At 55.8% G+C, this 57,671-nt stretch carries 54 protein-coding genes and 3 tRNA genes (2 of these 57 cut by a window edge); 19 read left to right on the forward strand and 38 right to left on the reverse strand.

The window, feature by feature from the left end; all coding sequences use genetic code 11:
• Positions 1–913, forward strand: partial view of a zinc-binding alcohol dehydrogenase family protein gene (locus tag JHD74_RS00490; RefSeq protein WP_024527231.1) — the 3' portion only. The gene continues 89 nt to the left of window position 1, outside the view; the window shows 913 of its 1,002 coding nt (coding positions 90–1,002); its start codon lies off the left edge, out of view; the stop codon is at positions 911–913.
• 409 nt (positions 914–1,322) lie between these two features.
• On the opposite strand, the gene nadR is transcribed toward JHD74_RS00490, so the two are convergent.
• Genes nadR through serB form a run of 3 tightly spaced genes read right to left on the reverse strand, consistent with a single transcriptional unit; the run spans position 1,323 to position 5,000 of the window.
• The gene (gene nadR / locus JHD74_RS00495; RefSeq protein WP_074028452.1) at positions 1,323–2,573 is read right to left on the reverse strand and encodes a multifunctional transcriptional regulator/nicotinamide-nucleotide adenylyltransferase/ribosylnicotinamide kinase NadR; all 1,251 of its coding nucleotides are present in this window, start codon (positions 2,571–2,573) and stop codon (positions 1,323–1,325) included.
• Positions 2,574–2,630: 57 nt separating this feature from the next.
• On the reverse strand, positions 2,631–4,019 hold the full coding sequence (radA, locus tag JHD74_RS00500; RefSeq protein ID WP_021808023.1) for a DNA repair protein RadA: 1,389 nt from the start codon (positions 4,017–4,019) through the stop codon (positions 2,631–2,633).
• Positions 4,020–4,022: 3 nt separating this feature from the next.
• Complete coding sequence (gene serB, locus JHD74_RS00505) at positions 4,023–5,000, reverse strand: phosphoserine phosphatase (protein ID WP_199061239.1); 978 nt, start codon at positions 4,998–5,000, stop codon at positions 4,023–4,025.
• Between the two features lie 200 nt (positions 5,001–5,200).
• On the opposite strand from serB, the gene JHD74_RS00510 reads away from it, so the two are divergent.
• The gene (locus tag JHD74_RS00510; RefSeq protein WP_024527233.1) at positions 5,201–5,887 is read left to right on the forward strand and encodes a YtjB family periplasmic protein; all 687 of its coding nucleotides are present in this window, start codon (positions 5,201–5,203) and stop codon (positions 5,885–5,887) included.
• Between the two features lie 231 nt (positions 5,888–6,118).
• On the opposite strand, the gene deoD is transcribed toward JHD74_RS00510, so the two are convergent.
• The 13 genes from deoD to JHD74_RS00575 all read right to left on the reverse strand — a co-directional run bounded on the left by deoD (position 6,119) and on the right by JHD74_RS00575 (position 18,431).
• Complete coding sequence (deoD, locus tag JHD74_RS00515; RefSeq protein ID WP_021179222.1) at positions 6,119–6,850, reverse strand: purine-nucleoside phosphorylase; 732 nt, start codon at positions 6,848–6,850, stop codon at positions 6,119–6,121.
• Between the two features lie 66 nt (positions 6,851–6,916).
• The gene (deoB, locus tag JHD74_RS00520; protein WP_071682500.1) at positions 6,917–8,140 is read right to left on the reverse strand and encodes a phosphopentomutase; all 1,224 of its coding nucleotides are present in this window, start codon (positions 8,138–8,140) and stop codon (positions 6,917–6,919) included.
• Positions 8,141–8,214: 74 nt separating this feature from the next.
• Positions 8,215–9,537 (reverse strand): thymidine phosphorylase, encoded by a 1,323-nt coding sequence (gene deoA / locus JHD74_RS00525; protein WP_024527235.1) that lies wholly within the window; start codon positions 9,535–9,537, stop codon positions 8,215–8,217.
• A gap of 101 nt (positions 9,538–9,638) precedes the next feature.
• A complete protein-coding gene (deoC, locus tag JHD74_RS00530) occupies positions 9,639–10,418 on the reverse strand; it encodes a deoxyribose-phosphate aldolase (RefSeq protein ID WP_199061300.1) in 780 nt (259 codons plus the stop codon).
• 353 nt (positions 10,419–10,771) lie between these two features.
• Positions 10,772–12,037 carry a NupC/NupG family nucleoside CNT transporter gene (locus JHD74_RS00535; protein WP_024485506.1) on the reverse strand — a complete coding sequence of 422 codons (1,266 nt, stop codon included), beginning with the start codon at positions 12,035–12,037 and terminating at the stop codon, positions 10,772–10,774.
• Between the two features lie 189 nt (positions 12,038–12,226).
• Positions 12,227–13,021, reverse strand: coding sequence for a TatD family hydrolase (locus JHD74_RS00540; RefSeq protein WP_199061241.1), 795 nt, complete (start codon positions 13,019–13,021; stop codon positions 12,227–12,229).
• Positions 13,018–14,115, reverse strand: a complete 1,098-nt coding sequence (locus tag JHD74_RS00545) for a patatin family protein (protein WP_074028448.1) — start codon at positions 14,113–14,115, stop codon at positions 13,018–13,020. The genes JHD74_RS00540 and JHD74_RS00545 overlap by 4 nt, the downstream gene beginning before the upstream one ends.
• Before the next feature lie 10 nt (positions 14,116–14,125).
• Positions 14,126–14,311 (reverse strand): CsbD family protein, encoded by a 186-nt coding sequence (locus JHD74_RS00550; protein WP_024485503.1) that lies wholly within the window; start codon positions 14,309–14,311, stop codon positions 14,126–14,128.
• 57 nt (positions 14,312–14,368) lie between these two features.
• The gene (locus JHD74_RS00555; protein ID WP_004933089.1) at positions 14,369–14,530 is read right to left on the reverse strand and encodes a DUF1328 domain-containing protein; all 162 of its coding nucleotides are present in this window, start codon (positions 14,528–14,530) and stop codon (positions 14,369–14,371) included.
• Positions 14,531–14,670: 140 nt separating this feature from the next.
• Entirely contained in the window at positions 14,671–15,285 is a 615-nt protein-coding gene (gene osmY / locus JHD74_RS00560) for a molecular chaperone OsmY (protein WP_024527239.1), read from the reverse strand.
• Between the two features lie 536 nt (positions 15,286–15,821).
• Positions 15,822–17,411: a peptide chain release factor 3 gene (prfC, locus tag JHD74_RS00565; RefSeq protein WP_199061243.1), complete on the reverse strand. Its 1,590-nt coding sequence runs from the start codon at positions 17,409–17,411 to the stop codon at positions 15,822–15,824.
• Positions 17,412–17,605: 194 nt separating this feature from the next.
• Positions 17,606–18,049: a ribosomal protein S18-alanine N-acetyltransferase gene (rimI, locus tag JHD74_RS00570; protein WP_074028446.1), complete on the reverse strand. Its 444-nt coding sequence runs from the start codon at positions 18,047–18,049 to the stop codon at positions 17,606–17,608.
• Positions 17,994–18,431 (reverse strand): DNA polymerase III subunit psi, encoded by a 438-nt coding sequence (locus tag JHD74_RS00575; RefSeq protein WP_024527241.1) that lies wholly within the window; start codon positions 18,429–18,431, stop codon positions 17,994–17,996. The genes rimI and JHD74_RS00575 overlap by 56 nt, the downstream gene beginning before the upstream one ends.
• Positions 18,432–18,575: 144 nt before the next feature.
• Between JHD74_RS00575 and rsmC the strand changes: the two genes are divergently transcribed.
• A complete protein-coding gene (rsmC, locus tag JHD74_RS00580) occupies positions 18,576–19,619 on the forward strand; it encodes a 16S rRNA (guanine(1207)-N(2))-methyltransferase RsmC (protein ID WP_065683642.1) in 1,044 nt (347 codons plus the stop codon).
• Positions 19,620–19,862: 243 nt separating this feature from the next.
• On the opposite strand, the gene JHD74_RS00585 is transcribed toward rsmC, so the two are convergent.
• A complete protein-coding gene (locus JHD74_RS00585; protein WP_199061245.1) occupies positions 19,863–20,855 on the reverse strand; it encodes an aldo/keto reductase in 993 nt (330 codons plus the stop codon).
• A gap of 117 nt (positions 20,856–20,972) precedes the next feature.
• Between JHD74_RS00585 and JHD74_RS00590 the strand changes: the two genes are divergently transcribed.
• The 4 genes from JHD74_RS00590 to JHD74_RS00605 all read left to right on the forward strand — a co-directional run bounded on the left by JHD74_RS00590 (position 20,973) and on the right by JHD74_RS00605 (position 22,328).
• Positions 20,973–21,875 carry a LysR family transcriptional regulator gene (locus JHD74_RS00590; RefSeq protein WP_199061247.1) on the forward strand — a complete coding sequence of 301 codons (903 nt, stop codon included), beginning with the start codon at positions 20,973–20,975 and terminating at the stop codon, positions 21,873–21,875.
• Positions 21,876–21,989: 114 nt separating this feature from the next.
• Positions 21,990–22,076 (forward strand) — tRNA-Leu (locus JHD74_RS00595).
• Between the two features lie 35 nt (positions 22,077–22,111).
• Positions 22,112–22,198 (forward strand) — tRNA-Leu (locus tag JHD74_RS00600).
• A 43-nt stretch (positions 22,199–22,241) separates the two neighbouring features.
• Positions 22,242–22,328 (forward strand) — tRNA-Leu (locus JHD74_RS00605).
• Positions 22,329–22,408: 80 nt separating this feature from the next.
• Here the strand turns inward: JHD74_RS00605 and JHD74_RS00610 are convergent.
• The gene (locus JHD74_RS00610; protein WP_199061249.1) at positions 22,409–22,693 is read right to left on the reverse strand and encodes a DUF1435 domain-containing protein; all 285 of its coding nucleotides are present in this window, start codon (positions 22,691–22,693) and stop codon (positions 22,409–22,411) included.
• Between the two features lie 238 nt (positions 22,694–22,931).
• Here JHD74_RS00610 and JHD74_RS00615 point away from each other — a divergent pair, with 238 nt between their 5' ends.
• Both JHD74_RS00615 and ampH read left to right on the forward strand, forming a co-directional pair.
• The gene (locus JHD74_RS00615; protein WP_199061251.1) at positions 22,932–24,002 is read left to right on the forward strand and encodes a GGDEF domain-containing protein; all 1,071 of its coding nucleotides are present in this window, start codon (positions 22,932–22,934) and stop codon (positions 24,000–24,002) included.
• A gap of 141 nt (positions 24,003–24,143) precedes the next feature.
• Complete coding sequence (gene ampH, locus JHD74_RS00620; RefSeq protein WP_074028442.1) at positions 24,144–25,286, forward strand: D-alanyl-D-alanine-carboxypeptidase/endopeptidase AmpH; 1,143 nt, start codon at positions 24,144–24,146, stop codon at positions 25,284–25,286.
• 11 nt (positions 25,287–25,297) lie between these two features.
• Here the strand turns inward: ampH and hpaA are convergent, their stop codons facing one another.
• From hpaA to JHD74_RS00665, 9 genes are all read right to left on the reverse strand, one after another.
• Complete coding sequence (hpaA, locus tag JHD74_RS00625) at positions 25,298–26,194, reverse strand: 4-hydroxyphenylacetate catabolism regulatory protein HpaA (RefSeq protein WP_024485495.1); 897 nt, start codon at positions 26,192–26,194, stop codon at positions 25,298–25,300.
• 82 nt (positions 26,195–26,276) lie between these two features.
• On the reverse strand, positions 26,277–27,647 hold the full coding sequence (gene hpaX / locus JHD74_RS00630; RefSeq protein ID WP_199061253.1) for a 4-hydroxyphenylacetate permease: 1,371 nt from the start codon (positions 27,645–27,647) through the stop codon (positions 26,277–26,279).
• Between the two features lie 11 nt (positions 27,648–27,658).
• The gene (gene hpaI, locus JHD74_RS00635; RefSeq protein WP_024527248.1) at positions 27,659–28,459 is read right to left on the reverse strand and encodes a 4-hydroxy-2-oxoheptanedioate aldolase; all 801 of its coding nucleotides are present in this window, start codon (positions 28,457–28,459) and stop codon (positions 27,659–27,661) included.
• An 11-nt stretch (positions 28,460–28,470) separates the two neighbouring features.
• The gene (gene hpaH / locus JHD74_RS00640; RefSeq protein ID WP_021808005.1) at positions 28,471–29,274 is read right to left on the reverse strand and encodes a 2-oxo-hept-4-ene-1,7-dioate hydratase; all 804 of its coding nucleotides are present in this window, start codon (positions 29,272–29,274) and stop codon (positions 28,471–28,473) included.
• A 14-nt stretch (positions 29,275–29,288) separates the two neighbouring features.
• Complete coding sequence (locus JHD74_RS00645) at positions 29,289–29,675, reverse strand: 5-carboxymethyl-2-hydroxymuconate Delta-isomerase (RefSeq protein WP_074028439.1); 387 nt, start codon at positions 29,673–29,675, stop codon at positions 29,289–29,291.
• 9 nt (positions 29,676–29,684) lie between these two features.
• Positions 29,685–30,542 carry a 3,4-dihydroxyphenylacetate 2,3-dioxygenase gene (hpaD, locus tag JHD74_RS00650; RefSeq protein ID WP_024485491.1) on the reverse strand — a complete coding sequence of 286 codons (858 nt, stop codon included), beginning with the start codon at positions 30,540–30,542 and terminating at the stop codon, positions 29,685–29,687.
• Between the two features lie 106 nt (positions 30,543–30,648).
• Positions 30,649–32,103: a 5-carboxymethyl-2-hydroxymuconate semialdehyde dehydrogenase gene (hpaE, locus tag JHD74_RS00655; protein WP_024527250.1), complete on the reverse strand. Its 1,455-nt coding sequence runs from the start codon at positions 32,101–32,103 to the stop codon at positions 30,649–30,651.
• The gene (locus tag JHD74_RS00660; protein WP_199061260.1) at positions 32,100–32,864 is read right to left on the reverse strand and encodes a fumarylacetoacetate hydrolase family protein; all 765 of its coding nucleotides are present in this window, start codon (positions 32,862–32,864) and stop codon (positions 32,100–32,102) included. The genes hpaE and JHD74_RS00660 overlap by 4 nt, the downstream gene beginning before the upstream one ends.
• A 2-nt stretch (positions 32,865–32,866) precedes the next feature.
• A complete protein-coding gene (locus JHD74_RS00665; RefSeq protein WP_074028437.1) occupies positions 32,867–33,493 on the reverse strand; it encodes a fumarylacetoacetate hydrolase family protein in 627 nt (208 codons plus the stop codon).
• 260 nt (positions 33,494–33,753) lie between these two features.
• Between JHD74_RS00665 and hpaR the strand changes: the two genes are divergently transcribed.
• On the forward strand, positions 33,754–34,197 hold the full coding sequence (hpaR, locus tag JHD74_RS00670; protein WP_024527253.1) for a homoprotocatechuate degradation operon regulator HpaR: 444 nt from the start codon (positions 33,754–33,756) through the stop codon (positions 34,195–34,197).
• Positions 34,198–34,363: 166 nt separating this feature from the next.
• Here the strand turns inward: hpaR and JHD74_RS00675 are convergent, their stop codons facing one another.
• The 7 genes from JHD74_RS00675 to JHD74_RS00705 form a co-directional block, all read right to left on the reverse strand.
• Positions 34,364–35,155 carry an SDR family oxidoreductase gene (locus JHD74_RS00675; RefSeq protein WP_199061262.1) on the reverse strand — a complete coding sequence of 264 codons (792 nt, stop codon included), beginning with the start codon at positions 35,153–35,155 and terminating at the stop codon, positions 34,364–34,366.
• 4 nt (positions 35,156–35,159) lie between these two features.
• A complete protein-coding gene (locus JHD74_RS00680) occupies positions 35,160–35,951 on the reverse strand; it encodes a MoaF C-terminal domain-containing protein (RefSeq protein ID WP_199061264.1) in 792 nt (263 codons plus the stop codon).
• A 10-nt stretch (positions 35,952–35,961) separates the two neighbouring features.
• Positions 35,962–36,744, reverse strand: coding sequence for an SDR family NAD(P)-dependent oxidoreductase (locus JHD74_RS00685; RefSeq protein WP_199061266.1), 783 nt, complete (start codon positions 36,742–36,744; stop codon positions 35,962–35,964).
• On the reverse strand, positions 36,737–37,324 hold the full coding sequence (locus tag JHD74_RS00690) for a DUF3156 family protein (RefSeq protein WP_199061268.1): 588 nt from the start codon (positions 37,322–37,324) through the stop codon (positions 36,737–36,739). Before JHD74_RS00690 ends, JHD74_RS00685 begins: the two co-directional genes overlap by 8 nt.
• On the reverse strand, positions 37,299–38,792 hold the full coding sequence (locus JHD74_RS00695; RefSeq protein ID WP_199061269.1) for an APC family permease: 1,494 nt from the start codon (positions 38,790–38,792) through the stop codon (positions 37,299–37,301). Before JHD74_RS00695 ends, JHD74_RS00690 begins: the two co-directional genes overlap by 26 nt.
• Before the next feature lie 111 nt (positions 38,793–38,903).
• Positions 38,904–40,082 (reverse strand): anaerobic sulfatase maturase, encoded by a 1,179-nt coding sequence (locus JHD74_RS00700; RefSeq protein WP_199061271.1) that lies wholly within the window; start codon positions 40,080–40,082, stop codon positions 38,904–38,906.
• A complete protein-coding gene (locus tag JHD74_RS00705) occupies positions 40,079–41,791 on the reverse strand; it encodes an arylsulfatase (RefSeq protein WP_199061302.1) in 1,713 nt (570 codons plus the stop codon). The genes JHD74_RS00700 and JHD74_RS00705 overlap by 4 nt, the downstream gene beginning before the upstream one ends.
• 417 nt (positions 41,792–42,208) lie before the next feature.
• Between JHD74_RS00705 and JHD74_RS00710 the strand changes: the two genes are divergently transcribed.
• The 3 genes from JHD74_RS00710 (at position 42,209) to JHD74_RS00720 (ending at position 45,274) form a co-directional block, all read left to right on the forward strand.
• Positions 42,209–42,868, forward strand: coding sequence for a LuxR family transcriptional regulator (locus tag JHD74_RS00710; protein ID WP_024485482.1), 660 nt, complete (start codon positions 42,209–42,211; stop codon positions 42,866–42,868).
• 106 nt (positions 42,869–42,974) lie between these two features.
• Positions 42,975–44,165 carry an MFS transporter gene (locus tag JHD74_RS00715; protein ID WP_199061273.1) on the forward strand — a complete coding sequence of 397 codons (1,191 nt, stop codon included), beginning with the start codon at positions 42,975–42,977 and terminating at the stop codon, positions 44,163–44,165.
• Complete coding sequence (locus JHD74_RS00720) at positions 44,162–45,274, forward strand: class II histone deacetylase (RefSeq protein ID WP_199061275.1); 1,113 nt, start codon at positions 44,162–44,164, stop codon at positions 45,272–45,274. Before JHD74_RS00715 ends, JHD74_RS00720 begins: the two co-directional genes overlap by 4 nt.
• 41 nt (positions 45,275–45,315) lie before the next feature.
• On the opposite strand, the gene mngB is transcribed toward JHD74_RS00720, so the two are convergent.
• Together mngB and mngA are read right to left on the reverse strand one after the other, a co-directional pair.
• Positions 45,316–47,952: a mannosylglycerate hydrolase gene (mngB, locus tag JHD74_RS00725; protein WP_199061278.1), complete on the reverse strand. Its 2,637-nt coding sequence runs from the start codon at positions 47,950–47,952 to the stop codon at positions 45,316–45,318.
• Between the two features lie 209 nt (positions 47,953–48,161).
• Entirely contained in the window at positions 48,162–50,087 is a 1,926-nt protein-coding gene (mngA, locus tag JHD74_RS00730; protein ID WP_074028427.1) for a PTS 2-O-a-mannosyl-D-glycerate transporter subunit IIABC, read from the reverse strand.
• A gap of 234 nt (positions 50,088–50,321) precedes the next feature.
• On the opposite strand from mngA, the gene JHD74_RS00735 reads away from it, so the two are divergent.
• The gene (locus JHD74_RS00735) at positions 50,322–51,038 is read left to right on the forward strand and encodes a GntR family transcriptional regulator (protein WP_024527265.1); all 717 of its coding nucleotides are present in this window, start codon (positions 50,322–50,324) and stop codon (positions 51,036–51,038) included.
• A gap of 56 nt (positions 51,039–51,094) precedes the next feature.
• Here the strand turns inward: JHD74_RS00735 and JHD74_RS00740 are convergent, their stop codons facing one another.
• Together JHD74_RS00740 and JHD74_RS00745 are read right to left on the reverse strand one after the other, a co-directional pair.
• Complete coding sequence (locus tag JHD74_RS00740; RefSeq protein WP_024531171.1) at positions 51,095–52,015, reverse strand: L,D-transpeptidase family protein; 921 nt, start codon at positions 52,013–52,015, stop codon at positions 51,095–51,097.
• A 178-nt stretch (positions 52,016–52,193) separates the two neighbouring features.
• Positions 52,194–53,072, reverse strand: coding sequence for a helix-turn-helix domain-containing protein (locus JHD74_RS00745; protein ID WP_024531172.1), 879 nt, complete (start codon positions 53,070–53,072; stop codon positions 52,194–52,196).
• Between the two features lie 142 nt (positions 53,073–53,214).
• On the opposite strand from JHD74_RS00745, the gene JHD74_RS00750 reads away from it, so the two are divergent.
• The 5 genes from JHD74_RS00750 to JHD74_RS00770 form a co-directional block, all read left to right on the forward strand.
• Positions 53,215–54,036 (forward strand): helix-turn-helix domain-containing protein, encoded by an 822-nt coding sequence (locus tag JHD74_RS00750; protein ID WP_074028425.1) that lies wholly within the window; start codon positions 53,215–53,217, stop codon positions 54,034–54,036.
• A gap of 124 nt (positions 54,037–54,160) precedes the next feature.
• A complete protein-coding gene (locus tag JHD74_RS00755; protein WP_074028424.1) occupies positions 54,161–54,922 on the forward strand; it encodes a hypothetical protein in 762 nt (253 codons plus the stop codon).
• Positions 54,903–55,631 (forward strand): RES family NAD+ phosphorylase, encoded by a 729-nt coding sequence (locus JHD74_RS00760; RefSeq protein WP_199061279.1) that lies wholly within the window; start codon positions 54,903–54,905, stop codon positions 55,629–55,631. Before JHD74_RS00755 ends, JHD74_RS00760 begins: the two co-directional genes overlap by 20 nt.
• Positions 55,632–55,861: 230 nt before the next feature.
• On the forward strand, positions 55,862–56,938 hold the full coding sequence (locus tag JHD74_RS00765) for a YncE family protein (RefSeq protein ID WP_199061281.1): 1,077 nt from the start codon (positions 55,862–55,864) through the stop codon (positions 56,936–56,938).
• Positions 56,939–57,101: 163 nt separating this feature from the next.
• Positions 57,102–57,671 carry the beginning of an autotransporter outer membrane beta-barrel domain-containing protein gene (locus JHD74_RS00770; protein WP_199061283.1) on the forward strand. 2,451 nt of this gene lie beyond the right edge of the window, so the window shows 570 of its 3,021 coding nt (coding positions 1–570); its start codon is at positions 57,102–57,104; its stop codon lies beyond the right edge, outside the window.

Below are 57,671 nucleotides of genomic sequence, written 5' to 3' on the forward strand. Positions count from 1 at the left end.
TCTGCTGGTGGAAGTGAAAGCCGTTTCCGTTAACCCGGTCGATACCAAGGTTCATGCTGGCCTGCAAAAGAATGGTTTGCAGCAGCCACGCATTCTCGGCTGGGATGCCAGCGGCGTGGTGCTCGAAGTGGGCAGCAGCGTCAGCGGGTTCAAACCCGGCGATGAGGTATGGTATGCCGGGGATATTACCCGTCCAGGCAGCAACAGCACCCATCAGCTGATTGACTCACGTATCGTGGCACATAAACCGGCCAGCCTGGACTGGGCACAAGCCGCCGCGATGCCGCTGACCGCGCTCACCGCGTGGGAAGCCCTGTTTGAACACCTGAATATTCAGCATGCGGCTGCCGGTAAAACGCTGTTGATCATCGGCGGTGCCGGTGGAGTGGGCTCGCTGGCGATCCCCCTGGCGGCACAGCGTAGCAAGGTGAAAGTCATCGCTACGGCCTCTCGCCCGGAATCAGCTGCATGGTGCCGCGAACGGGGTGCTGAACTGGTGGTGGATTACCGCGACCTGAAAGGCAACCTGGCTAAAGAAGGGATTGAGAGCGTGGATTATATCCTGTGCTTGAACGATACCGACGGCCACTGGCAAGCCATCAGCGATCTGGTCGCCCCGCTCGGCCATATCTGCACTATCGTCGAAAACAGCCAACCGCTGGATCAAAACGCGTTGAAGCTGAAAAGCGCAGCGCTGCATTGGGAATTCATGTTCACCCGCAGCATGTTCACCACGCCGGATATTGCCCAGCAAGGGGAGATCCTCAAACAGGTGGCGCAATTGCTCGATGAGGGTAAATTGACCACCACGCTGAGCGAAACGCTACAGGGGCTGACGGTGGATACATTGACCGCCGCGCATGCCAAGCTGTTGGATGGGCATATGCAAGGTAAGTTGGTGATAACTTACTAAGTTAGTGGGGTTATCGATGTGTCAGGTATCAATAAATTGCTATGGCCCCCTCACCCCAACCCTCTCCCACAGGGAAGAGGGAGCTGATAGCCTCTGCTCGTTTGGAAGTGAAGAGAACATCTTGGCAAACTCGATCGCCTCCCCATCAAAGGTGAGTCACGACAATTTCAGATACACTCGATCGGTCCCCTAATCCAAGGTGAGTCACGACAATTTCAAACACACTCGATCGGTACCCTCATCCAAGGTGAGCCACGACAATTTCAAACACACTCGATCGGTGCCCTCATCCAAGGTGAGTCACGACAATTTCAGATACACTCGATCGGTTCCCTCTCCCTGTGGGAGAGGGTTAGGGTGAGGGGCACTACATCGCCACTACACCGACATTTACCCGCCTAAAACGTCCCTAAAACTTCACCAAGCGGCTGGCATCCGCCGCCAGCAGTTGCTGCACCAGCTCGACACAGCGCAAGAAGCGTTCCTCGTAATCGCTCGACTCTACGTGCGCATATTCGATGTTATTGGCGTGCAGCATCTCTTCCAATAAATACTGAAACGCCTTGCGATCGACCGGGCTACCCAAGCTGCGCAATCCGTCGGCCACCCAAGGGGTATTATTCTCCAGCAGGATCACCAGATCGAAACGGTATTCGTCGATCAACGCTTGAACGAACGGATGCTCCCGCCCTTCATACTTTTTACAGAACGCCTGCGTGGTGACAAAGTCGGTGTCGATAAACGCCACTTTATTGGCGTATTTCACCGCAAAATCCACGTACTGGGCCTGCCCAAGCGCGATCTTGTCATAATCGGAATACTGCAACGCCATCTCGTCACCCCCAAGGTGGGAGAAGACGTAGTCACGGCCATATTCCCAGGCGCTGGTGGTGTTGAAGATGTTCGCCAGCTTGTTGACCAGCGTTGACTTACCGCTGGATTCACCGCCCAGGATTGCCACCGTACGAACAAAGAACGGCTTCACTTCAGTGGGGATGTAGTCCCAATAGCGGAACGGATCCTGACGGATCTGGCTGCCGCTGATATTCATAAAGGAACGCTCAGGATCAACCAGGATGGTTTCAATCCCCAAATGTTCGCGGTAACGGGGAGCATCAAGTTCTTCGCTGGAATAGATATAGCTCGGGACGATGCCCTTTTGCTCCATAAAACTCTTCACGCCGTTGCTCCACACGTCCCAGCCGTGCGGGTAAGGTTCAATGCCCTTTTCGTCGAAAGAGTGAATATGGATATTTTTCTGGTATTTAAAGGTCTGTAACAGCCAGCGCAGGCGATCGCTGACCGTTGGCTGCTGTGACATAGAGCTGTTCTCGAACAGCAACAGATCGCGCGGCTCATCGTGGCACAGGATCACATGCAGCTCGTCAACCTGGCTACAGGCGCGCTGGATCAGATAGATATGGCCGGTATGCAGCGGGTAAAATTTACCAAACACCACGCCGACTTTCTTCTCACGGCGTGGGAATTCCAGCCCCAGGAAACGGTGCAGGGCTTCCAGCTTCTGCGCGCTCGGGCTTTTGATTTTGTCGTTCAACAGCTGGCTGAGGTAGCCCTTGGTCATGCTACTGGCATCAGCTACCTGCTGTAAGGTACATCCCTGTTGCTTAATCGCTGCCTTGAGGTAATCGAACTGCCGCATAAACCCTCCCGTTTATTATGCTAAACAAAATAGCATATTCCGCGCAGCGGGCGGCAATTAATAAAACTGTTCCAGTACGTCCAGCGCATCCGCCAGCTTCTTGACGCCGAACACCTGCATATTGGCCGGTGGTTTCTTCGGCACGTTGGCATGTGGCACGATCGCCCGCTTGAAACCGTGTTTGGCCGCTTCAGAAATACGCTCCTGGCCGCTAGGCACCGGGCGGATCTCCCCTGCAAGGCCCACTTCGCCAAACACCACCAGATCGTTAGGCAATGGGCGGTCGCGCAGGCTGGAGACCAACGCCAGCAGCAACGCCAGATCGGCACTGGTTTCGCTAACCTTGACGCCGCCTACTACGTTGACAAAAACGTCTTGGTCGGACATCTGCAAGCCACCGTGACGATGCAGCACCGCCAGCAGGATCGCCAAACGATTCTGTTCCAGGCCTACGGCAACGCGGCGTGGGTTAGACATCATCGAGTGATCGACCAGCGCCTGGATCTCAACCAGTAGCGGCCGGGTGCCTTCCCAAACCACCATCACCGAACTGCCGGAAGTCACTTCATCACCCCGGCTGAGGAAGATTGCGGAAGGGTTACTCACCTCACGCAACCCCTGCTCGGTCATGGCAAATACTCCCAGCTCGTTGACCGCACCAAAACGGTTTTTATGGCTGCGCAGCGTACGGAACCGGGAATCGGCATCGCCATCCAGCAACACGGAACAGTCGATACAGTGTTCGAGGACTTTCGGCCCGGCCAGTGAGCCATCTTTGGTGACGTGGCCAACCATTACGATCGCTACGCCGCGAGTTTTGGCAAAGCGGGTGAGATAGGCCGCCGTTTCGCGCACCTGTGCCACGCTGCCTGGCGATGACTGGATATCCGCCATATGCATGACCTGGATCGAGTCGATCACCATCAGCCGCGGCTGCTCCTGCTCGGCGATCAGGCAGATCTGCTCGATGCTGGTTTCCGACAGCATGTTCAGGCCGCCGGTGGGCAATCCAAGCCGATGAGCACGCATCGCGACCTGTTGCAGCGACTCTTCACCTGTGACGTACAGGGTTTTCATCTGCTCGGCGAGTTTGCACAGCACCTGCAACAGCAGCGTACTTTTCCCCGCGCCGGGGTTACCGCCGATCAGGATCGCACTGCCCGGCACCACACCGCCGCCCAGTACGCGGTCAAATTCCAGAAAGCCGGTAGAGAAACGCGGCAGCTCTTGCAAACTGATGTCCGAAAGCTTCTGCACCTTGCTGATACCGGCATCGCCCGCATAGCCGCTTAAACGCTCGCTACGGGCAGCTGAGGAGGAGACTGAAGCCAGGCGCACTTCTGTAATGGTGTTCCAGGCCTGACAGGCACTGCATTGCCCCTGCCAGCGCGGATAATCAGCGCCGCATTCATTACAGACAAATGCCCGTTTTACTGCTTTTGCCACAGCTTACCTCACATCGTGTTTCAAACTTCCGCAGAGCACACAGAGCACTCCCAGTAGATCGGCATGGCGGATCGAGACCTGCGCCTTCTCATAGACCTTAGGCTTCGCGTGATAGGCAATACCCAGCCCGGCCACCTGCATCATTTTCAAATCGTTGGCACCGTCGCCGATCGCTACGGTTTGCTGCGGTGGGATCCCCAGCTTCTCTGCCAGCGCCACCAGAGTATCGGCCTTGAATTGCGCATCCACGATCGGCCCCAGCACCTCGCCGGTCAGCTTACCGTCGCGGATCTCCAGCTCATTGGCTGCCACGGCCACCAGCTTGAGCTTGTCACGCAGGTACTCGGCATAATAGGTAAAGCCGCCGGAGGCAATGGCGACATGCCAGTCCAGCGCCTGCAGTTTGCGCACCAAGCTGGTCAATCCAGGCATCAACGGCAAGTCGTCACGCACCTGTTTGAGGATATTGGCATCGGCCCCTTTCAGCGTCCCCACGCGTTGGCGCAGGCTGGCGGTGAAATCGAGTTCGCCGCGCATCGCGCGTTCGGTCACTTCACTGACCTGCTCGCCCACTCCGGCCAACTTGGCGATTTCGTCGATGCACTCAATCTGGATCGCCGTTGAGTCCATATCCATCACCAACAGGCCCGGCTTGCGCAGGTTAGGAATTTTGCCCAGTGGGGCAACGTCTAGCCCGCTTTCGTTCGCCAACAGTTTGGCGCGCGCAGTTAGCGTGCCCGCCAGGCGTACCACCTGATAATCTTCCACCGCCCAGGCCGTCACGATCACCATCGCGGCCCCCAGCTTACGCTGGAACTGAGTAATACGCTCTTTATCCAGTTCTCTGCCATATAGTAGCCAACCGGTGTGGCCCGCCCGATAATCCAGCGGCATGACTTCGTCACCGCTCAACGAAAGGGGCAACCCCGGCCATTGAGAGATCTCGGCGGGGAGATCGCAATAGGTCAGACTATTTGGCATCCTTAACTCCTGAATAACACTGCATGATAAAACGACGCATCAAGCTATCCTATCGCCATTGCTTCTGGCAACATATTACCCTATGAATCTCTAGTTGGCCGCTCTAGCGCATCCATGCGCTCGCAGTATTGGTACATCTCGGTTCCGCACAGCCAGGTGGTCAATCGTGACTCCCGGATGACCGCCCTAAAGGAAGCCTAATGGCTAAAGCTAAACTGAAATTCCGCCTGCATCGCACCGCTATTATCCTGATTTGCCTGGCGTTACTGGTGCTGTTGATGCAAGGTGCCTCCTATTTTAGCCTGAGCCACCAAATGGCGCGATCGGAACAGGTCGAAGAATTGGCACAAACCTTGACCAAGCAGGTGGCTTTTAGCCTGACTCCGCTGATGGATGGCGATAGCGACATAGACAACCAGCAGGTTGAGCGCATTCTCACGCAGTTGACCGATCACAGCCGTATTCTGGACGCCAGCGTCTACCAGTTGGACGGTACCCTGATCGCCCACTCCGGCGAGCAGATTAGCGTGCGCGATCGCCTCGCACTGGATGGCAAACGCGCGGGCAGCTACTTTAACCACCAGCTCGTCGAGTCAATCCAGGGCAAAGATGGCCCACTGGGCTTTATCCGCGTGACGCTGGATACCCACGTGCTGGCCACCGAATCCAAACAGGTGGATAACACCACCAACCTGCTGCGCCTGATGATCCTGCTGGCGCTGGCCATCGGCATTATTCTGGCCCGTACCCTGCTGCAAGGCCGCCGCAGCCGCTGGCAGCAGTCGCCGTACCTGCTAACCGCCAACACGCCGCTGGCAGAAGGTAATACGGTAGACGATGGTGATGACGAGAAACCGGCAGAGCAGGAAGAAACGAAGAAAAGCTGATGGCATTCTGAGATTGATGCCAAAGTGGCAATGTTGCTGAATCTCATGCTCGAGCGTAGAGGCGTTGCATGCTGCGCCCGTTCAGATGCCCCATGAATTGGCAACGTAGCGAGTCGGCTGGTGAATAGAATACAAAAGCAGTAACAATATGAAAAACAACAAATATTTGTATTATTTTACGGCAAAATGAATAGATAAAATGGGGCGCAGCGTGCTGCGCCCGCGAGGTCATTACGCTTTGTCGCCCAGCAGGACAGATTCCAGCGCGATAACGATCATCTCGTTAAAGGTGGTCTGACGCTCGGCAGCGGTGGTCTGCTCATGACGCAGGATATGGTCGGAAACGGTGCAGATGGTCAACGCCGTGCTACCGAACTCTTCATACAGCTCTGCGGCCACGCCGTAGATGCCTGCCGCTTCCATCTCTACGCCCAGGATGCCGTACTTCTTCATCACCTGGAACATATCCGGATCTGGCGTGTAGAACAGATCGGCGGAGAAAATGTTACCCACGCGTGCAGGGATGCCCTGAGCAGCCGCAGCGTCTACCGCATTACGCACCATGTCAAAATCCGCAATGGCCGCATAGTCGTGGCCTTTGAAGCGCATACGGTTAACCTGGGAATCGGTACAAGCCCCCATGCCGATCACCACATCACGCAGTTTGACGTCATCACGCACCGCGCCACAAGAGCCGACACGGATGATTTTCTTCACGCCAAACTCGGCAATCAGTTCACGCGCATAGATAGAGCAGGATGGGATGCCCATGCCGTGGCCCATTACCGAGATTTTACGACCTTTATAAGTGCCGGTGAAACCCAACATGCCACGCACGTTGTTCACTTCCACCGCGCCTTCCAGGAAGGTTTCTGCGATGTATTTTGCCCGCAGCGGATCCCCCGGCATCAGCACTACGTCAGCGAAATCACCCATCTCAGCGTTAATATGTGGCGTTGCCATAATCACTTCCCTCAATTCATTGAAATAAAGACGCTGGCGTGAAGGCCAGCGTCATTAAAAGCGGTATTAAAGCATGGATTTGCCATAATCCATCGGTGACACGCCAAAATAGCTGGCGACGGTCTGGCCGATGTCGGCGAAGGTTTCGCGATGCCCCAGCGAGCCTGGTTTGACTTTCGGGCCATAGACCAGAACCGGGATATGCTCACGGGTGTGGTCGGTGCCTGGCCAGGTCGGGTCGCAGCCGTGGTCAGCGGTGAAGATGATGATGTCATCCCCTTTCACCAGCTTCAGCAGCTCTGGCAGGCGGCGGTCGAACAGCTCCAGCGCGGCAGCATAACCCGCTACGTCACGGCGATGGCCGTAGGAGGAGTCGAAATCAACAAAGTTGGTGAACACGATGGTGTTGTCACCGGCTTTTTCCATCTCGATCAAAGTGGCGTCGAACAGGGCGTCGATCCCGGTAGCTTTCACCTTCTTGGTGATCCCCACGTTGGCATAGATATCGGCAATCTTGCCGATGGAAACCACTTCGCCCCCCTTCTCATCAACCAGCTTTTTCAGCACGGTCGGAGCTGGGGGTTCCACGGCCAGATCGTGACGGTTACCGGTACGCTGGAACTCACCCGGCTTATTCCCCAGGAACGGACGGGCAATCACACGGCCAATGTTGTAGCCACCTTCGGTCAACTCTTCACGAGCGATCTCACACAGCTCGTACAGGCGATCCAGGCCGAAAGTTTCTTCATGGCAGGCAATCTGGAACACTGAGTCCGCAGAGGTGTAGAAAATCGGCTTGCCGGTTTTCATATGCTCTTCGCCCAGTTGATCCAGGATCACGGTACCGGATGAATGGCAGTTACCGAGGTAACCCGGCAGGTTGGCACGCGCCACCAGCTTGTCCAGCAGTTCCTGCGGGAAGCTGTTGTGCTCGTCAGAGAAGTAGCCCCAGTCGAACAAGACTGGCACACCGGCAATTTCCCAGTGGCCTGATGGCGTATCTTTACCGGAGGAAAGCTCGCTGGCATGGCCGTAAGCACCGATGATTTCAGCGTCTTTATCCAACCCTTCCGGGAACTTGCCGGTGGATTCTTCCGCTGCTTTGCCCAGGCCCAGACGGCTCAGGTTTGGCAGGGTCAGCGGGCCGCTACGGCCCACGTTGGCTTCGCCGCGCGCACAGGCAGCAGCAATATGGCCAAGGGTATCGGAGCCTTCATCGCCAAAGCTTTTGGCATCTTCACTCGCGCCAATGCCGAATGAGTCTAATACCATAATAAATGTACGTTTCATCATACTCTCCTGCGTATTCACGCTGAGGGCGACAGCGAAAAGGCCGCTGCCACTCCTGATTCTTTAGACAGAGGTTATTCGGTGATGCGTTTGTAGACCACCGGCGTGACTTCTGGCGCTTTGTCGCCCAGAACCATCGCGCTGCGTACCGCATCTGCCGCCTGCTGCCAGCTCTCTTCGTCGTTGGCATGGATCACCGCCAATGGACGCTGGGTATCGACAGTGTCGCCCAGGCGAGCCACATCGGTCAGGCCCACGCTGTAGTCGATGCTGTCGGTCGCGCGACGGCGGCCACCGCCCAGTGACACCACCGCCATACCCAGTGCACGGGTATCCATCGCGGTAATGATACCTGGTTTCTCGGCATAAACCGGCTTGGTTAACGTCGCGGCTGGCAGATAACTGTCGTAACGCTCGATAAAATCGCTTGGGCCTTTCTGTGCCGCCACCATGCGGCCAAAGATTTCCGCCGCTTTGCCGTTATCCAGCACCGCCTGCAGTTTGGCGCGCGCGTCAGCATCGTCGGTGGCCAGGCCGCCAGACAGCAGCATTTCCACGCTCAACGCCATGGTCACTTCCAGCAGACGCGGATTGCGATATTCCCCGGTCAGGAAGCGTACCGCTTCACGCACTTCAACCGCATTACCGGCGCTGGAAGCCAGCACCTGATTCATATCGGTCAGCAGCGCGGTCGTCTTGCAACCGGCACCATTCGCAACGCCCACGATCGCCTGCGCCAGATCGTCAGAAAGCTGGTAGGTCGGCATAAAGGCACCGCTGCCAACTTTCACGTCCATAACCAACGCATCCAACCCTTCGGCCAGTTTTTTCGCCAAAATAGAGCCGGTGATCAGCGGAATGGAGTCGACGGTAGCAGTGATATCGCGCGTCGCGTAGAAACGCTTGTCTGCCGGAGCCAGTGAACTGGTCTGGCCGATAATCGCCACGCCAACGTCTTTGATGATCTTACGGAACGCGTTGTCGTCCGGGAAAATATCAAAGCCAGGGATCGCTTCCAGCTTGTCCAGCGTACCGCCGGTATGGCCCAGACCACGGCCTGAAATCATCGGCACGTAGCCGCCACAGGCTGCCACCATCGGGCCAAGCATCAGCGAAGTCACGTCGCCCACGCCGCCGGTGGAATGTTTATCCACAATCGGGCCGTTCAGCGACAGGCTTTTCCAGTCCAACACCGTGCCAGAATCACGCATTGCCATAGTCAGCGCCACGCGCTCTGGCATGGTCATGTCGTGGAAATAGATGGTCATCGCCAGCGCGGCAATCTGTCCTTCTGACACCACGTTATCGCGAATGCCGTTAATGAAGAAGCGGATCTCGGCTTCGCTCAACGGTTGCCCGTCACGTTTTTTACGGATTATTTCTTGTGCCAAGAACAAAGTAGCCCCCTGTTTTAGCTAAATAGAGTCATTCGATACGCCTGCGCGCTGCGTTAATGGGGCCGCTTGGCAGCCCCAACGCAACAAGACGTGAGAGAAAATCAGTAACCGTTGCCAGCGGCTTGGGTGCTATGCCCCAGCGTGGTCAGCAGGCTGGCTAACAGGCTCGACGCACCAAAGCGGAAGTGGCGCGCATCGGCCCAGTCTTCTCCCAGCAGACGCCCGGCAAGTTGCAGATACTGTTGAGCATCTTCTGCGGTACGCACGCCACCGGCTGGCTTGAAGCCAACGGTTTTGCCTACGCCCATATCACGGATCACGGTCATCATCAGCTCAGCGCTTTCCAGCGTGGCGTTGACCGGCACTTTACCGGTAGAGGTCTTGATAAAATCAGCCCCGGCTTTGATGGAGATCTCGGAGGCTTTGCGGATCAGTTCCGCCTGCTTCAGCTCACCGGTTTCGACGATCACTTTCAGCAGCACGTTGGCAGCAGCGCAGGCTTGCTTGCACTGTTTGACCAGCTCAAACCCGACTTCCTCGTTACCGGCCATCAGGGCACGATAAGGGAATACCACGTCAACCTCATCGGCACCGTAGGCGATAGCCGCACGGGTTTCCGCCAGGGCGATGTCGATATCATCATTGCCATGCGGGAAGTTGGTGACGGTGGCGATACGGATATCTGGAGTACCCTGCTCACGCAGCGTTTTGCGGGCAATCGGGATAAAACGCGGATAGATACAGATGGCGGCAGTATGGCCTGCCGGGCTGTTCGCCTGACGACACAACGCGATCACTTTCTCGTCGGTGTCATCTTCGTTCAGCGTGGTTAAATCCATCAGGTTCAGCGCGCGTTGCGCTGCTGCGGTTAATTCGGTCATAAAACTCTCCAACTGAGCATTCTGATGTTGGCGAGCGGACTTGGTTCCTTGAAGATAGCGCGCGGGATAGTCTTCCCACGCCAGCAACTGAGATCCTTCTCACCGCACATAGCCCTTCGATTTTCGCATAGCCAGCAATCGCCATTTGAACACGATCACTCTGGCATATTTGTGTTCTGATTCACACTACACAGGATAGCACTGTAACAGGACTGAATTATATGTGAAGATCATCACAAAATAACGCGATATTGTTCACAAATTCACTAAAGAGACGGCGGTCATCAGGCGAATGCCCTTTTGGCAGGCAACCAGGCCCCTTCAGGAGCCTGATTGTTGATACCAAGTATAGCTTACAACGCCAGGAAGAATCCGGCGATGGTGGCACTCATCAGGTTGGATAAGGTACCGGCTGCCACTGCTTTCAACCCGAAGCGGGCAATGTCGTGACGACGACCGGGTGCCATGCTGCCTAAACCGCCCAGCAGGATCGCTACGGAAGACAGGTTGGCAAACCCGCACAGCGCAAAGGAGATGATCGCCTTGGTGTGCTGTGACAGTACCTGTAGCCCCTCAGCAGCCACCACGTCATCCGGGCGCAGGTAAGCACCAAAGTTCATGTAGGCCACGAATTCGTTAACGATCACCTTCTGGCCGATAAACGACCCCGCGACCATCGCTTCACTCCAAGGCACACCAATCAGGAAGGCGATCGGCGAGAACACCCAGCCCAGGATCAGTTCCAGTGACAGCTGTGGGAAATCGAACCAGCCACCAATACCGCCAAGAATACCGTTAAGCAGCGCGATCAGAGCGATAAATGCCAACAACATCGCCCCCACGTTCAGCGCCAACTGCATACCAGATGCCGCACCCGAGGCAGCGGCATCGATGACGTTTGCCGGGCGCTCATCTTCGGCGATCAGCTTCATCGCATCGGCTCGGTCTTGGGTATTTTCGGTTTCCGGCACCATCAGTTTGGCAAACAGCAACCCACCCGGTGCGGCCATAAAGGAAGCGGCAATCAGGTATTCCAACGGTACGCCCATCTGGGCATAGCCCGCCAGCACGGAACCGGCTACCGAAGCCAGGCCGCCGCACATTACGGCAAACAGCTCCGACTGGGTCATGGTGGCGATATAAGGGCGCACCACCAGCGGCGCTTCGGTCTGCCCCACAAAAATATTGGCCGTGGCTGACAGCGATTCGGTCCGCGAGGTACCCAACAGCTTATGCAAACCACCGCCTAAGAGCTTGATCACCACCTGCATGATGCCCAGGTAATAGAGCACCGCAATCAGCGAGGAGAAGAACACAATCACCGGTAACACACGCAGGGCGAACACGAAGCCGCCACCGCCGAACACTTCAAACATTTTGTCGGAAACCAGGCCACCAAAGATAAAAGAGATGCCCTCGTTACCGTAAGCGATGACGTTTGCCACCCCTTCCGACATGCCACCAAGAATACGGCGTCCGATCGGGACATAGAGCACCAGCGCGCCAATGCCAATCTGGATGATAAACGCGCCGAGTACGGTACGCAGTTTAATAGCGCGCCGGTTGCTGGAAAGCAGCACCGCAATGGCGATCAAGACCACCATACCGACCAGGCTCATGAAGAGTTGCATACGAGTATGTCCCTGTTGCGAAGAAGAAATGCCCCCGGCCCGCTGGATGAAACGGGTCGCCCAAGGGCGATAATGGGACGCAATTATACTGAGCGCGGCGGGATGAGACTCGTTTTATGTCACAAATATATACAAGTGGAAGCAACTGAAAATCACACAACGTGATTCAAGTCACATTTAAAGTGAGGGGTGCGGCCCTAATGCAAACAGGGATTGGCTATTTTGTTGTAGCTGTTCGGCAATCTCGTCGGCAGATTCAGGCCGTAGTTGGCAAAGCACCTGAAACACCTCCGCAGCCCGTTCAGGCCGGTTCGGCTGCCCTTGATAACCCGCCAACGGCATGTCCGGTGCATCGGTTTCCAGCAACAGCGAGGTCAACGGCAACTGCGACATCACCTGACGGGTTTTCTGCGCCCGCTCGTAGCTGATCGTGCCGCCAACGCCAATGTAATATCCCAGGCGAATAAAGGCCTGCGCCTGAGCCAGACTGCCAGCAAAACCATGCACTACGCCACGGCGCGGTACCTCGGTACGACGCAATGCGGCAGCCAACTGATCGTGGCTACGGCGAGAGTGCAGGATCACCGGCAAATCATACTGCTTTGCCAGCTTTAGCTGTGCTTTGAGCAGCCCCTGTTGGCGTTCAAACTGCGGTTCGGCCATATACAGATCCAACCCAATCTCCCCTACAGCCACCAGCTTATGCGGCTTGCTTGCCAGGAAACTTGCCAACTGTTGAAGCTGCTCATCATGGTGCTGGGCGATATACAGCGGGTGTAACCCCAGCGCGGCAAACAGCGGAGTATGTTCACGCGCCAGTTTGAGAATACGCACAAAGCGATCGGCCGTGACCGCTGGCACAATAATTTGCTGCACCCCGGCTTGCGCGGCCAATGCCAGGCTCGTCTGCTCATCCTCGCAAAAAGGTGGGAAATCAAAGTGGCAATGGGTATCAGTAAAGGCGTAACTCACAGCACATCTCCGTCACCCGGCAGGATGATTTTTGGTGTCGCTTCAGGCTGCACGGCATGGCCCTGCGGGTTGAGCACATCGGTAATAATCGGCGAAGGCATCCGCACGGTTTCCGGCTGGATCAGTCGACGCGAGAGCGACTTTTTCACCTTCATACCATCCATCTTTTCCTGCTCCAGCAGCCAGTGGCCTACCGTCGCCAGGAAATAACGCCCACAACGGCGGCCCAGATGATAATCGCGATTCAGCGCAGGCAAACGGCTGCCGAGCGCATTGCTCGCCAGCGGCTTAGGCGGGTATATTTCGAAGATACGCAGTTTGCCGGGCGGCTTTTCAATAAATTGCTGGATACGCAAATAGCTCTGCTCATGATGCTGCAACACCCGCACCATTTGCTGCAGGCTGCTTTCACCCAGCCATTGCTCCATGCGTTTCATCCACTTCGGCGTATAAACCATCTGTGAAGGTACGGTGCGGATCACCACGATGGTATCCGCCCCACGGCGATAGGCCTCTTCCACCGGGATGGCATCGCTGATGCCACCATCCTGATAGCTGACGCCGTCCAGCTCTACGCCCATGCGGTAAAAACCGGGGATAGCGCTGGAAGCCTTGATAGCCGGTAACCAGTTATCCCGCACCGCAGGCAAATAAACCGGCGCAAAGTCATCGCTGCGGCAGGCACACATCAAAAATTCACGGCCATTGACCAGCTGTTGTTCCGCCACGTCAAACGCCAGCGGCAGCTGTTGCGAAGTGATATCCAGCAACCAGTCGAGATCGATAAGATGCCCACCACGCACAAAGCGTAGCGGGTTAAAGAAATTGGCGGAAGTGGTGTAACGGGTGATCACCCGCCGTGCGTAGCCCATCTGGCCACAAATAAATGCCGAGAGGTTCTGCGCACCGGCAGAGGTGCCGATCATCAGATCAAATGGGTTAAAGCGTGCGCGTTGGAATTCATCCAGTACGCCAGCGGTAAAGATACCGCGCTGTCCGCCGCCCTCACACACCAGCGCCATTTTACCGGGCCGGTATGGTTTATACGCCAGGGGTTCTATATTACCGAGCGTGATGGGTATTCTGTATCCCAACCCCGTATCCTCAATGTGGCCGTTTTCCCGAGGATACCTCTTCTTGCTCTCTTCCGTAATCTTCTTGTAATACGCCAGAGAGGCAGTCATTGCTCCCTGCCAGCCACAGGCCGTCATTGCCGGAAAACTCCGCCCATGCCTGCCAAACCTGGCCTTTCAGCTGTTTCCAACGGCCAACAATGATGTCGCTATTCATGACCTGCCTCCTGGCGCCGAGAAAAAGAATCAAGCTTTGTTACAGTTTAGAGAGACGCTAAGGGCGCCGACGACCGGTAAACAGGCTGACCAGGAACAAGATGATCCCTACCACGAACACCACTTTGGCGGCCCAGGCAGCAGTACCTGCCAACGAACCAAAACCCAGTGCTGCGGCGATCAATGCAATCACTAAAAATATAATGCCCCATCGAAACATAAGCCTCTCCTTACCATGGTGATAAAAATTTCGCGTTTGGCTCGCCCCTGTAGGGTGCGGCTTAAAACTGCGGATTATTCTATTTCTGGTAGTGCATCCCAGGCGTTAGCCTGGGAGTTATCGCTTACTGTTACTGACGATTAAGGTTTTACCGCCAGATCGTTCTTGACGCTTTTCACGCCATCAATGGCTTTGGCAATACTTTCTGCACGGTCAGACTGTGCCTGGGTTTTCACCTCACCGGAAAGCTGCACCACACCATCGGTGGTTTCTACTTTCACGTTGCGTGAAGGCACGATGTCATCGGCCAGCAGTTTAGCTTTCAGCTCGCTGGTAGTTGCGGTGTCACCGGCATAGGATTTCACCGACTGGGTCGCTTGATCTTTCACGTGCAGCTTATCGCTGACGGATTTGACCCCTTCCACCCGGCCTGCAACGCTAACCGCTTGCTCAGCCTGAGCCTGAGTGGCGACAAAGCCGCTCAACGTCACCACACCTTTTTCGGTTTTCACCGAGATGTCGGTGCTTTTAATGGCTTTCTCGTCAACCAACGCACTTTTAACTTTAGCCGTTATGCCGCTGTCATCCATATAGTTGTCGACTTTTTTCATGGAGCTATCGATTTTGGCACCAGTACTATCAACTACGCCTGATGCTTTGTTCATCATGGTCTCTTCAGCCAAGGCCGAACCACTAACCAGTACCGAACCCAAAACGACTGCCATCAGCGAATGTGCAAACTTGGTATTTTTCATCGATCTCTTCCTTCTTGTTGTAGAACCCCAAACTGCTGTGGGCTCTGGTGCCGCCAGAGTGCGGCTAACTCAAATGAATACTTCACGATCTCTATACAATCAAACGTTCACGACCGGACTATTGCTCTACGGTAAACATACCTGCAATGCCCGTGCCAAGTTAAAAAAGCCGTTAAAAATCAACAACAACAAAACAAATGAGCAACAATTAAGCGTAAAACTGTCGTCCATTGGAGACATATAGCGGTTGATTTGGGATCCACATCACTATCTTATTGATATTGCTAAGATAGGACTGTCTCCTATCGGCAACACTACCGAATAACTCTCTAAAATATGTGGGTACAATAGTATTTTACGCTCATATGTCGCTATGCACCCTGATAAATATAGACCATCAGCGAAAATTTGCCGCCAGATCGCGGAAAATCTTGTTCAGTTTAGACAAAATGATTAGTGAGAAGGGTTTAATAATTAGCAGGATGGGGGCTGAAGAAGGAAAACACAGGGCGCTTAGAAGCGCCCTGTTGACGAGATTAATGCTCGCGAGTTTTGCGGAACACCACTTCTGGGTAACGTTCCTGAGTCAGATTGAGGTTAACCATGGTTGGTGCGATATACGACAGGTTGTTGCCGCCGTCCAGCGCCAGGTTCAGCTCGTTCTTACGCTTGAACTCTTCGAATTTCTTCACGTCGTCGCACTCGACCCAACGGGCTGTGGAGACGTTAACCGATTCATACAGCGCTTCCACGTTGTATTCGCTTTTCAGACGGGCAACCACCACGTCAAACTGCAGCACACCCACCGCACCCACGATCAGATCGTTGTTGGCGATTGGGCGGAATACCTGCACCGCGCCCTCTTCCGACAGCTGGACCAGCCCCTTCAGCAGTTGTTTCTGCTTGAGCGGATCGCGCAGGCGGATACGGCGGAACAGTTCAGGCGCAAAGTTCGGAATACCGGTGAACTTCATATCCTCACCCTGGGTGAAGGTGTCGCCGATCTGAATGGTGCCGTGGTTATGCAAGCCAATGATGTCGCCTGGGTAGGCTTCTTCAACGTGCGAGCGGTCACCGGCCATAAAGGTCAGCGCATCGGAGATCACCACGTCTTTGCCGGTACGAACCTGGCGCAGTTTCATGCCTTTCTCATAGCGGCCAGACACCACGCGCATAAACGCCACACGGTCGCGGTGTTTAGGATCCATGTTAGCCTGGATCTTGAACACGAAGCCGGTGAATTTCTCTTCGGCGGCGACCACTTCACGGGTATCGGTTTTACGTGGCATTGGCGCAGGCGCCCAGGCCACCAGCCCATCAAGCATATGATCGACACCGAAGTTACCCAAAGCGGTACCGAAGAACACCGGGGTCAATTCGCCTGCCAGGAAGGCTTCCTGCTCAAACTCATGGGAAGCCCCTTGCACCAGTTCCAGCTCATCACGCAGCTGGGCGGCCAGATCTTCGCCTACGGCAGCATCGAGATCCGGGTTGTTCAACCCTTTAACGATGCGCACTTCCTGAATGGTGTGGCCTTTACCGGTCTGGTACAGATAGGTTTCATCTTTATAGAGATGGTAAACCCCTTTGAACAACTTGCCGCAGCCGATCGGCCAGGTGATCGGCGAGCAGGCGATTTTCAGTTCGCGCTCAACTTCGTCCATCACTTCCATCGGATCGCGGATGTCACGGTCAAGTTTGTTCATGAAGGTCAGGATCGGCGTATCACGCAGGCGGGTAACTTCCATCAGCTTGCGGGTACGATCTTCAACGCCTTTTGCGGCGTCGATCACCATCAGGCAGCAGTCCACCGCCGTCAGGGTACGGTAGGTATCTTCGGAGAAGTCTTCGTGCCCCGGGGTATCGAGCAGGTTAACCAGGCAGTCGCGGTACGGGAACTGCATCACCGAGGTGGTGATCGAGATACCACGTTGTTTCTCCATCTCCATCCAGTCGGATTTGGCGTGCTGGCTGGAGCCACGGCCCTTTACCGTACCGGCGGTCTGGATAGCGTGTCCGAATAACAGCACCTTCTCGGTGATGGTGGTTTTACCCGCATCGGGGTGCGAGATAATGGCGAAAGTTCTTCTTTTCGCAACTTCGCGGGCGAATTCACTAGGAGACATGTTTTTCACGTTTCTATGGTTAGTCCGCCCTGCTCATCATCACAACGCGCCGATCGCGGCGCCAGGCAAAGCGGTAATAAAAAGATAGTAGCCGAGTATTTTCGCTGATTTACCAACCGGTGACAATCAATGGTTTCTTCGGCATAAGATAATGGCAGGCCAAACCGGCTGCACAAAGGGAGGACTGTAAGTCGCTATCCCAGCGGCAGTGCCATAACGATCGCGTCTTCGCGGCCACTGGCTGCAGGGTAATAGTTGCGGCGTACCGTTACTTCATTGAAGCCAAGATCTTCGTAGAGCGCTATCGCACCACTGTTGGAAGCTCGTACTTCCAGCCATAGAGTGACCACTCCACGCGCTTCCAATTGCTCGATCACGGCAGTCAGCAGCATGCGGCCAAAGCCCCGGCGCTGCCAGCTTGGATGAATAGCAATATTAAACAGCGTGGCTTCGTCCAGCACGATTTGGGTAATGGCAAAACCCGCCATTTGCCCTTCGGTTGCCAATTTCAGGTTAAGGTAACGTTCGCCCTGATTGCTGGTTAGCGTCGCCTCCGTCCAGGGAAACGCATGGCTGGCTTGTTCAATCTTGAAGGCTGTGGCCAGATCGGCCGCTGTCAGGGTAGAAATGCTGTTCATGATGACAAATCTGCTGCCAGAGTGCGCGTTTCGCACCCGCATCTTGAGAAAGCTCGGCCAGCGCCGGGCTATGTAGTTGCGCGCCGGCCACCGCTAGCGGCTCCGTGACGCCCAACCGCCAACTGTTACACTCGGTATCTTGCGGCAGCATCGCTACCTGATCCGGTGTCAGGCCATAGGTTTGTGACGCTGTCAGCCCCAGGCTGCGCAGCACGTCACAAAACAACGGGTCGTGCTGGTCTGGCAATGCCTGCGCCACCACCAGCAGGCGCACGTTCGGGGGCACGCTTACCGCCACCTCTCCCTGCAACACTCCAGGGCGGCGTAATGTCCACTGCGTAATCCCCAGCTGTTGTAACAACCAGTCGCGTTTTGATGCCATGCCGATCCCCGTGTGTGACGCACCCTACCTGCCCTATTGCCGCGCTATGCTAACAAACCCAGGCAGCCTGCGCCAACAAACCCGTCGAACATCTGGCCACAAAGCTCTATAATCTCCGGCTAAATCTTGAGGAGCCGAAAACTGATGTCTGCATTAACCCCCGCCAGTGAAGTCATGCTGCGCCACAGTGATGAATTTATGGAACGCCGCGTGCTGTTTGCCGGCGATCTGCAGGATACCCTGCCGGCCCAATTCGAGGCCGCGGATGTGCGTGTCCACACCCAGCAATACCATCACTGGCAGTTACTGAACCGGACGATGGGAGAGCATGCACAGTTCGGCCTGACGGTCGATCCTGCCTTCGTCGCCGAGTGTGATACGCTGGTATATTACTGGCCAAAGAGCAAGCAGGAAGCGCAGTTCCAACTGTGCAATATCCTGGCCCTGCTGCCGGTTGGCGCAGAAATTTTTGTCGTCGGTGAAAACCGCAGTGGCGTACGCAGCGCGGAACAAACGCTGGAAGGCCATGCCACGCTTGCCAAGATCGACAGCGCTCGCCGCTGTGGGTTGTATCATGGCCGCATCGATGTGCAGACCCAGTTTGATCTGGCCGACTGGTGGGAAAGCTATCAGTTGCACGATCTGGAAGTGAAGACGCTACCTGGCGTGTTCAGCCGTGACGGCCTGGACGTTGGCAGTTCACTGCTGCTCTCCACGCTGGAAAAACACATGAAAGGCAAAGTGCTGGACGTGGGTTGTGGCGCTGGCGTAATGGCTTCGGTGCTGTCTAAACTGTCGCCGAAAATGAAGCTGACCCTCAGCGACGTCAACGCCGCAGCCGTAGAATCCAGCCGAGCAACTCTGGCTGCCAACGGCATTGAAGGGGAAGTGATCGTCAGTAACGTCTACTCCGACATTACCGGCCGCTTTGACCTGATCATCTCCAACCCACCGTTCCATGACGGCCTGGCCACCAGCCTGACCGCCGCAGAAACGCTGATCCGCGGGGCGTTAAAACACCTGCCAATCGGTGGTCAACTGCGCATCGTCGCCAACGCCTTCCTGCCTTACCCGGACATTCTGGATGCCACCTTCGGCAGCCATGAAGTGTTGGCACAAAATGGCCGCTTCAAGGTGTATAAAGCCACCGTAGCCCGCCAGCCACGCGATGCGAAGAAGAAAAGGTAACAGGCCCCTCACCCTAACCCTCTCCCACAGGGAGAGGGGATCGATCGTGCCACCATTTGACTACAGCACCCTACCTATAAATTCAGCCACGCGACTGAATAACTTGTGTACCTGACCACGGCTCCGTACCCGCCCCCTCTCCCTCGCACAAGTGTTCCTGACGCCTCCGATTTGTTCATCGGGAGAGGGTTGGGGTGAGGGGAGATTGCTCGCCTGACGAACATTTATCCCCAAGGTAGGCCATCAGCCGTTAATCAACTCCATACCCACCGTTGTATAGCGTGCCCCCGCCACGCCTGCCAGAGGGAATACCGCCTCGATCGCCGCCAATTCCTGCTCGCTCAGCGTGATCTCCGCTGCTGCCACGTTTTCTTCCAGATAGCGCCGACGTTTGGTACCAGGAATTGGAACAATATGTTCCCCCTGCGCCATCACCCAGGCCAACGCCAGTTGCGACGGGATTACGCCTTTCTGCCTGGCCAGTTCACTGACCTTGGTGACTAGTTCCAGATTGCGAGCAAAGTTTTCCCCCTGAAAACGTGGATTATCGCGGCGGAAATCATCTGCCGCCAAGTCCTCGAGACTCTGGATCGCCCCGGTCAGAAAGCCACGTCCAAGCGGGCTATAGGCGACAAAACCAATGCCCAAACGTCGGCAAGTGGCCAGTTGCCCCTGCTCAGCGTCCCTGCTCCACAAGGAATATTCAGTCTGCAACGCGGTGATCGGATGCACCTGTTGGGCGCGTTCCAACGTTGCAACGGAGGTTTCACTCAGGCCAATATGACGGATCTTGCCCTCTTTGATCAGATCAGCCAGGGTGCCAACCACCTCTTCGATCGGTACCGTCGGATCGACCCTGTGCTGGTAGTAAAGATCGATGGTTTCTACCCCTAGCCGCTGCAAGCTGCCTTCGACCGAGCGACGGATATAGTCCGGTTTGCTGCTCACGCCCCGCGCAGTGGGATCGGCCGGATCGCGCACAATACCGAATTTGGTGGCCAGAAATACCTGGTCGCGTTTGCCTTTGATCGCCTTGCCGATCAGTTGTTCATTGGTGTGCGGGCCGTACATATCTGCAGTGTCCAGTAGAGTCACCCCCAGTTCCAGAGCCCGATGCAGCGTGGCGATAGCTTCCTGCTCATCATAACCCGTAGAGTAGAAATCGCTCATCCCCATGCAACCTAAACCCAGGGCAGAAACGAGGGGGCCATTAGTACCTAATTTGCGCTGTTGCATTGTGTGGTCCTTATTGAACATGGATGTCGAAACAAAGTCTGGTTGTTTATGCCACAAAGATAAATAATGCAGATTGCACATCACTGTTCATAAATCACCAACAATGCGGGCGGCAAAATGGATCAGGTTCAGGCTATGCGCATCTTTACCCGGATCGTGGAACTAGGCAGCTTCAGCCGCGCGGCCGAACGATTGCAACTGCCGCGAGCCACGGTAAGCAACGTGCTCAAACGCCTTGAGCAACGGCTTGGCGTCAGATTATTGGTGCGCACCACGCGTCAGGTACAGGTCACCGCCGAGGGAACGCTGTACTACCAACGTTGTCTGCACCTGCTGGACGCCCTGGAAGAAGCAGATACCCTGTTCAGCCACCACAAGCTGCAACCCACCGGTAAGGTGCGGATCGATATGCCCCATTCGCTGGCGCGGGAAGTCGTCATCCCAGCGCTGGATGAGTTCTATCAGCGCTATCCAGAGATAGAAATTGCGCTGGGGGCCAACGACACCCATGTCGATCTGCTGCGCGAGGGGGTAGATTGCGTGCTGCGGGCCTGGGAGACCGAAGACGATACGCTGGTTGCCCGACGAATTGCCCAACTACCACAGCTCACCTGCGCCTCTCCCGGCTATTTACAGGCGTTTGGTACCCCGCAGTCGATCGACGAGCTGCAACACCATCGAGCAGTGGGCTATTTCTCCTTGGTGAATAACCGCAACTACCCGCTGGAATTTTGCCGTGATGGCCGCCTTGAGCTGCGCGAATTGCCAAGCAGATTGAGCGTTAGCGGGGCCGATGCCTATACCAGTGCCTGCCGTGCCAATTTGGGGCTGATCCAGGCGGCGCGTTATATCATCTCCCCTTGGTTGCAAAGCGGCGAACTGGTGGAAGTGTTGGTAGATACGCCACCACCGCCGATGCCGATCTACATCATGTATCCGCCTGGTCGTTTCCTCGCGCCGCGTGTCAGGGTATTGATTGATTGGCTGATTACGTTGTTCGAAGGCCATAAAAAGCGCTGATATGCCGTTTTTTACAGCAAACGCCTCCAATCCAGGAAATAACTATTGACGTACCCGCCAAAATCTCTAGAATTCGCCTCCGTGGTAGCGTTACTCCGGTAGCGTATCTGGTAGGCGAAGGTGGCGGAATTGGTAGACGCGCTAGCTTCAGGTGTTAGTGTCCTTACGGACGTGAGGGTTCAAGTCCCTCTCTTCGCACCAAATAACCACATGATTTATATTGCACAGCATCGAATGCGAAGGTGGCGGAATTGGTAGACGCGCTAGCTTCAGGTGTTAGTGTTCTTACGGACGTGAGGGTTCAAGTCCCTCTCTTCGCACCAAGCTGGTGATATAAATCGACATCAAAGCAACACATCAAACTGTGCGAAGGTGGCGGAATTGGTAGACGCGCTAGCTTCAGGTGTTAGTGTTCTTACGGACGTGAGGGTTCAAGTCCCTCTCTTCGCACCACTTGATGGGTTCTCTTCCAGCTGTTCCTGCGTTAAAACTCATTGAAAAAAACCAACACGCTCAGGCGTGGTTTTGTCGTTTCAGTTAAAGCTGAAATGCAGGCTGATTGCGGCCAGTCCACCTGCTAGAGCCATGCAGGAAGGGAGCAGCAGGTAATGACGCCAGCGGCTGTTAAACAACATCACCAGCGTAGCCAACATGGCAACCACGATCAGAGTACGCAGTTGCATCATATCCAGGTCGATCAGCGCCAGAAATGGCATCAGGGCGCAAGGCAGCAACACGCCCCATGCGCTGGCAAGCCGATTCCCCAGGCACCAGCTGATGCCCCACAATCCACAAGCGGCAACCATGGCAGCTAACATGATAACCCCACCCTTCAAGTGATAATGATAACCAATATCATATAACACTTTTTTTAGGCCCGCACTCTTTTCAAGATCCGGCTGAACGCGGATGACAGCCTGCGCGAAAAATGTTAGTTTCACATAAGAAAATTCTTAACATTTATAGTCTGTTAATAATAACCAAATGGAATTATTCAGCAGGCGTTGTCTAACATTTTTCCTTCGACCGGCCCCATTGGTAAAGAGTGATCCCCGTATGAACTCGCGTTCTTATCAGCAACTGCAAACCAGCAAACAGCGTTTATCCCTGTTTCTTTTCTTGTTGATGAATGCCGCCTCTGCCATTTTTACTTTATTCGTGCCCTTTAAAGAAATGCCGGCATTCACGCTGCCGCTAATCTGCATTCCGGCGATTTGCCTGGCGGCCATGCTATTTACGCTGTATTCGCCCCGCCACTACGTCCAAAGGCTCAACCTGCTCGCCATCATCCTTGGGCTACTGTGGGCGGCGCACATCTATTGCAAGAGCCAGCTTACCGCCAGTGACAACCACGGTTTTTTGCTGATCAGCCTGTTCAGTATTTTCTTTATCAGCGCGATCTCACTGACGGATAACCTGCTCGCCTTCTGCCTGCACGCCATACCTTCGGCACTGATTATCCTGTGGCTGGACGGCATGCATAACACCATGCGTATTCTGTTCACCACTCTGCTGCCGATTGTTGCTTTCTCGGTCCATCATTTGCTGTTGAAGCGCAGTGAAATGTTTACCCAACATCTGGTGGCCAACCTGTATCACGAGCGGGATAAGTTCAGCGATCTGAGCATGCTCGATCCGCTAACCGGCCTGTATAACCGCCGTGGGCTGGAGAGCAAACTCGATCAGTTGCTCTCACCGACCTCAGGCAACCACTTTGTGCTGCTACTCGATATCGACCATTTTAAGGTTTACAACGATCGCTACGGCCACACTCTGGGCGACCAAGCACTAGTCCAAGTGGCAGCGACCATCCGGGATGCGGTACGCTCACGGGATATCGTGGTGCGTTACGGCGGAGAAGAGTTTTTGGTACTGTTGACCAACGTCGGTGAAGACTACGCGGCCTATCTGGCGGAAAAGGTACGCCAATGCGTGCAGGAATTGACCATTTCCCATCGTTTCCAAACGCAGGAGACAACCAAGGTGACGTTAAGCGCCGGGATTTCTGCGCTGGATAAGCTGGATATCGACTCAGCGATCTGTGCCGCCGACGCCGCGCTGTACCGGGCCAAAAACAGTGGCCGCAACAATATTCAGCTAGCCTCACACCCGCAGCCAGTCACCTGATCCTTTCCCCTTCGCCGGAAGGGGAAAGGTGAAAAACTTTTACCTGTCGCCACTTTTACCACATGCCAATCGCGCCGTAGCGCATTACACTAGCGGACAACTTACGCCTTCCCTGTCACATTTTTAAATGGAACACGACCGTTGAAGACCTCACTCTCCACGTTATTGCTGGCGCTTGGCCTGTGTGCCGTGCCGTTAGCCAGCCAAGCGACCGACGCGCAGCTGACCTCACAGATTGTCGATCAATATGCTGAACATATCTTCTTTAACAGCGGCGCAACCGGTATGGCGCTGGTGGTTATCGATAATAATCAGGTAGTTAACCGCAGCTTTGGCGATACCAAACCGGGTAACGATCTGCGCCCACGGCCAGACTCGCTGATCCGCATCGCCTCCATCACCAAGCTGATGACCAGCGAAGTGATGGTCAAAATGGCAGCGGAAGGTAAGGTCAAACTCACCGATCCACTGCGCAAATATGCTCCCAAAGGCGCTATCGTCCCTGCCTACAATTCACGCCAGCCGATTACCTTGCTGAACCTGGCAACGCACACCAGCGCCCTACCGCGTGAGCAACCCGGTAAGAAGCCACCGAAAACGCCGGTGTTTACCTGGCCCACCAAGGCACAGCGCTGGCAATGGTTGTCTCATGCCACCATTACCGTGCCACCGGGCGTGCGGGCGGCCTACTCCAACCTGGCCTACGACCTATTGGCCGATGCGTTGTCACGTGCCGCTGGCAAGCCTTATAACGCCTTGCTGCGTGAGAAAGTCACGGGTCCACTGGGGATGGTTGATACCACACTGACGCCAAGCGCAGAGCAGTGCTCACGCCTGATGGTGGCCGCTTCTGGGCCAAGTGCCTGCCGCGACACCACGGCCGCCGGAGGCAGCGGTGGCGTTTACTCAACGCCGCGCGATATGCAACGCTGGATGCAACAGTTCCTCTCCTCCAACGTATCTGGCGCACGCAAGCCAACGGCCTTGACCGAACAAACCATGTATTTCCAGCGCAAAGATCTGGCGTCACTAAAAGGCATGGATGTACCGGGTGAAGCCTCTGCTTTAGGATTGGGTTGGGTATATATGGCACCGAAAGACGGCCTGCCGGGGATCATCCAGAAAACCGGCGGTGGCGGCGGCTTCATCACCTATATGGCGATGGTGCCGCAGCAAAATATCGGCGTGTTCGTGGTCGTTACCCGCTCGGAATTGACCAAATTCACCAATATGAGCGATCCGGTCAACCGGCTGGTCGCGGATTTGGTGGCGAATAAAGGCTAAGCCGATCCCACTTACGACAGGACATGTTGCGTAGCGCGATAGGCGGAAGGTGAACAGCCTTCCAGCCGATTGAAGAAGCGAGCGAAATAGGCGGGATCTTTAAACCCCAGGCTGTAGGCCGTTTCATGCACCGTGCAGGCGCTGAACAGCAGCAGCCGTTTGGCTTCACGCAACAGGCGATCGAAGATCAGCCTTTTGGGTGGCCGGTTGGCAAAGCGGCGGCACAGGTCGTTGAGGCGTGATTCCGTCACCCCCAGCGACTGGGCATATTCCGGCACCGACAGGTGATCGCGAAAACGCTCGTCCACCATCTTGTTAAAACGCTGGAACAGCTTCAGTTCACCGCGCACGCCGCTGGCGGCCTTATCATCCAATGAGGTATTGCGCAGCATCAGCGTGAAGACCGCCTGGGCCAGCAATGCCAACGTCTGCTCGCGCCCGGCCATCTTTTGGCTAAACTCGCGGGCGATCAGTTCCCAATAATGCCCAAGCGCCGCCAACTCCTGTGGCACTGCGGCCAGAGAAAGGCAAATCCCCGGCATATCCAGCGCCAGATTGCTGCCCGGATACAGGCGCTCCAGCAACGGCCAGATCAGTTCCTGGCGTACCGTTAACACGTGGCCGTCGCTGTCTGGTTCGGTGAAAAAGGCGTGTGGCACCGAAGGCGGGGTGAGGATAAACAGCGGAGCCTGCACCGAATAGTGTTGATCGTCCAGCTGCAGCTCTATCCTGCCGGTGGCCAGATAATGCAGTTGGAAGAAACGGTCGTGCCAGTGCACCTGCATATCCCGGCCAAAAAACGCCGCCAGCCCGGCAAAGGTTTCGTAGTGCACCTCATCAGCGGCGTAACGCGCGTCATACTCTTTGCCAATATCGATATTGGCGATAAAGCCGGTACTTTTCTGCACGCTGTCCTCCGGTGAAAATAAGACAAGGAAATCCCCCGCTCCCAAAAGGAGAGGGGGCGTCGCCTGAAGCAATATCCAAAGTTTATGGCGTGGCCCGTGGGCGTGAATCCTTCATCGGGATACGCCATACCAGCACGGCCCCGATAATCAACAACGCCGAGACAAAATAGAGCCCGGAGTTAAAGCTGCCGGTCACATCCTTGAACCAGCCGATCAACAGTGGGCTGACCGCCGAGCCGATGTTACCGGTGGCGTTGATCACCGCGATCCCCACCGCTCGAGCTTCAAAGCTGATTGACTGATCCGGCGTGGTCCAGAAGATCGCCATCGCGGTAAACGAGCCGACCGACGCCATCACGATCCCTAACAGTTGGACCATACTGTGATTGGTCGCCGAAGCCAGCAGCCAACCCGCCGCGGCAAACAGATAAGGCAGTGCGGTGTGGAACTTACGCTCCTGCAGGCGATCCGAACGTTTACTCCACCAGATCATACCGGCGATGGTACAGATTTGCGGGATCGCCGCCAGAAAACCGATCATGATGTTACTGCTGCTCTGGTTGAAGCTCTGCAAGATCTGCGGCGTCCAGATATTGATGGCGCTCAGGGTATTGGTGAGGCAGAAATAGGCCAGCGTATACATCAGCACCACCGGCGTCAGCACCTCACGCCACAGGCTGCGCTGTTGCAACGCCCGGTGGCTGCTCGGCCCTTCCGGCTGCACCAGTTGCAGTTTGTCGGCTTCCATCATCGCCTTCAGGCTGGTCTTCTCTTCGCTGGTCAGCCACTTGGCCTTGGCCGGCGTGTCGTCCAGATAGAACCACACCACCACGCCGAGGATCACCGAAGGAATGCCTTCCAGCAGGAACAGCCATTGCCAACCTTTCAGGTTCATCATGCCGTCCAGCGCCAGAATATAGCCGGACACCAACGAACCCACCGCCATCGTGACGGGCATGGCAATCATAAACAAAGCGTTGGCCCGGGCGCGGTAGAACGCCGGGAACCAGTAGGTGAGATACACCAGGATCCCCGGCAGGAAGCCCGCCTCGGTAATACCGACGATCATCCGCAGCACGTACAGACTGGTTGGCCCAGTGGCAAACATGGTGCAGGTAGAAGCAATGCCCCACAGCACCATGATGGTGGCGATCCAACGCCGTGCCCCCACCCTGCTCAGCATCATGTTGCTGGGGATGCCAAAGATCACGTAGGTGACGTAAAACAGCGTTGCGGCCAGGCCGAACATGGTGGAGCTAAGACCGAGGTCCTGCTTCATGGTCAAACCGGCAAACCCGATGTTGATACGGTCAAGGAACGAGAAAACAAACAACACAAATAAGAAAATAATCAGGCGCCGAAATAACTTTTTAATCACCGACTGCTCGGTGGCGGTTAACGCTTTATGTTGCTCTGCCGGGTTCAGTGGCTTGAGCGAATCGACGTTGCTCATGATGACTCCGATTAGTAAACGCTCTGGGATGGAGGTGGCTCCGCCGCTTTATCCTGTTTGAAACTGCTGAGCAGGGAGTCTGCCGCCCGTACCAGCAGAGTGGTATCCACGCCAACGGCAACAAACAACGCGCCGGATGCCAGATAGTGCTGCGCCAGTTCCTGCTGTGCCATCAGGATGCCCGGTGCCTTGCCTGCGGCACGGATGCGGGCAATGGCATCATCAATAGTGCGCTGCACTTCGGGATGCTGCGGATTACCGGCAAAGCCCATGTCGGCACTCAGATCCGCCGGGCCGATAAAGACGCCGTCGACCCCTTCCACCTCCAGGATGGCATCCAGATTTTTCACCGCCTCTCGGGTTTCGATCTGTACCAACACACACATCTGGCTGTCGGCAAGATGCAGGTAATTCGGCACCCGGTTCCAGCGCGAGGCGCGAGCCAACGCACTACCGACCCCGCGAATACCGTTTGGAGGATAGCGGGTCGCCCGCACCGCCTCCTGCGCCTGTTCGGCGTTTTGGATCATCGGGATCAACAGGGTTTGCGCACCAACGTCCAGCAGTTGTTTGATCAGCACCGGATCGTTCCAGGCCGGACGCACCACCGGATGGCTGGGATAAGGCGCCACCGCCTGCAACTGCCCCAATACCGTTTGCACATTGTTAGGCGCATGTTCGCCATCGATCAGCAGCCAGTCGAACCCGGCGCCGGCCAGCAGTTCCGCACTGTAGCTGCTGCACAGCCCCAGCCACAGGCCGATCTGCGGGCGTTTTTCCTGCAAGGCCTGTTTGAAATGGTTAGTTATCATCGTGTTGCTCCTTAGACAAACCGGCAGCTGATGCAGCCCATCGGACCATAGTCGGCATGGAAGGTATCGCCGCGCCGTGCCGCCACCGGGCGGGTGAAGGAACCGCCAAGGATGATTTGCCCGGCCTCCAGCTCCACGTCATACGGGGACAGCTTATTAGCCAGCCAGGCCACGCCGTTGGCCGGGTGATTGAGCACCGCCGCCGCCACGCCAGATTCTTCAATCACGCCATTGCGATACAGCAAGGCACTGATCCAGCGAAGATCCAGCGCATCAGGCTTGATCGGCCTGCCGCCCATCACCACACCGGCGTTGGCAGCATTGTCAGAAATGGTGTCGAACACCTTGCGTGGCCGCTGGGTTTGCGGATCGACGTTATGGCTGCGGGCGTCGATGATCTCCAGCGCCGGGATCACATAGTCGGTAGCGTTATAGACATCAAATAGCGTGCAGTTCGGCCCACGCAGCGGCTTCGCCAGCACAAACGCCAGTTCGACTTCGACGCGTGGCACGATAAAGCGATCGATCGGAATGTCGCTGCCATCGTTAAAGAACATGTCGTCCAGCAGCGCGCCGTAGTCCGGCTCGGTGATCTGCGAGCTGACCTGCATGGCTCGCGAGGTCAGCCCGATCTTATGCCCCTTCAGCGTGCGCCCTTCGGCGATCTTCAGCTCAACCCATTGGCGCTGGATAGCATAGGCATCTTCTATAGTGATCTCCGGGTGATCCAGCGATAACGCGCGGATCTGTTCCCGGCTCTGCTCGGCCTGATGCAGGCGCTGCACGGCTCGGCTCAGTACGTCTTTATCCAGCATTTACCACCCCTTGTTCAGTCCTTGCTAAACAGCGCATGAACGTTGTTTTGCTTGTAATTCAGCACCGGATCCAGCTCTTCCATGGTGAAAGAGAGGGCCAGATAGCGTTTGGCCATCAGCGCTGCAAAGTGATCCTTGATCAGGATGAACAGCATTTCGCCCACCTGTTGGCGGCTTTCCAGACTGCGGCCGTGGCCTATCTTCAGCGTCATATGCACAAAGGCATAGTTCTGCTTGCCGTCGGCCATCTGCCAGGTATCCAGCCAGATGGCGCGGCTCCGGATGCCAGCCAGCGGGAAGATGCCGGTTTCCGCCAGCGCGTGATTAACCTTCTCGAACAGCGCTGGCAAATCCGCCTCCCGGCGGATGTTGTCGGTACATTCAGCGTAAAAATGGGGCATTGGGTATCCTCAGGCTTGAGCGGGAAGCGGGAATATGCCGTTGACCTGGCCGGTTCCGGAACTGGCAAACAGCGGGGTAACGAACTCCACCTTGCCCTGGTACTTGTCCCAACCCAGCAGGCCCAGCAACATCACGGTGTCGTGCATATTGCCTTCGCCATAGCAGTAATCGGCGTACTCCGGCAGCATTTCGCAAAACTCGCGGAAGCGCCCTTCTTCCCACAGTTTCACTACCCGTTCGTCCATCTGCTGGTCGAACTGGCGGGTGTAGCTGTTCATGCCCTGCTCGGCACGTTGATCGTCGATAAAGCGGTGTGACAGCGAGCCGCTAGCCAATACCGCCACGGTACCGTCGTATTTCTCAATCGCAGTTTTGATCGCTTCGCCCAGGCGGCGGCTATCGGCAAAGTCATGCACGGTGCAGAAGGCAGAAATGGAGATCACCTTGAAGTGGCGGTCGCTGTTCATGTAGCGCATTGGCACCAGCGTGCCGTATTCCAACTCCAGGCTTGGGATCTCATGGGCCTTGGCACGTACGCCAAGCTTGCGGGCTTCATCGGCAATCATCTGCCCCAGCTCCGGGTTGCCGTCGTATTCATAGGTCATGTCACGAATGAAGTGCGGCAGCTCGTTGCTGGTGTAAAGCCCTTTAAAATGCGAGTTACAGTTGATGTGGTAGGCGCTGTTCACCAACCAGTGGGTGTCGAATACGATAATGGTGTCGACGCCCATTTCACGACAGCGGGCGCTGATCTCTTTGTGACCATCAATGGCGGCTTGACGGCAGCCATGGTGTTCTCCTGGCAATTCAGACAGGTACATCGAAGGAACGTGTGTAATCTTTGCGGCTAATGCTAATTTACCCATATGTCCTCCTATCCCCTTTATCTTTCAGCCTGCAGCACGGCAGGCCGCAGGCTGATATCTATCGGGTCTAGTCCTTGGTTGTTGTTTTAAAGGGCACGGAGCTATCTCACACTCCCCAACGTGGGATCGGGTGATCCCCCATGGAGATACAAACGTTTTTCATCTCGGCAAACACTTCGAAGCTGTACTCACCGCCTTCACGGCCGGTGCCAGAGGATTTCACCCCGCCAAACGGCTGGCGCAGATCGCGTACGTTCTGGGTGTTGACGAAAACCATACCCGCTTCAATATTACGGGCCAGACGCAAGACTTTGCTCACATCCTGCGTCCAGATGTACGACGCCAGGCCGTACTCCACATCGTTGGCCATGCGCAGGCCGTCTTCTTCTGATTTGAACGGCAGGAGGCAGGCCACCGGCCCGAAGATCTCTTCCTGCGCGACACGCATACTGTTGTTAACATCGGCCAGCACCGTTGGGCGCAGGAAGTTGCCATGGCTCAATCCGGCCGGTTTGTCCGGGCCACCAGCCAACAAAGTGGCTCCTTCTTCGATACCCAAGCGAATATAGCCGGAGACTTTTTCCCAGTGCTGCGGGCTGATCAACGCACCGACCTGGGTATTGGGATCCATCGGATCGCCCACGCGCAGGCGGTTGGCACGCTCGGCAAAGCGTTTGACGAATTCCGGGTAAATACTTTCCTGAATAAAGATGCGTGAACCCGCGGTGCAGCGTTCACCGTTAATCGAGAAGATGGTGAACAGCGCAGCATCCAACGCCCGCTCGATATCGGCATCCTCAAAGATCAGCACCGGTGATTTGCCGCCCAGCTCCATCGAGAATTTCTTCAGCCCGGCGCTTTCAATAATGCGGCGGCCGGTTGAGGTCCCCCCGGTGAAGGACACCGCACGCACGTCCTTATGGCGTACCAGAGCATCCCCCGCCGTTGCGCCATAGCCTTGCACCACGTTCAGCACCCCGGCAGGAATACCGGCTTCCAGCGCCAGTTCACCCAGGCGATCCGCCGTCAGTGGCGACAGTTCGGACATTTTCAGCACTGCGGTATTGCCCAGCGCCAGGCAAGGCGCGGTTTTCCAGGTGGCGGTCATAAACGGCACGTTCCACGGCGACACCAGCGCACACACGCCCACCGGTTGGATCAGCGTGTAGTTGAGCATCTTGTCGTCTACCGGGTAGGTGCGGCCATTCATCTGCTGGCAGATCTCGGCAAAGAACTCAAAGTTGTGCGAGGCGCGTGGGATCAGCACGTTTTTGGTCTGGTGGATCGGCAACCCTGTATCTGCGGTTTCCATCTCGGCAATCTGCGGTACGTTCTGGTCGATCAGTTCACCCAGGCGACGCATCAGACGTGCCCGCTCTTTCATCGGCGTATTGGCCCATTTCGGGAAGGCTTCTTTTGCCGCAGCGACTGCCTGGTCGATTTCGAGCTGGCCACCGGACGCCACTTCCGCCAGCACTTCGCCGTTAGCCGGGTTGGTGGTGGTGAAATACTCTTTACTGGCGACGTTTTTGCCGTTGATCCAATGGTTGATGGTTTTCATCCCTTGCTCTCCTCGTAATCTTTTTCACTGATGATGTGGTTAACCAAGCGGCCAATGCCTTCGATCTCAACCACAATTTCATCCCCAGGCTGCACGTCGGCCAGCCCTTTCGGCGTGCCGGTGGCGATCATGTCGCCAGGCTGCAACGTCATAAATTCACTCAGGTATTCGATCAGGAACGGGATGTCGAAAATCATGTCAGCGGTGGTGCCGCGCTGGCGCAGTTCACCGTTAACGTAGGTGCTGAGCGTCAAGTTATGCGGATCCGCAACATCGTCACGATCGACAATGTAGGGGCCGATAGGCGTCAGGGTGTCGCGGCTTTTCACCCGCAGGTTGGGGCGATAGTAGTTTTCCAGGTAGTCGCGGATGGCGTAGTCGTTGCACAGGGTGTAACCGGCCACGTAATCCATCGCCTGCTCGCGGCTGACGTTACGCGCAGTTTTACCGATCACCGCCACCAGCTCGGCTTCGTAGTGCATGTATTCCACCTGCGCCGGTCGCACGGAAACCTGGCGGTGACCGGTCAGGCTGTTTGGCCCTTTGAGGAACACCAAAGGCTCTTCCGGCGCTTTAAACTCCAGCTCACTGGCGTGATCGGCATAGTTCAGGCCGAGGGCAAATATCGTGCCCTGCGCCGGTGGCAGCCATTCCACATCGTGCTCATCGAGCTTGCTGCCATCGGGCAGGATAACGCTTAACTGGTCGTCTACGGTGACGTTAACAATCTGGCCATGATGGCGGATACGAGCATGTCTCATGGTTATTCTCCTGCCTGCGTCACTTGGTTGGTAAGGGTTGGCAAACCTGCGGCCCGCACCGTCACTTGATCACCCGGCTTGATCTCAACCCGCTGGTGTGGCGTGCCAATCAGCACCGCATCCCCCGGTTGCAGGGTAATAAAATCGCTGATGGCGGCGATCAGTTCCGGCACCGAACGCACCAGATCGGCCGTTGACCAGCGATCCTGCTCCACGCCGTTGATTTCGGTGATAATTTCCAGATTGCGGGTGCTAGCCAATGAAGCCACCTCTCCCAGCGGGCAGAAACCGTCACGGCATTTGGCCTTGATCGCCGGGCGATAGAAGCTGGTTTCCGGCAGGCTGACGTCGTTAGCCAAGGCATAACCGGCCACATAATCGGCCACCTTATCCGCCGCCACCTTGCGGGCGGTGCTACCAATCACGACTGCCAGCGTTGCGCCACTTTGCACGGTTTCACCGGCCGGGAACGGAATGCTGCCGCCGTTGGCAAGATAGGTATTACGCGGTTTGATAAACCACACCGGCGTCTTGGGCGGCGTTTGGTAAGGGGCGGCGCGAAACGCCTGATCCCAGGCATCAAGCTGGCTGCGGTGGTTAAGTGCTACGGAAAATACGGTGCCTTTCATGCAGACTCCTTCTACGGATCGCCAATCATTAATATGTTAATGAATACTTTTATACGCTGTTCAGCATTTACGCAACGTTGTTAATTTAATTTGTGATCGTGATAACGAAATATTCACAAATTATGCACATTAGCGTTATTAATCAGCAAATTAACCTTTTTTGCAGGATTTTTACGTAACGGATCGCGTTTTGCCGTTCTCCGCTGGTCAAAAATTGGCTACTATTAAGTTGTTAATAAAATTAAGCCAAGGCCATCGACATGCATGAATCGTTAACCATCGCCCTGTTGCAGGCGCGTGAAACCGCCATGGGGTTCTTCCGCCCGATCCTGAAAAGCCACAATCTGACAGAGCAGCAATGGCGCATCATTCGCGTATTGGCCGATAACCGTTCCATTGAGTTTCACGAGTTGGCCGCAGAAACCTGCATCCTGCGCCCCAGCCTGACCGGCATCCTGTCGCGCATGGAGCGGGATAAGCTGATCTTTCGCCTCAAGCCGGTTAACGATCAGCGCAAGCTATACGTGTCCTTGACCCAGCAGGGTCAGGAGTTGTATGAACTGGCACGCCACCAGGTGGAACAGGGATATGGGGAGATAGAAGCGGCATTCTCGAAGCAGAAGATGGAGCAGTTGATGGTGTTGCTCGACGAGCTGATCCGCTTGGGGGATCAACATGCCAACAACGTGGTTGCTCACAAATAGCCCAGTCCCCCAACCCAGGGAACTGACAGTCCCTGCTCTGTTGGGAAAAAGAGGGTAATCTCAGCAAACTCGATCGCCCCCTAATACAAGGTGCGTCACCGAATTTTCAAACCCACTCGATCGGTCCCCTCGCCCTGTGGGAGAGAGTTAGGGTGAGGGGGCATCCTCAGAGACTAGCAGGTTGAGCTTCCGGCAACAGCGCACCACCATCCACCACCAGCGTCTGGCCGGTGATATAGCTCGCAGCCGGTGAGGCTAAAAAGACCATTGCGGCAGCGATATCCTCCGGCTCCCCCAGCCTGCCTAACGGCACCGCAGAGGCAATCGCCTGGTTCACCGCGTCCCCGCCCAGATTTGCCATCGCGGGCGTGCGGATCATCCCCGGCTCCACGCCGTTCACCGTGATATTGTCAGATGCCAGTTCCAACGCAGCAGCACGAATAAAGCCGTTAACTCCCGCCTTGGAAGCCGCATAGTGCGCCAACCCTGGGTAGGCCACCCTTGGCCCTGTGACCGACGAGGTCACCAGAATGCGTCCGCCTCCCTGGCGCTTCATCCACGGCTGTGCCGCCTGAGCCAGAAAAAACGGTGCCATCAAATTGACGCTTAACGTACGTTGCAGCAGTTCAGCATCAATCTGGCTAAACGGCCTTAGCGGAAAATAAGCGGCGTTGTGGATCACCACGTCCAGCCGCTGATGCTGCTGCGCTATCTGCTCTACCAGCTCGGCAATCTGCCCTGCATCAGCCATATCACAACCTGCGGCTTGCACTTGCCAACCCAGCTGGCACAGGCTTTCAGCCACCTCCTGCGCCTTTTGCCGTTGTAGATCGGCCATCACCACCTTGGCCCCCAAACGAGCAAAGGCGCTGACGATCGCCAGCCCAATGCCCTGCGCACCGCCGGTCACCAGCACCACCTGCCCGGTAAACGCATCACTGGCATAAATCGCCGTCATCGGCTCAGGCCTTTGGGTAATGCGTGGTGTTAAGGATCTGCGCGTGAGCGCCCACGGCAAAGTTGCTCAGGCTGCTGAAATCACTGCCCTGATAGCCGAGGATCTTGCCATCGGTGCGCATCTCTTGCAGATCGATCATCACCACGCCCAGCGTTGGGATGATTTTTTCGCGCCAGACGAACAGATACAGCTTCTCCGCCACTTTGACGTAATGGCAGCGATCAACATCCGCCAGCCCTTTCTCGACCCCGTCCAAACACTGCCAGGCGTAGAAATTATTGTTCAGATAAATATGCTCATAACGCTCCGTCGGGCTGTAGGTATACATATTACGCATCCCAATCAGTTCGTCGGTAAACTGCGGCAACGGTGCATCGCCGTTGTCCAGGCGGCCAAAGCGGAATTCAGCATTCACCGCAGTCAGCGGCAAGCCCTGCTCCACCCGGCTAAAGGCATCCAGCCGCGCCTGTGACTCATCCGGTAACTGACCATAGACGGCGGTAAAGTTACCCTGCTGACGATCGCACACCAGCGTAACGCTGCCGTTGGGCCGCTGCGGATCGAGGAAATCGATAAACAGGATCCCTGGACGAATGCCGGTGGCTCGGTAATCAACCCGTTGATCTCCCCACTGCAGGGTTTGATCGTCGTTAAAGCTGCAGTGCACCGTTTCCCCTTCGGCAAAATGGAACGCCAGCGTAGTACCGGCCAAATCCTGCTGTGCCAGCGTATGACTGTGAGGAGCGAAACCTTCCGCCAATGCGCCAACCTGAATAAATACCGCTTCTGAACTCATGACAATCTCCTTACAGGGAAGTGAAAGCTAAGGTAGGCACATCGACAATGGTGGAGCCGCCATCGGCCACCAGCGTCGCACCGGTAATAATTGACGCCTGCGTTGAGCAGAGAAAACGACACACTTGGGCAATCTCTTGCGCACTGGCCGGGCGGCGCAGCGGCACATCACGACAGACATGTTGATAGGCCTGCTCAAGCGTTAAGTTATGTGCCGCCATCAACGGCTGCATTTCTTCATCGGCCATCGGCGTGGTCACCCAGCCGGGGCAAACGGCGTTGGCACGTACGCCCTGTGGGCCATAATCGCGGGCGATGGAACGCATAAGCCCAATCAACGCGTGTTTGGCGGTGACATAGCCACATACCTCCGGCCCGGCGGCCAACGAGGCAATCGAAGCCACAAACAGCAGATTGCCACCGTGCTTCACCAGCTCCGGCAAACAGGCCCGGGCGCTGGCAAACGCGCTGTTGAGGTTGCTGTCCAGCGCTTGCTGCCATTGGGCATCGGTGACTTCGGTGATACGGCCCAACCCCATCCCGCCAGCGCTGGCGATCAGGCAGTCGATACGTCCGGCCTGCTGTAAAATCGCTGGCAGAATGTCGGTGTGCCAACTGGCTCCGCTGGCGGCGTCCCCAACTACGGCATGTGCTCCAATCTCCGCAGCCAAGGCGTTCAAGGGGTCGCGGCGGCGGCCAACGATAAACACCTGATCCCCCTCCTGCACCAGCAAACGCGCACAAGCAGCGCCAATGCCGGTTCCGCCGCCGGTAATGACCACCACTCTACTCATTACATTTCTCCATCAACTGGCCGATCATCAGGAAACTACTCAGCAGCAAGCGCCGCTGCTCGGCCTCCAAGCGCAGATAGCGACGGCTGGCGGGTAGGCGGCTGACCACTTCGGAAGCGGCAAAATGCTCAATATCCAACTGCCAGCGGCCCTCTGTTATCGTGAGCGTGGCGCGGCGAAAATCGAGCTTGGCTAGCGTCTCACCGATTTGTGGGTATTGCTGCAACGCGGCGATCAACTGCCGAGCACCATCATGTTTGGCCTTGGTGCGATAAATCACGCCATTACGGCGCAACCAGCCGCCGGTGATGATGTTGAGCACCAACGGTTCGGTAAAGCGGGTACTCCCTTGCAAACGAAAACGGTGGGTGACGATATGCGCCAAAAACAGTGATTGCACCTGTTCGGCCACCTCGATCACCGGCCCTTGTGGCAAGGTGAGGCGTAACTGAGTCGCAGCCACCCGTTCACAGGCGTAAGGCCGCAGGTTATTGGCCAGGCGTTCCATCGTCGTTCCCGGCCGATAGCCCGAAGGATCGCGGTGCCAATAACGATTAAGTGAGGGAAGTAAGCCGATCAAATTCCACCTCCGCAGCTTCTGCCTTGTTAAAGGCACTCTCCAGCACCTCTTCCACCGGCACCGGTTTAAACGGATTCACCTTCTGTACGCACAGGGTCCAGAACAGCGCATAGGCGGAAGTCAGGCCGATCATGATGCCAAAGGGGATGTAGACATCGCGTGGGTTCATGCCCGGTGGTGTGATGTAGAAAATCGCCAGCACGATACCGACGCTGGAGACAATCTGTGGCAACGGGAACCAAGGGGATTTATAGGCGCGTGGCAGATCCGGACGGCGGATACGCAGGATCACCACCGAGCAGGTCACCAGCAGGTAAGCCACGCCCCAAGCACATACGGCGGCCAGCACCATCGGCATAATGAGGTCCAGATTGCCCTGAATGGCAAAAGCATGAACGCAGGGGATCAGCACCGCAGCGGCAATCGCGACTACCGGAGTTTTAAAGCGCGGGTGCAGATAGGCGAAGATGCGTGGCATAGCGCCATCCAACACCATGCCGTAGATAATACGTGGTACCGCCGCCATCAGGGTGTTAATGGTGGCCGCCCCGGCCAGCAGCAGCCCGACGCCCAGCCAGTATTTACCGAAGTTACCCATGATCTGGCCAGCAAATGCCGGGATGGCCATTGGCGTATCCAACAGGTGCACGTTATTGGCCGCATCAACCACCACGTTTTCCACCTGGTGGCTCAGTGCCGCACCGTATAACGCCATGCATAGCGCCACACCGCACAGCCCCAGGGACATGGCCCGTGGGATCACACGGTGAGAACGCTTAATTTCCGGTGCCATCGGCGTCACCAACTCGCAGCCGACGAACATAAACATCGCCATGCCGACCAGGCTGAACACCGCAAAGGGATCGCCGACATCCAGCGTGGTGCCAAACCAGCCTTCCAGCGGTACGGCATGCGGCAGCAACAGCCCGGCGATCGAAAAGATCATCAAGGTGCTCCACATGCAGAACGTCAGCACGACCTCAGCCTTGCCAAAGGCTTCGATGCCAAACGCATTCAGAATACCGAAAATGATCACCAGCCCCACGCCGATCATCCATGAGCTGTTATTGCTCTCCATCAAGGTGTTGAGATGCTCAAAGTTCACCAACGCCATGATGCCGGAAAGAATGGTTTCGGCGGTCCCGGCAAAGATATGGACGATCAGATAAGCAGACAGGGTGCCGGTAATGGCAAAAAAGCGCCCCATACCGCAGGAGATATAATCATATACCGAGCCGGTGGTGGGCAGGATCGCCGCCGCTTCGGAGAAGGTGGTGAGCTGGGCTTGCATCATGATAAAGGCGATCAGCATCGCCAGCGCGAAGGTGTCCCCGCCGATACCAAAACCGCTGGTAACGGTGAGGATCACCGGGCTGGCCATGATCACCCCAACCGAACTGGCTAACGTGGTGGGGAACCCGACCTTGCCCCGTTCTAGCTGGGCATTGAGCCGCGACGACAGGTTCATGGTATTTCCTCTTATAGTGGTTTTGACCCGGTGTTGTAGCCGCCAAGGGCGGTAATCTCACTATAGGAAGGAAAGCAAAAGGCTGGCTATCGTCCTTAAGGACGAGGTTGATTAACTTGTGGCAGAAATCACGCTGGAGCGCCACATCATCGCCCCTTGCGACGTTCTGGCAAAACTACGTAACGGTGCCAGCACCTCAGAGAAGAAAGCGTAGTAACCGGCACACAGTCGGTTGTAGCGATCCTTACCGATATGCGCCGGGCAACCCCCCTGGCACACCATCTTCACGCTACAGCTCTGGCATTCGCGCCGCAGGCTCTTGGTTTTACCAAACTCCATCTCGATGGCAGTATCCACATACTCGGCAAACTGACTGGCAAGATCAAAACGGCCCAACCTATGCTTGGCGTCGATCAGATGATCGCAGGCATACACACTGCCGTCCGGCTCCATCACCAGATTGCCACCACAGCGGGCAGAGTGGACACAGTTGGGGCTGACGTGGGTGAAATACTGCGCGTAAACGTGCTCAATATTCATGATAAAAACCTGGCCGAGATGGCCCTGGCCACGCCAGCGGCGGTAGATCGTCACCATAAAGCGTCCCCAGTTGGCGGCACTCAAGCCATAACCTGCCGCCGGGGCATCGCCTTCCAGCATCAGTGGCTGAAACTGTAGGTAACGCACACCCAACGCGACAAAATGGTCGTACATCTCCTGTGCCCGCTCAGCTACACCATCATGTACCACCACCAGCAAATTGAATTCAATCTGATGCCGCTGCAATAACGCAATACCACGCAGCGCCGCGTCATAGCTGCTGTTGCCACGTTTATCCGGTCGATGGGTATCCTGGATCTGGCGGTCGCCGTCCAGACTGACGCCGATAATAAACTGGTGCTGTTTAAACAGGCGGCACCAGGCCGCGTTCAATAGAGTGGCATTGGTTTGCAGACTGTTGCTGATCGATACGCCCGGCGGCGCATACTTTTGCTGTAACGCCAGTGCCCGTTTGTAGAAACCGATCCCCGCCAACAACGGTTCACCGCCCTGCCAGACAAAGTTGATCTCCCGGCTGTAGCGCGGCTGGCTGGCGATATACTGGCGGATAAAACTCTCCAGCAGCGCCTCATCCATCTTCTGCGCTTGGTCCCGCTGCGGGTAATAACAGTAGTTGCAGGCCAGATTACAGCCTGCACCGATCGGCTTGACCAACATATGAAAAGGCACGCTGGCGCGCGGCACAGCATTCACCGGGATCTGCTGCGCGCGCAGCAAGGCAATATTCACTCTGCCGCCTGCAATACTGGCTTCTGGGTCACAGGATCTAAACCGATGTAGCGATGGGTTTGTGGATCAACGCCAAGATAATCAATCTCTTTACCTGCCGCCTCAACCACCATGCCCTTATCGGCATACTGCTGATATTCGCCACTCAAGCGTTTAACGCGATCGGGCTGGCTAGCTGCCAGATCGTGGGTTTCTAACGGATCGTCCTGCAGATTGAACAGCCCCCACGCCGCCATATTCGCCTGCGGCCCACCGGCGACTAACCGCCGCAGCTTCCAGATGCCATCGACATAAGCCGCCTGGTTATGCAGCTCTACGCCATAGGTAGAACGCGGTGCGGCGGCGATATCACCGCTGAAATAGCGTTTAAAGCTCACGCCAATCATCGGGATGGCTGGCTTGGCCTTCAGGGGTTTGCTGGCATCAATATTGGCAAACTCATACAGCGTTGGCGCAATATCGTAGACCGCCATCGGCGTTTTATCGATGCCACCTCGCTGCTTCAACTGCGGGGCAGAAATGATGAAATCGGTATTGATCCCGCCCTGCGCACTGGTGGTTTTATGGTAATTGGCATAAGGCGCGTTGCTGACGTTGGCCCAGTGCGGCCCGTAAGAGATAAACGATCCCTTGCGGCCCAGGTTGGCGTAACTGTTGTCGAACTGCTGCCAGAATTCAGGTTTGGAGCCGTAGTAAAAACCGCTGGCCGGGTTGGCACCGTTGTCGGTGGCAAAGATGATAATGGTGTTCTTATCACGCCCGGTCTGTTGCAGTGTTTTCATTACCCCGCCGATCTGATCGTCCATATAGGCGATCATCGCCGCATACACCTGCATGGTTTTGGCCGCATATTTCCGCTGTTCCGGCGTCATGGCCTGCCACTCTTTTTCCAGTGCCAAATGCGGCATTGGCGTGCTGTCGGAAATAATCCCCAGCGCCTTCAAGCGGTTGATACGTTGCTGGTATACCTGCTGATAACCCGCATCATATTTGCCGTCAAATTTGGCGATCCAGTCGTCAGGAGCCTGTAGCGGATCGTGTGGCGCGGTAAACGCCAGATAGGCAAATACCGGCTGGTCTTTTGGCGTGTCGGTGATCCATTGCTCCAACTGTGTGGCGTAAGCTTTGCTGGAGTAAAAATCCTGTGGTAGGGAAACGCGCTTGCCGTTCAGGGTATAGAAAGTATGGAAGGCTTCAACCGTTCCCAGGGGTACGGCGTCGTCAAAATGGCTGGTACCACCGCCCATAAAGGCAAAGGCGCGTTCAAAACCGCGATCGGTTGGCCCGGATCCGTCGGTATAGCCCAGGTGCCATTTGCCCGCCATCATGGTGGCATAACCAGCATCTTTAAACCGTTCCGGCATGGTGGTAACCCGATCGGTCAGCCGCATCTCATAACCGGGGCGGGCGACGGTGCTTTCGTACCACCACATGCCACCCATGCCAGCCTGCTGGTTGGTGTTGCCGGTCATCAGCATCGAGCGCGCTGGTGCAGACATTGGCGAAGTATAATATTGGCTCATACGTACACCCTGTTCCGCCAGAGCTTGCAGGTTGGGCGTGGGGATCTCACCGCCAAATGGGCTGATGTCGGAGTAACCCATATCATCCGCAATAATGATCAACACGTTAGGCCGCTCACCGTCTGCCGCATGAACCATGCCCGATAATGCGCTGCTCAATGCCACCGCCAAGGTCTTTTTCTTCATCACTGTCAGGCCTCATCTTTTTATCTGGTGTAGAACGCCAAGTTTTGCAGTGTAGTAAGTCATCGAAAAGTTTGGCTATCGTCCTTAAGGACTAGCCCGGAGGAGAGCGAAAATGGCAAGGGCGTGGCGCGGAGCAGAAGAGGGAGAAACGAGAAATCACTTTAAATTCAGCAGCAACCGTCAATATCATTCATTAATGTATTAATGAAACCACTACTCATCGGCTGTTGGATACTCCACCACTCAGCATGGGGATGTTGTTATTAATGTATTTTATTGCAATCCGGCTCACGTTGTTAATATGTTTTCGTTGTGTTGCATAATTGCTACATCTATGCTTGTATCGTTCACATATTGTCCAGATACCTTTGCAGGTGTCCTTCAGGGTACTGAGCGATCAACGGAGGAAAATGCATTATGACCACCACATCATCCTTCATGCGTAACGACGCTTTTATCTCAAGCTGTCTGAATACCATTGCGCATCTGATCCCAGTTTCAGCCGGGGTTTTTTATCTGGTGGACCCGGACCTGCGGCCAGATCACTACATTCTTCATGGTATTAGCGATGATACCCATCAGCAATATCTGGACCATTTTCAACAGCTGGACCCGTTAAAACCGGCCAACTTCCACCAGCAAGACATCCAGATGGTGAACATGACGCCAGCGGCGATCGCCAATAACCGCCACTATTATCACGACTTTATGCTGCCCAATCGCATGCGAGACATGACGGAGATTTTTATCCGCCAGCGTAAGCGGATTATTGCCGGGGTTTCTCTGATCCGCGATACGCCGTTCACCGAACTGGAGCGCAGCCGCTTACGTGCGGTGCTGCCGTTGATCGAGTTGGCCACCCGCGATCTGCTGCCAGACAGTGAAGCCCAGTTGCTCACCGCCAAAGAGCAGGAGATCGTCAATATGGTGCGTGAAGGGGCCAGTAATAAGCGTATCGCCTTGAAGCTCGGCATTTCTCTATCGACGGTGAAAACCCATATGCGCAACATCTTTGCCAAAACCGCCGTGGTCAACCGCACCGAACTGGTCTCCAGCGGTTTTATTGCCTACGGCTGATCCTGACTAAAGCAGCAACAATCAACCATCCGCCAATGCTGGCGCGGCTTCCCCATGCTTAAAAAGCGTGGAGGGTAACGATTGACGAAACGCAAGGATAACGACGATGTCCAGTGATGCAGTTTCTGTGCCTTCTACCGGGGCCTTGCTCCCCTGCCCACCCAGGCTGTTAACGGCGATTATCGTGTTTGCCGCCATCGCGCCGGGGATCCTGATGACCGCTCCCGCCGTCGCTGCCCAGTTAGCCAGCCAGTGGCACCTCACACCTGGCCAGATCGGCCATCTGTTTTCCACCGAACTGGGAGCCATGAGCATTGCCACGCTGCCTGCCTGGTGGTGGATCAGCCGGATCAACTGGCGCAAGATAGCCGCGCTGGCGGCTGTGGTGTTCCTGATCGGCAATCTGGCCTCAGCCATGGTCACTGATTTCAGTCTGCTGTTGGTCTTGCGATTTATCGCTTCACTGGCCGGTGGCACGCTGATGATCCTCTGCATTTCTTGTGCGGCAGGTACCGCCAACCCCAGCCGAGTCTATGCCTTTTGGGTGCTGGGCCAACTGCTGCTAGGCGTGTTCGGCTTGCTGGCATTGCCCCCGCTGTTTGCTCATTTCGGCCTGATGGCGGTTTACCTTATCCTGGCGGCGATCATGCTGTGTTGCCTGCCGTTACTAAGTGCATTCCCCAGCGGCTTTCGCCATAGCCACAGCGCGGCCAGTCAGATGCCTCCAAGCCCCCCCATCTACAAACTGTTTGCCGTGCTGGCGGTATTGGCCTTTTACATCAGCCTGAGTGCGGTCTGGACCTTTATCGGCACTATCGCCGAAGCCGCGGGCCTTTCACCGGTGCACAGCGGGCAGGTGCTGGCAGCCGCCACCCTGTTTGGCATCATTGGGGCTGGCGGGGCGGCACTGGTTGGCGCAAGACGCAGCCACAAGCCGTTGTTGTGGGTCGGCTACGGCCTGCTGATTGCCAGCGTCCTGCTGCTGAGCCGCAACCCGCTACTCATTCGTTTCACCCTCGCCGCCGTGATGTTCAAGTTTACCTGGACCTTTGTGCTGCCCTTTATTCTGGCGCGCGTTTCGGTGCTGGATAACAACGGCAAGCTGATGAACAGCATCAATCTGGTGATTGGCGGCGGCATGGCCATTGGCCCTACGTTGGCGGGTTATCTGATCGAATCTTCCGGCGGGATCAACGCATTGCTGATCGGCGCATTGAGCTGTGCGCTGCTGTCACTGCTGCTGATCTCGCTGGCTTCACCGCGCGCGCCGCGCCGTTTAACAGGAGTCATAAGGTGAAAAGAACAACCGGCTTTTTCTTCGATGAACGCTGTTTCTGGCATAGCACCGGCTTACATGCCACCACGCTGCCGGTGGGCGGCTGGGTGCAACCGCCATCTGGAGCCGGGCATGCCGAGTCGCCGGAAACCAAGCGGCGGATGAAAAACCTGATGGACGTTTCCGGCCTGTCGCGTCAGCTCAAGCTGCTGAGCGCCGAGCTGGCCGATGAGGAAGATTTACTGCGTATCCATCCGGCACATTACCTGCAGCGTTTCAAACAGCTGAGTGATAACGGCGGCGGCATGTTGGGGGAAGAGGCACCTTTGGGGCCTGGCAGCTATGAGATCGCCAAACTTTCCGCTGGGCTGGCCTGTGCTGCGGTAGAGGCGGTGCTGAAGGGCGAACTGGACAACGCCTATTCCCTCTCACGCCCGCCGGGCCATCACTGCCTGCCGGATCAATCGATGGGGTTCTGCTTCCTGGCTAATATTCCCATTGCCATCGAACACGCCAAAGACCGCTTCGGGCTAGGCAAGGTGGCAGTGATCGACTGGGACGTACACCACGGCAACGGCACCCAGCACATTTACTGGCAGCGCGACGACGTGCTGACCATCTCGTTGCATCAAGACGGCTGTTTCCCAGCGGGCTACGCCGGTGAACAAGATCGCGGTGAGGGAGCCGGAGCGGGTTACAACATCAATATTCCGCTGCTGGCCGGGGCCGGAGACGACGGCTATCAATACGCCATGCAGCAAATCGTCATTCCAGCGCTAGAACAGTTTAAGCCAGAGATGATCATCATCGCCTGCGGTTACGATGCTAACGCCATCGATCCACTGGCGCGGATGCAGTTACACAGCGACAGCTTCCGAGCCATGACCGCCCAGGTGCAAAGCGCTGCGGATCGGCTCTGCGGTGGCAAGCTGGTGATGGTGCACGAAGGGGGCTATGCCGAAGCTTATGTGCCGTTCTGTGGCCTGGCGGTAATGGAAGAATTGAGCGGTATACGCACCGAGGTGCAGGACCCAATGCTGGAATTCATTCAGCAACAGCAACCCCGCGAGGCCTTCAACCAGTTCCAGCGCGCTGCTATCGACCAGCTAGCACGCCAATTCAATTTATAGTTACATCCAGAGGCGTGGCAATCCACGCCTCTGGCCTGTACTTATCGGATAAAACGGAAGGTTTTCGACTGGCAAGGCGCCAAGGTAGTGAAATCCCCTTTTGCTATGCCTTGCTGTGGCAACGGTTGCTCGTCCATACCGGTTTCCAGCCATTCCTGCGCTGGAGCCGCCAACGTTAACGCTCCGCCGATCGACACCTGCTCCGAAGGGTTATACACGCGAATAATCAAAGCATCGGCATCCTCAGCCTTCTTCAACACGCTCAATACTGGGCCTGATTCTGGCATCGAAAGCAGGCTAAAGTGCAGCGGCGTGCGGAAGGCCGCCAGATTGAGCTTCATCGCATCAAACGGGATTTTGTTGTAACAGCGCACCGGAGTGACGTAGGCCCGCGCCTGCTGCATCACGCCCGCCTGGTGCGGATCTCCTGCAAAACTGAACAGGCTGAACCGGCAATGCAACTTGCCACGCATCTGGGAGTCTGGCGTTGGCAGTTTGATGCCAGAAGGGCGACCCGGCCGCAACAGCAATTCCTCTTTACCCAGCACGCCTACCGAGCGGAACAGCGTCAGGGCAAAGGTATCGCGGCGCTCACCCACAATCTCGAACTCACGCAACCCCTCGGTAAACAATGCCATGCCATGCAGATCGTCATGCAAGGCGGCAAAGTTCATCAGTTGCCACACCGGGATCGGCGCCTCTTTCCAGCCCTCTTGCTGCCAAACGGCCATGGCCGGATCGTCCACCGGGCGAGTAATGCAGCCAAACTGGTTATCCGCCAGCACGCTTTCACTGGCGAACGGCGTTGGGATCAATACCCGCACGCGGTGATCGTCGGCCTGGTTATCCAGCCACATCTCAATGTCGATGCGGCGGCTGTTGTGCGCCAACGTCACCTGGCACTGTACATCCAGGTAACCGTCGCTACGCCGCTCCGCCCGCTGTTGCAGATTGGCGGGCAATGCCATGCGCAGTTCCAGTGTGGCGATACTCTGCCAAGCCTCATGTTTGATGGCGGTAGCCACTGCGCTTTGCGTGGAATAGATCAACCACTCTTCACGGGAAGGCGAATAGTCATACTCATCACCATCGTCAGAGCCATCTTCCAGTTGCAACACCTGCTGATAGAGATAGCCACTCTGTTTATCGGTAATATCCAACGTACCGTTGGCATTCAGGGCAATGCGGTAATACTCGTTTTCCAACAGTTCTGCCGGTTGCGCCGCAGCTTGGCGTTGCTGGCCTGCGTGATTAGCATGAATATGCAGGGTGCAATATCCCATCGCGGGCAATGGGCGACAGAGCTGAATGTCGTACTCCATAAAGGGATCGTAGTTGCCGTAATGCACAATCTGGCGATCCACCAGCCCAGGATCGATCTCCCGCGCGGCGCGGATAAAATACTCCACCGGCTGGCCCTGTTCATCCATCAGCGAGAACTGCTGGGCACGAATACGAATGGTGGTGTTGATCACCTCTTCACGCGGGTAAGGCAGCAGGTTGAAGAACGTCAGTTTGTCGGCATCTGCGTGCTGTACCGGCATATTGTCGACAATCTTGCGCATGTAAAAGCGCACCAGGTTTTCCGCCATGTCGTCCGCCAGAATAAAGCGCGTCATGATCTCCTGATGTACCTTGTCGCTACAGCAACAGCCGATACTGTCGTGGGCGTGGTTTTTCAGGATCTCTTTCCACATTTTCTCCAGCAGGCCGTGATGGTATTCAAAGCCCAGTGACCAGGCGATCGCCGCCAACGGCTCGAGGATATTAACGATCTTGTTCTCGATCTCGGCGTGGGCGATCTTGATATCCATGCGGGTTGACGAGATGGTGCGGTGTACGCGCATGTATTTACCGTCGTTAAATTCCCCCTTCAGCGTCGCCAAACGTTCACGACTGGCTTCGATCCGCTCGAAGACCTCTTCAAAACGGCTCATGACAAACTCACGCTGTGGATAAATCTCGCGCAGTTTGGCCATCACCTGGAAGATATTCTGTTGCAGCGGCATCTGATCGTGGCCGTTCGGCAACAGGATATCTTTGGTAACCGAGGCGTTTTCCAGCACGGTGAAATAACTGTCCAGCCGTTTGCGCAGCCCGGCTTCATCTTCGGGCAGGTATTTACCAATGGCGTAACCCAGCGGCAGCACCTGTGCCGCAACTTCGCTGCCGTCGTTGCTTTGCCACAGGAACTCAGTCTTGTCGGTACCGTGGCGCTCGGAGCAGCCGCGCCAGAACATGGCGCGCGTGATACCGAACCCGTTGAAAATATGCGGTAACTGCGAAGACATGCTGAAAGAGTCCGGCAGATAGCCGATCTTCATCGGTTCGCCAAAGGACAGGCAGTCGCGCATGCCATACATCAGGTTGCGCACGATCGATTCCCCTGACACCACCATGGTATCGGTTTGGGTATACCACGGGCCAACGATCAGCTTGCCAGCCTGCACCAACGCTTTCACCCGCTCGTGATTTTCTGGCTTGATGGCGAAGTAGTCTTCCAGCACCGCCGTTTGCCCATCCAGCACATAGAAACGGTACTCGGCATCGGTTTCCAACCGGGTCAGGATCTCTTCCATGTTGTTTATCAGCAGGATGCGTGACTCCTCGGTGGTGAAATACCACTCACGATCCCAGTGCATATGCGGCGTAATGTGAACACGTGATACAGCTTTCATAATCAATTCCTAAGATGACGTAACCAAGCCCCTCACCCCAACCCTCTCCCCAGGGAGAGGGAGCTGATGACTCCTGCTCTTTTGGCAGTAAAGCGGTAATCTCAGCAAACTCGATCGCCCCCTTATCCAGGGTGCATCACCGAATTTTCAGATCCACTCGATCAGTCCCCCCTCACTAAAGGAGAGGGTTAAGGTGAGGGGAAATCAACTTACTGCGGCTGAATGAGGGTGTATTTGCCCTGCTTCATCGCCTGACGCCGCCAAAGGATCAGCACCAATGTGGAGATCGCCGTACCAAGCAGCGCCGCCCCCAGCCAAATGGCTGCCGACAGCAGGCCACCGAGGCCATTATCGTGCAGCAGGAACAGCGAGAAGATCCCCGCGCCCGGCGTCGAAAGGCCAATCCCCATCCCACCGACGATCGCGCCGGTCACCAGCGATCCCACCAGGAAGGAGCCGATCACCCGCACGGGATCTTCGATCGCCATCGGGATCGCCCCTTCGGTAATGCCTGCCAGGCCAAGCAACCAAGTGGATTTACCGGTTTCAATCTCGAACTGTTGGAACAGCCGTGGAGCCAGCAAGGTGGATGCGGTGACCGTAAAGGCCGAAACCATTTTGACCGCGCCAAAGATCGCATAGGGGCCGAACACGCCGTTGGCCATCGCCCCCAGGCAGAACGCATAGGCCGCCTTGTTCACCGGGCCGCCGAGGTCGAACGAGCACATAAAACCGAGGATCGCTCCCAGCACCAACGCGTTGGTACCAGACAGGCTGTTAAGCCAGGCGGTCAGGCTGTTGTTCAACCAGGCCACCGGTTCCCCGATCACAAACAGCATCAGGCTGCCCGCTACCAGCGTGCCAATCACCGGGTAAAGATAAAACGTCAGGAAGCCGTTGAAGTTGGGGCTGAGGCGCACATGGTTCTTCACCCAGCGCATCAGATATCCGGCGATCAGGCCGCCCACAATACCGCCAAGGAAGCCGGAGCCAATCATGTTTGCCGCCAACCCGGCCGCAAAGCCTGGGCCAAGAGCCGGTTTATCCGCCAGCGAATACGCCGTGTAGGCCGCCAGCACCGGTACCATCAAGATACCCAGCATGCCGCCGCCCAGCTTGCGGTACATCCACAACCAGGAGTTCTCTTGATCAAACAGATGCTGCAGGCCAAAGATCTGTGCCAGTAAAACCGAAACAGCCAAGACCGTGCCCCCCGCCACAATCAGCGGCACCGCAAAAGAGATGCCGCTGAGTAACGCCTGTTTGAGTTCGGTCTTCACGCTATTTTTCTGCACCGGCACTTCGCTCTGCTGCACCCGTGCAGCACCGTTAGCGGATTGGCCCACAGCCAATGCCTGCTGCAAAATGCGTTCTGCGTGCTTGATGGGCTCGGCGACCGGCGTTTCGATACGGGGAATACCGTTGAAGCGCTCCACTTCTTTAATCGCGACTTCGGCAGCGAACACGCAGGCCGTCGCGCTATTTAGCTGTTCCGCCGTCAGGCGGCCTTCGATCCCGTTAGCCCCTTGTTTCTCAACATACACGTTGATGCCGAGCTTGCGCCCCGCCTTTTCAAGATATTCCGCAGCCATATAGGTATGGGCGATACCGGCCGGGCACGCGGTGACGCACACCACCGTAGGCCGAGTATCATCCTGCGGTTTGGGTGCAGATTCCGGCGTCCCTCCAGCCAGCAGAGCCAACAACTGTTCCGGCGTACGAGCATTTAGAACTGCCGCGCGGATGTCGTCATCCACCAGCGCCGTCGTCAGGCTGGTCAGTAATTGCATATGCGTGGTACCGGCCTGTGCCTGCGGGATCGCCAGCAGGAAGATCAGGTTGACGCTTTCCGGCCCATCGATCCCTTCCCACTCCAACGGCGTGTTCAGCGTGGCAACGGCAAATGCCGCTTCCTTTACCGCATCGCTTTTACCATGGGGCACCGCCAGCCCTTCCCCCAACGCGGTAGGGCCTTGCGCTTCCCGGGCAAAGACCTCGCGGAGAAACGCCGCTTTGTCATGCAATTTGCCTTGCACGTCTAGTTGGTCGGCAAGCTGATGAATGGCCTGATCGCGCCCCGCAAAGGCCACTTGCAGGTTTATCAGGCTGGGGTGGGTCAGGCTGCTCAGGTCCATCTTTATCCTCACGCTGAAGCCAGGGCGGCTCCGTCAATAAACAGGCGGCGATCATACCAAGACAATCCACACCAATTTGTGATCAATTTCAAATCAACGCTATTTTTGTATTAAATTTGTATTAATTCAATTTAAGGACAACTTAACGAGGTATGGCGTTATTGGTTTGTTTATCCCTGGCCTGGGGCTAGAATGCGCACAGCAGATCCAACAACCAGCCGGGGACACCAAAGCGTGAGCAAAAAGCCTATTTATCGCCAGATTGCGGATACCCTGCGCCAACAGGTTGCCGATGGTGAACTCAAGCCCGGCGATGCGTTACCGACCGAGGCTTTACTGCGCGAACAGTACAACGTCAGCCGGGTAACGGTGCGCCAGGCGTTGAAATTACTGACCGAAGAACAGGTGATTGAGAGCATTCAGGGCAGCGGCTGGTACGTCAAAGAAGAGAAGGTGAATTACGATATCTATCAGCTCACCAGCTTTTATGAAAAGCTGGCGGATCGCAACGTGGAAACCCACAGCGACGTGCTGATCTTTGAAGTCGCCAAGGCCAGCCCAACCATCGCCGAAGCATTGCACCTGACCACTGAAGACAAGGTGTATTACGTCAAACGGGTGCGCTATATCAAGCAAAAACCAGTGACGCTGGAAGAGACCTGGATGCCGCTGGCACTGTTCCCCGACCTCAGCTATGAGGTGATGCAGAAATCCAAATATCACTACATCGAACAGGTCAAAAAGCGGGTCATTGACCGTAGCGAGCAGGAGATCATCCCAGTAATGCCAAGCGAAGATGTGGTGAAGGCGTTAGGAATAGATCCGCAGAAACCGATCCTGGAGAAGGTCTCCACCGGTTTTCTCAACGACGGCACGGTGTTTGAGTTCAGCCGCAACTTCTTTAAAAGCGAAGATTACAAGTTCACTCTGGTGGCCAAGCGGATACGCTGAGTTTTTCCCATAAAAAAAGACGCCCGAGAGCGTCTTTTTTATCACAATAGCAAAAATCAGTTCACTTTAACCGGCATACCGGAACGTGCCTTGATGGCCGCGTCCACGACGCTCTGGTCAACGGCTGGATCCATCAGCACTTTGCCAACCGGCGCGGTGATGGTGATTGGCACTGGCTCTTTCGACTTCAGCTCATCTTCGTTGGCAGACAGCGGGTTGTGCACTTCCAGGTAACGTGAACCGTCTGGCTCTACGGAGGCCTTCACCGGCTCGTTGATGAACTGCACGCGAGTACCTACCGGTACGCTGTCGAACAGGTATTTGATGTCGTCAGCACGCAGACGCACACAGCCGTGGCTCACGCGCAGGCCGATACCGAAGTTGGCATTGGTTCCATGGACCGCATACAGACGGCCAACATAAAGGGCGTACAGACCCATCGGGTTATCCGGGCCTGCCGGGAATACCGCTGGCAGGATTTCACCATCGGCGGCGTACTCTTCGCGCATTTTAGCGGTTGGCGTCCAGGTTGGGCCTGCTTTCTTGCGTTGTACGGTGGTGACCCAGTTCAGCGGCGTATCTTTACCCAACTGGCCGATACCAATCGGCAGTACCACGACGGTCTTGGTGCCTTTCGGGTAGTAGTACAGACGCATTTCTGCGCTGTTGATGATGATGCCTTCACGCGGGGCGTCAGGCAGGATCAACTGCTGTGGGATGGTCAGCGTGCTGCCTGGCAGCGGCAGGAACGGGTCAACGCCAGGGTTAGCTTCCAGCATGTTGCTCAAGCCCATCTGGTATTGAGCCGCAAAGCTCTCCAGCGGCAGTTTGCTGTCTGCAGGCACGGTGATCTGAATATTTTCCCCAACCAGACGGCTGTCTTTGGCGGGCAAAGGGTATACAACGGCGAAGGCAGCCTGGCTGAATGCAACCAGAGCGGTAAACAGGGTTAATAACGCGCGAATGCTCATTTTCATCTTCGTAGTAAAGTGGTGGCCGCACTGGCTAAAAATGGTATGTGTTCTGCCCGGCCTGGTTTGACCGGATGCGCATTATATGTGCACTTGCCGCCAAGATGGAAACATTACTAGCGCAAATACCTCACTTTTTTGTAGCCGGATGTAGGGAATAGTGTCCTTTTGGTAAATTCCTGCCCTAGCGTAGCCCACTGCCCTCTTCGCCACGGCGGATCGGGATAAGATATTCACAGCTGATCGCCGCCTGATCGTCACCGTAACAAACGCCCAATGCCGGGTAAAAACGCTCAATATCCTGCCCTGGTCGCCGTACCGCATTCATCTGCGGAATGGCCGTGTCATACAGCCGGGCGATAAAGTTCTGTAGCCCTGCAACCTGCCCCTGATAGGCAAAGCGGGCATACTCTCCGGGTTCGATCGTCACCGTTTCACCTGCCGCCTCTTCCTCTGGCAGTGCCGCCGTATACACCATCTGTTGACGATCCCGCTGCTGGGTGTCCGCCTTGAGGCTCATCAGGCCATACGCGACGGCGGGTAATCCCTGTTCCGGATGCAACAAATGCCGCCAGGCATGTTGGCGTAGCAGCTTTTTCGAGAGCCCCAATTGCCCCAGCGTGCAGCTACCCTGCTGCGTATGGCCGACTAGTTTCATCGAAGGCAACACTATAATCTCCGCCTCTGGCATTGGCTCGTTGGTCATATTCAACGGCGGTTGCAAGCCATAACTAGGCCAGTCCACGCTGCGACGATAAGCCGCCGGTGGCAAACCAAACTGTTTTTTAAATCCACGGGTGAAGGTCTGCTGGGAATCGAACTGGTATTTATCTGCGATACAGGCCACCGTGGCGCTGGTCAGGCGCAACTCACGTGCCGCCGCCGTCAACCTTCTTCGCCGGGCATAGGTCCCCAACACTTCGCCGGTGTGCTGCTTGAACATCCGTTGCAGGTGCCATTTGGAATAGCCGGATTTAGCCGCGATGCTGTCCAGCGTCAAGGGCTGATCCAGGCTTTGCTCAATCCAGGCCAGAAGCTGACTGATAACATTTTCCTGATGCATGGCCTCTCCTCTGCGTTGTCGGTCATGAGCGTGTTACCACAAAACACGCCAGTGGCGCTTACTCTATCGACGTTGGCGCTAGACCACATTGCACAATCAAGACATAATATTGCTCAAATACGCCAATATGATAATTGTTCTCATGAAAGCCACTTGCCAGGATCCCAGACCCGATATCGATAACGTGCCACGCGCCATCTTCGCGGTTCAGGCATCAAGCGTGCAGAAAGACTGGGAATGCATCCATCATCGCCACCGCAAGGCGCAATTGATTTACACGGTGCGCGGCATGATCCGCTGCGAGGTTGAAAATGGCCTGTGGCTGGTGCCACCACAATGTGCCTTGTGGATGCCAAGTAACGTCAGCCACAACGCGCGCGCCACCAGCCAAAGCGAGTGCTATTGCCTCTTCGTTGAGCAAGACGCCATCCCTGGTTTGCCGCAAAACTGCTGCACCCTGACGGTGTCCCCTTTGCTGCGAGAACTGCTGTTGCAGGCCAGCCAGTTCGATATTCTCTACCCGGAAGAGGGTCCGGAAGGCCGCATTGCGCAGGTTTTGTTGGATCAACTGGCCGCCGCGCCGCTGGAGAACCTGCACCTGCCGGTGTCCAATGATGCCCGCATCCGCCAATTGACCGAGCAACTGCTGGCCAACCCGGCCGATAAATCCACGCTGGGCCAGTGGGCGCAACGCATTGGCATGAGCGAGCGTTCGCTCAGCCGAACGCTGCAACAGCAGATGGGCATGAGCTTTGGCCACTGGCGGCGACAGTTACATGTGATGCTGGCTCTGCAACGCTTAACGCAGGGGGAAAGCGTCCAGACCGTGGCGTTAGATCTCGGCTACGAGAGCGCCAGCGGTTTTGTCACCATGTTCCGTAAAGCGGTAGGTAAGCCTCCGGCCCGTTATCTGGCGGAAAAAGCTGCTGCAGATCAGGCGGTTGCTGGTGCGATAAGGCTGTAAGCCCGCACTTCGGCCGATCATGTTGCTGCATCTGAGCTGGTTAATTCTTACACAACCTGCTATAACTGAGGATAGTTTGGTTAGAATAGTTAAAACGGTTAGCTTTAGCTAACAGGAGAAGAGAATGCTGGCCCGAGAAATCGACATCAACAGAGATGGCCTCAGGATCAGGGAAGATGGGCTGCAGATGGTCATCAGTAAAAGGAAAATGAAGGCGCAGAAGCCTTTCTTTCAGCTGAAAGTTGATATAGACAACTCAACGTCTCTCGGTGTGGTTGAAGAACACCTGAAAATCATGTTGCAAACTCTCCGCCAGGTTAGAGAAGCTGAAAATGATCATGGCGACGTTTGCCACATCGACGAGACACGTTTTGAAGCCATGTTTCATAGCCTGGAGCAACAGATCAATCCGGATGACACTGCCAGGATAATTCTTCCGCGGGATACACAAGAGCCCGTCAACCACAGCGGGCTGGTTGATATTTCCAAGGTGGAACGCGGGCGTGAGCACATCCTGGCGGCCAGCGAATGGCTCACGGCAGAGCAGATTTCCCATCTGGCAGGCTTTGCTACCGAGAATCCCTCGGCCCAGCCAAGCAAATGGAAAAGCCATAACCGCATATTTTCATTGAAGAAAGGAGCAACACAACTCTTTCCCCGTTATGCGCTGGATGATAACTATCGTCCTCTCCCCGTGATGGCAGTGTTACTCGCCAGTTTTAAAAACCTGAAACACGGCTGGGGGCTTGCCCAGTGGTTCGCGACGTCAAACAACCTGTTGGCTGGCCGCCGCCCCATGGAAATGTTGCAGTCATATCCGGCCAATGTGATTGCGGCGGCGGAATATGAAGCGAAAAGGATCGTCGATGGAGCAGAGCAAAGTTAAACAGAAGGGTGAGCCCAAAAAGGAAGATTTTGGTTCACCCGTTTTTCTTGGCCGCAAGATAGCCGTCCCTGGCAAGACCCTGCGGGTAAGAATCGAAGTCATTCCCAAAGGCACGGTGTTACATCGCTGCCATGATGCGCAGTACCCCGGAGACAGTTTTAATCCCGGCAAAATATTGCTTCCCCATGAGTACGGAGCCCGTTTCAGCCCTATCAGGGATGCAGCTTTGGATCTGATCCCCACCATGTACCTGGCCAGCAGTTGCGAAGCCGCTATCGCGGAATCGGTTTTTCACGATGTGGTCGCCACCGGCAAAACAGAATTTTTCGATTTACGCCCATTTACCCATATGCATTACATCCAGCTGAAACTGGAGCGGGATCTGAACGTCGTCAGTTGCCGAGCACAGGATTGTCTCTATATGGGCATCGATCGCGATGAATTGATCGGCAGTACCCAGCTCGAATACTCGCAAACCCGAGCCTGGTCACAGGCTATTTATCAACAGCATCATAACGTTGACGGAATGAAGTGGTACTCAAAAAGAAATGACGATCATTTTGCCATGATCCTGTTTGGCGGCCAACGGGTCATGGATAGTGAACTCTCGATAGCCGAACCCTCAAGCCGTCTCCTCAGCCATAAAGCCATTGGCCAAATTATCCAAAAGACCGCCGAGCGTCTGGGCCTGATCCTGACCGAAGAGTAGACACTGGCCGGATATTCTCTTCTCTCTGATTGCCCTAAACGTGACTCTTATCGCCCCAAGCAACAAAAGTGCTCCCCTTCCGTAAGAATAATGATTATCATTCACAAATATAGTGAGCCGCATGCAATGACATGACCGGCCAGATTTTGCTTTCGATTCAATGTTGAGCCCGATTTAGCCACCGAGCAGCAGCCCGGTGGCGGCCTGTATTTTGATCAAATGGAGCTTTTATGAACGCTATGATGACCACCAGCCGTAAGTTTGGCGGACGTGCGGTTTACCCTCTGTTGCTTCTCAGCAGCCTGATGTTTTCCACCTCTGTACTGGCACAGACAGAAACGGAACTGCTGCGTAAGCCGGTAGGTAAAGGCGCTTACGAGATGGTGTACAGCCAGGGCGAGAATGCGCTGTATCTGGCAACGTCACAGAGCCGCAAGCTGGATAAGGGCGGCATCGTCTATCGCCTTGACCCACAAACGCTGGATATCACGCAGATCATTCATAACGATATCAAACCGTTCAGTGCCGCCATCAACACCAAGACCGATACTCTCTATTTTGGTAACACCACCAGTAACTCGCTGACCGCGATCGACGGCAAAACCGGCGAAGTGAAAGGCCGCCTGGTGCTGGATGCGCGTAAACGCTCTGATACCGTGAAACCATTGGCCCCACGTGAGCTGGTGGCAGACGCGACCACAGACACCGTCTACATCACCGGCTTGGGCGAGTCCAGCGTGGTTTGGGTTGTGGATGGCAAGGATCTGACTCTGCGCACCACCATCACCGAAACCGGTAAATACGGTACCGGCCTGGCGCTGGATGCAGCGGCAAGCCGCCTGTATGTGACCAATGCCGATGGCGAGTTGGTGACTATCGATACCAAAACCAACAAGGTGCTGTCACGTAAGAAGCTGGATGAGTCGAAGGAGCACTTCTTCCTGAATATCAGCCTGGATCCGGCAACCCACCGTGCGTTCATCACCGATTCCAAGCAGCCGCAGGTACTGGTTGTTGATACCAACAACGGCAACATTCTGCAGAAGATCGACGTGCCGGAATCCCTGGCCGTGTTGTTTAACCCAGCACGCAATGAAGTGTACGTTACTCATCGCCAAGCGGGCACCGTGAGCGTGATCGACGCCAAGAGCTACAAGCTGTTGGAAACCATCAAGACACCAACGCATCCGAACAGCCTGGCACTGTCACCAGATGGTAAGACGCTGTACGTGAGCGTGAAGCAGGCTTCAAGCCGTGAAAAAGAAGCCACCGATCCAGATGACGTGATCCGCATTACGTTGAAATAATCTGCCCAAGCGCTGCCCCCCGCCCAATAAAGAGGGCGGCGCTACCTCCCTTCTGCCCGATCGTTTTCTGGCCAATTCTCTCTCTGTTTGTTAATAAAAACGTCATCAAAAGCTGTTACTTAATTGCCTTGCCAATTTACAAGGTTATTAGGGATGATCGAAAATGCTAAAAAAAACAGCAGTATCTGCACTGACTATGGCCGTGTTTCTTTCGCTGGATCCTGCTTGCGCGGCAGAAACCAGGACCCTCGAAGCAACCGGGCTAATCTCTGGATTCAGTCAGCTTAACAACAGCGAGGCTGGGCGCCATGCCTTGGCCGACAACCTCAGTACGTCTATCACCATCAACAATCAGGCTTCCGACGCTCAGCGTGCCAGAGCCATCTCCGACAATACTATCGCGGCACTGATCGGCTCGATGAGTAACGGCCTACTGGTAGCCAATGCGCTTGGACCGAAAATGAATGACATTTTCTCCGCGCATAACAGCATCAACGCCGCCACTTACTCGGCAACGACATTCTCCAAAAATTTTGAAGCTCTATTCACGCAGGTCAATGCGCTGATCCAAGCGGACTCCAGCTTCGCCAAAAATTATTACGCCAATGGCAGCGCCAACGGTAACCCGGCACTACCTGCTACCGGCATCAGTCTGCCAGTGGGCGGTGTCTATAACGTTTACGATCTGGCTTACCAACCATTGGACGAAAATCGTAATACCGTCGGCAACTCA

This window comes from Serratia sp. ASV30, assembly GCF_016428815.1.
Taxonomy (GTDB): Bacteria; Pseudomonadota; Gammaproteobacteria; order Enterobacterales; family Enterobacteriaceae; genus Chania; species Chania fonticola_C.

Coding starts and splice junctions, on each gene's coding strand:
- nadR (WP_074028452.1), bottom strand. CDS start 2,573: ATGCGGCAGTTCGATTACCTCAAGGCAGCGATTAAGCAACAGGGATGT.
- serB (WP_199061239.1), bottom strand. CDS start 5,000: ATGCCAAATAGTCTGACCTATTGCGATCTCCCCGCCGAGATCTCTCAA.
- JHD74_RS00510 (WP_024527233.1), top strand. CDS start 5,201: ATGGCTAAAGCTAAACTGAAATTCCGCCTGCATCGCACCGCTATTATC.
- deoD (WP_021179222.1), bottom strand. CDS start 6,850: ATGGCAACGCCACATATTAACGCTGAGATGGGTGATTTCGCTGACGTA.
- deoB (WP_071682500.1), bottom strand. CDS start 8,140: ATGAAACGTACATTTATTATGGTATTAGACTCATTCGGCATTGGCGCG.
- deoC (WP_199061300.1), bottom strand. CDS start 10,418: ATGACCGAATTAACCGCAGCAGCGCAACGCGCGCTGAACCTGATGGAT.
- JHD74_RS00535 (WP_024485506.1), bottom strand. CDS start 12,037: ATGAGCCTGGTCGGTATGGTGGTCTTGATCGCCATTGCGGTGCTGCTT.
- JHD74_RS00550 (WP_024485503.1), bottom strand. CDS start 14,311: ATGAATAGCGACATCATTGTTGGCCGTTGGAAACAGCTGAAAGGCCAG.
- JHD74_RS00555 (WP_004933089.1), bottom strand. CDS start 14,530: ATGTTTCGATGGGGCATTATATTTTTAGTGATTGCATTGATCGCCGCA.
- osmY (WP_024527239.1), bottom strand. CDS start 15,285: ATGAAAAATACCAAGTTTGCACATTCGCTGATGGCAGTCGTTTTGGGT.
- prfC (WP_199061243.1), bottom strand. CDS start 17,411: ATGTCTCCTAGTGAATTCGCCCGCGAAGTTGCGAAAAGAAGAACTTTC.
- rimI (WP_074028446.1), bottom strand. CDS start 18,049: ATGAACAGCATTTCTACCCTGACAGCGGCCGATCTGGCCACAGCCTTC.
- JHD74_RS00575 (WP_024527241.1), bottom strand. CDS start 18,431: ATGGCATCAAAACGCGACTGGTTGTTACAACAGCTGGGGATTACGCAG.
- rsmC (WP_065683642.1), top strand. CDS start 18,576: ATGTCTGCATTAACCCCCGCCAGTGAAGTCATGCTGCGCCACAGTGAT.
- JHD74_RS00585 (WP_199061245.1), bottom strand. CDS start 20,855: ATGCAACAGCGCAAATTAGGTACTAATGGCCCCCTCGTTTCTGCCCTG.
- JHD74_RS00590 (WP_199061247.1), top strand. CDS start 20,973: ATGGATCAGGTTCAGGCTATGCGCATCTTTACCCGGATCGTGGAACTA.
- JHD74_RS00610 (WP_199061249.1), bottom strand. CDS start 22,693: ATGTTAGCTGCCATGGTTGCCGCTTGTGGATTGTGGGGCATCAGCTGG.
- JHD74_RS00615 (WP_199061251.1), top strand. CDS start 22,932: ATGAACTCGCGTTCTTATCAGCAACTGCAAACCAGCAAACAGCGTTTA.
- hpaX (WP_199061253.1), bottom strand. CDS start 27,647: ATGAGCAACGTCGATTCGCTCAAGCCACTGAACCCGGCAGAGCAACAT.
- hpaI (WP_024527248.1), bottom strand. CDS start 28,459: ATGATAACTAACCATTTCAAACAGGCCTTGCAGGAAAAACGCCCGCAG.
- hpaH (WP_021808005.1), bottom strand. CDS start 29,274: ATGCTGGATAAAGACGTACTGAGCCGAGCCGTGCAGCGCCTGCATCAG.
- JHD74_RS00645 (WP_074028439.1), bottom strand. CDS start 29,675: ATGCCCCATTTTTACGCTGAATGTACCGACAACATCCGCCGGGAGGCG.
- hpaD (WP_024485491.1), bottom strand. CDS start 30,542: ATGGGTAAATTAGCATTAGCCGCAAAGATTACACACGTTCCTTCGATG.
- hpaE (WP_024527250.1), bottom strand. CDS start 32,103: ATGAAAACCATCAACCATTGGATCAACGGCAAAAACGTCGCCAGTAAA.
- JHD74_RS00660 (WP_199061260.1), bottom strand. CDS start 32,864: ATGAGACATGCTCGTATCCGCCATCATGGCCAGATTGTTAACGTCACC.
- JHD74_RS00665 (WP_074028437.1), bottom strand. CDS start 33,493: ATGAAAGGCACCGTATTTTCCGTAGCACTTAACCACCGCAGCCAGCTT.
- hpaR (WP_024527253.1), top strand. CDS start 33,754: ATGCATGAATCGTTAACCATCGCCCTGTTGCAGGCGCGTGAAACCGCC.
- JHD74_RS00675 (WP_199061262.1), bottom strand. CDS start 35,155: ATGACGGCGATTTATGCCAGTGATGCGTTTACCGGGCAGGTGGTGCTG.
- JHD74_RS00680 (WP_199061264.1), bottom strand. CDS start 35,951: ATGAGTTCAGAAGCGGTATTTATTCAGGTTGGCGCATTGGCGGAAGGT.
- JHD74_RS00685 (WP_199061266.1), bottom strand. CDS start 36,744: ATGAGTAGAGTGGTGGTCATTACCGGCGGCGGAACCGGCATTGGCGCT.
- JHD74_RS00695 (WP_199061269.1), bottom strand. CDS start 38,792: ATGAACCTGTCGTCGCGGCTCAATGCCCAGCTAGAACGGGGCAAGGTC.
- JHD74_RS00705 (WP_199061302.1), bottom strand. CDS start 41,791: ATGAAGAAAAAGACCTTGGCGGTGGCATTGAGCAGCGCATTATCGGGC.
- JHD74_RS00710 (WP_024485482.1), top strand. CDS start 42,209: ATGACCACCACATCATCCTTCATGCGTAACGACGCTTTTATCTCAAGC.
- JHD74_RS00715 (WP_199061273.1), top strand. CDS start 42,975: ATGTCCAGTGATGCAGTTTCTGTGCCTTCTACCGGGGCCTTGCTCCCC.
- mngB (WP_199061278.1), bottom strand. CDS start 47,952: ATGAAAGCTGTATCACGTGTTCACATTACGCCGCATATGCACTGGGAT.
- mngA (WP_074028427.1), bottom strand. CDS start 50,087: ATGGACCTGAGCAGCCTGACCCACCCCAGCCTGATAAACCTGCAAGTG.
- JHD74_RS00740 (WP_024531171.1), bottom strand. CDS start 52,015: ATGAAAATGAGCATTCGCGCGTTATTAACCCTGTTTACCGCTCTGGTT.
- JHD74_RS00745 (WP_024531172.1), bottom strand. CDS start 53,072: ATGCATCAGGAAAATGTTATCAGTCAGCTTCTGGCCTGGATTGAGCAA.
- JHD74_RS00750 (WP_074028425.1), top strand. CDS start 53,215: ATGAAAGCCACTTGCCAGGATCCCAGACCCGATATCGATAACGTGCCA.
- JHD74_RS00755 (WP_074028424.1), top strand. CDS start 54,161: ATGCTGGCCCGAGAAATCGACATCAACAGAGATGGCCTCAGGATCAGG.
- JHD74_RS00760 (WP_199061279.1), top strand. CDS start 54,903: ATGGAGCAGAGCAAAGTTAAACAGAAGGGTGAGCCCAAAAAGGAAGAT.
- JHD74_RS00765 (WP_199061281.1), top strand. CDS start 55,862: ATGAACGCTATGATGACCACCAGCCGTAAGTTTGGCGGACGTGCGGTT.